Here is a 47,012-nt window from a genome sequence, read left to right as displayed (position 1 = left end):
TGCTCTCTCCTTTGTAGTTCTGTTCATTTCCAGTTAGTTCTAGTTCTTCTCTTTATGCCCGGCAATCCGCTGCCAATCCTTCCGTATAACAGCCTCCCGCTGCCGCCTCCCTTCCAATAGCCTGCCAAACAACCAACGGTCAATCCACAGTCAGCCGCTTACAAACCCGTCATTGCTGTATCGCCTTCCACTCAAACCTCCAGCAACCGGCTTTCAAATTACAAGCCACGCCGCTCCAGGACTCAGCACACAGCATGACCTGTCCTTACCAATAATCCGCTTCCCTTCTCAAAGACTACTCAGTCATCAGTCAGATTTTTAGTGTCGAATGGCCTATAGTAATGAGACTAATGCACGAAGCGGTTAGTTTACGAGTTTTAATAACAAATAAAATTTGTCAAATATTTATCAAGTCATTTCTTTTAAAGCAGCAGATAACCGGCTTTTTTGCCTGGCTGCCTTATTTTTATGGATAATCCCTTTGCCGGCAATTGTATCCACTGTGCTAACAGTCTGAATGAAAGCAGCATTGGCTTTTTCTTTCTCTCCTGTTTCGATTAATTTTTTGACCTGTTTAATTGCGGTACGCAATCTTGAACGCATACTGACATTATGTTCCCGTCTTTTAACCGACTGTCTTGCTCTTTTTCTTGCTTGTGCACTATTTGCCATAAAAACTATTTTCTCCTTACTTCCTTCTTGTCTAATTTCAAATTACCAGTCAATAAATAATTATATAATTTTTATTCAATTAAGTTACTACGCACCTTTGCTCTGGTGATTATAAAAATACTGCAATTCTAATTCTATTTAACTTATTCAACCACGGTGGAAACAAAATTATATTTGTAAGTATCTAATTTACTGATTTATTAAATTTGAATCTATTTTAAAACTTTAAATTGTACTTTTTTCCTCGCTGCATTGCAATTTTACTTGTAAACATTAAATTTTATCTTTCAATCATGGATTTAACTTTTCTTAAAGTAGCAAGATTGATCTTCAAAGCAAATAACACTCTAAAACCAATATATATTAAAAAATAATGGCTAAACTTATCCTATGCAATAGTGTTTTATTGTTCTATTCATTAACCACTTCGGCTGAAACTATTTATCAATGGAGTGACCCTTGGGGACAAATTCAATATAGTACAACTCCTGTACCGGGCGCCATGGTTTCGGATTTAACTGAACTGCCGCGAACCAGTCCCACCACAGAACAGCAAAAACAGGATGCAATGGTTAGGAAGTTACAGAAGATGCAACAACTGAAATCGATACGTAAACAAAAGAAAACGGAGCAATTATTAATAGATGAAAAAATGCTTCAAACCAAAACATATTGCAGACAATTACGGATGCAAATAACTGATCTTCAAGTGCGGAATTTATGGCATTATCCCTTAATTGGCTTCCACTATTTACCAATTTACCATGGACAATTACATTCAGATTTAACAATAGCATATCGAAAGAACTGCAGATAACCCAATTTGAACTCATTGAATTGTATAGAAGTATTGATCATTATATTTAGTATTCTCTTACTAACATTTAGTCGTTTTTGTGTCTAATCTCATCCTGAAATCAATCTCAGTACTCTATCAATATGATAATGGCTGGTACACCCTTGCCGTGGTGTTATGGAGCAAGACACAGTACGCGGGAAAAGGTTGTTCCCTTTTCAAGTACTGTAACGCGGCTGCAGGACACCACGGTAACGCCCTGTAGGTGAGCTTGTCAGCGTCCATGGGCTGCGTTGTGTCTTTTTGGTAATAGTACGACTATTTCCTGCAAGACACGCCTTGCCATGAACACTGACAAGCTCACTGAACCCGGCAATATCATATTGATAGCGTACTAGTCTTCCTTGAACCGGTGTTTACAAGTATAATTCAGAGTCAAATTTTCCCGTGCACAATCGATTTAATGAGCCTACAGGGATATCTCAAGGATTGAAAACATGAAATCGCCAATTCGAATTTCGGTAACTGGAGCAACTGGTCAAATTTGTTATAGTTTGCTGTTTCGTATCGCCGCAGGTGATATGCTAGGCAAGGACCAGCCGATTATATTACAACTGCTCGACATTCCGAATGCACGTCCGTTATTTGACGGATTAGTTATGGAATTACAGGATTGCGCTTTTCCGCTCCTGACTGGACTCATCACAACGGATGATCCATATACTGCGTTCAAAGATGCTGATATTGCGCTGCTAGTTGGGGCGCGACCGCGCGGTGAAAATATGGAACGTAAAGATCTTCTGGAAGCAAATGGGCCGATATTTATTGAACAGGGAAAAGCGCTGAATGCAGTCGCTAATAGGAACGTTAAGGTTTTGGTCGTAGGTAATCCGGCAAATACGAATGCCTACATTACGCTTAAAAATTCTCCAGATCTGAATCCTAAAAATTTTTCGGCCATGCTCAGACTCGATCACAATCGCGCGTTATCTCAAGTGGCCAGAAAACTCTCGAGACCTGTAACCAGTATCAGAAAAATGATTGTTTGGGGCAATCATTCCAACACTCAATACCCCGATCTAAGTCACTCTGAAATCAACAATATGCCTGTCACAACACTTATAGATGATGACAACTGGATAGCTAAGAGCTTTGTTCCAACTGTACAAAAACGCGGTATGGCAATTATTGAAGCCAGGCACGGTCGTTCCAGCGCTGCAAGCGCTGCGAATGCCATCATCAATCATATGCAAGACTGGATATTTGGGACCCGCGAAAATGACTGGACCTCCATGGGCATTTTATCCGATGGAAGTTATGGTATTCCTGAAGGAGTCGTATATAGCTTTCCGGTTACCTGTAATAATGGTCATTATCAAATAGTCCAGGGATTAGAATTAAGCGATTTTGACAAACGTAAAATGCAGAAAAGCTATGAAGAATTAATAACCGAGCAAAGTACTATTATGCATTTGTTAACATGATGATACGTAGCAAATACTACGATACCAAGGGTTGATGCACCGTGATCACTAGTACTCTATCAATATGATATTGCCAGAGTACTAGAGTGTTCTGACAAAATCCAGTACTTCTTCTACATGCCCCGGCACTTTAACACCACGCCATTCCTTTCTCAGGATGCCTTTTGAATCTATAACGAAAGTACTACGTTCGATACCGGGTACCTGCTTTCCATACATGTTCTTCATCTTTATAACATCAAACTGCTTGCAGACTGTTTCATCTGAGTCACTCAAAAGCTCGAATGGAAAATTCATTTTTTCCTTGAATTTTTCATGTGATTGGATACTGTCACGGGAGATACCTACGATTTCACAGTTTAATTGAATAAAATCAGTATAGTTATCCCTGAAGTTTTCTCCTTCAACAGTACATCCAGGCGTATCATCTTTTGGGTAAAAATAAACGACTACATGTTTCCCGGCAGCTGATTCAGATAATGAAAATGTTTTACTACCGGTGCTTGGCAGTTGAAAATTGTCAACAGGTTGGTTAATTGTCAGCATTTAAAAAATTGTATCGAATAGTAAAGGTTTTCTTAATTCCACGATAAAAATAGAAGTTCCACTCATTATAAAAAATATCAGAAAAAAATTATCAAGGAATAATTGAATCAATCTCAATCATAACATTGTTATTGCCAATTTTAACTGGTTTGCTTAATCCTTGAAAATCTCCGCTTGATGGAACCGCCTGACCAGATTTAGAGACTCGCGCTTCAACAACGACATTCTCAAAACTCGATAGTTTCATGGCAGGTGTCATTGCCATTGCATCGGTTAGCGTAAAAGTTGTTGGAAGATCACGTACACTCAGTCTTAATATTGCCAACGGCATTTTAGGGCCCGTTTCTGCGCGAGCATAAATGAATAACGTATCATTTGGATTTGCCTTAGAGGCTAAAGTATCACTGATAGTTACCTTACCTGAAATTGACAAATTCGTCTGGTCTTGTGCGCCATCACCTGATGAAGTTTGTTGGTGTTCGTTGTTATTGGTGGATTGCTCCACAATATTTTCTGATTCTGTATTCGAAGCTAATTGTTCCTTATTCTGCAAAGTATCTCCACCTGACATGGATCTGGCTTCCGCTATACTTTCGCTCACAGATTTTGCGAGTTGCGAATCAGCCGGTATGACTGCCAATAAGCGTTCCCAGTAGTCTGCTGCCTGATCAAAATGATTTTGTTCGAATTCAACCGTGCCAGCCAATGCCAGTGCTTTGGGATATTCAGGATCAATACTCAACGCTTTCTGAATCAATTCAGATGGTTCTCCAGCAAGATTGCCTTCCTTTGTCATTGCTAGAACATCAGCATAATCACTTAGAATCTGAGGGTTGTTCGGAATTAATTCATTGAGCCTGGCGTACGTAGCGGCAGCTTCTTCATACTGTTTCATTATCGCATACGTGCGTGCCAGCATAAACCAGCCTTCTATGTCCTCTGGATTGTTATTCAATCTTGCAGTCAAATTATCCAAAACGGAATTAAAATTATCATGTCCTTCAGGCATTGCACTTTCACTAGCGCCGCTGCCTTGAGACATTTGTACTGCGTTGGCAAGTTGCGCTTGTGGTAACAGACCTCGTGTATCACCGATTTCTAAATATATATATATCGCGGCTATCGGTAATGTCAGTGCTACTACAGTCGATACTGCAATATTCACAACTTTATTTGTATTATTTAGTACAACGGTTTCTGTCCCTTGCACATCTTGCAACATGCGTTGCTGTAGTTCCTGTTTGCTTTGATTATACTGTTCTTGGGTCAGAATATCGTTTTCAAGATCTCTGTCCAATTCTTTCAGTTGATCGCGATAAACAGTAACATTGACTGCGTCGCGTTCTACCTTTTGCTCCTGTACATTCCTAACCTTTAACAGCGTAGGAATAATAAAAAGAAGTGCTACGATAATAAAAATACCTGAAATAACCCAGAAAGCTGTCATACGTTGTTACCTTTATTTTCACTTGTTGAAACATCAGCCTTTTGGTGCTGTTCCAAGGTAGTGGAATGATCTTGGTTGTCTAATTTGTTGTTCTTATTGATGTGATTCTCAGTATGGCTATCGTCGTCAAGCAAGTGAGCTGCTCTTTTGCGATCCACATCACTTAGAGTAACCTCTTTTATTTCGCGGCGGCGGCCTTTGAGGTACTTAATCAGAAACCAGCTGCTAAACAGGAAAAAAATCAGCGGCCCAAACCACAGCAATGCTGTCGTTGTTTTCATTGGTGGGTTATATAAGACAAAATCACCATAACGATCAACCAGGAAATCAATAATTTCCTTATCGGTTTTATTGGCTTTGATTTGTTCACGAATTATCCTGCGGATATCATTGGAAAAGTCAGCCCGAGATTCAGCTATTGATTCATTTTGACACACCAGGCAACGAAGATCCTCTGTCAGGGTAAGCATCCTTTGCTCTATTTCTGGATTTTCTGCCACTGGAACAGCTTCTTTATATTCAGTTTCAGCCCAGCTTGCCTTTACCGGTAAAAGTAGAGCAACTCCTATACTCAGGCATAAAATCGAAATTGAATTGAATCTGAATATCGTAAATCTATCTGTATATACACGGTTTAGGCCATGCAGAAAGAAGACAAATAAGCTCTTCATGTTTGTTTCTGTAATTCAACAATTAACGGAATAATTTTATTTTGGAGTGAGTCCACGGTCACAGGGCCTATTTGTTTGTGTCTTATAATACCTTTTTTGTCGATAACATAAGTTTCTGGCACGCCGTAAACGCCGTAATCTATGCCGACTGCACCATCCGGATCAACAACGCTTGCAATATATGGGTCTCCATAATGTCTTAGCCATTGTTTGGCTGTCGAATTCTCATCTTTATAATTTAGACCATATATAGGCACTACACCTGAATTTGCAAGCTGTACCAGAAGCGGATGCTCATCCCGACATGCGACACACCAGGAAGCCCAAACATTCAATAGCCATACTTTACCTATATTTTCTTTTGATGAAAAAATTCTATCAGGTTCATGTAAGCTGTAAAGCTCAAATTCTGGCGCAGGTTTGTCAATCAATGGCGAAGGAACCTGGCGCGGGTTTAATGAAAGCCCAACAAATAAAAATACCGCTAATATCAAAAATGCAAATAAGGGCAGCAAATATCGCATTAAACTTTCCTTGTATCTGAAACAAAAGCCGTACTTCCCTCTGTTACCGCCGGCTTAATTTTATTATCGGTTTCTGCAGCTGCCTGGCCAAATTTCTTGTCTAAAATATTTTTACTTTTCTCTTTTATTTTCAGACGATAACGTTTGTCACTCACGGCCAGAATGCCACCAATTGACATCAATAAGCAACCAAGCCAGATCCAATCAACAAACGGCTTATGATAGGCACGAACCACCCAAGCTTCATTAGCTAAGGGCTCGCCCAAGGCGACATAAAGATCTCTAAATAATCCGGTATCGATCGCTGCTTCGGTCATTACCATTCCAGACGCATTGTATGTGCGTTTTTCAGGATAGAGTTTTCTCACAAACTCTCCATCCTTAAGCACATCAATATCTCCGCGGACTGACATATAATTAGGGCCTACTACGTCAGATACACCATTAAACTGGAATGCGTATTCTTTAATTGATACACGACTACCGATGTCCATACGAACATCCTTTTCCGTTTCATATCCGTTAACCAGTGTTACCCCAATAATAAATACTGCGACACCCAAGTGCGCGCAATGCATACCATAAAAGCTTCTGGATTGTTTGGCCAATCTGACAAATACATTTCCTTGGCCGCTATTGCTTAAGCGGTGTTTCAAACTGACCAGTATGCTCATAATAATCCAGAAAGCCAGTAACAGGCCAAAACTTACAAGTGGTTTCCATTCTCCCATGTAAAATGGGGCAATAACCGCACTTATAAAGCTTACGGCAATTGCCCAACGTATACGAACAGCCAGCGATGGCAAGCTCATTTGTTTCCAACGCGAGATCGGACCCAGTCCTATCAAAAATATTGCTGGCGTCATAATTGGAACAAAAACAGCTTCAAAATAAGGTGGCCCAACTGATATTTTACCCAGATTTAACGCATCAATAATAAGTGGATACAATGTTCCCAACATCACGCTAGCAGCTGCAACCAGTAACAATAAATTGTTTGCCAATAACATCGATTCACGTGACAGCAAGTCAAATTTACCGCCCAATCCAACCTTCGGCGCACGCCAAGCAAACAGCAACAGCGATAGTGTCACTGTAACGAATAAAAATCCAAGTATAAAAACGCCTCTCTCCGGATCAGTCGCAAAGGCATGTACAGATGTGAGAACGCCGGAGCGTACTAAAAATGTACCTAACAGGCATAATGCGAATGTACAAATTGCCAGTAACACCGTCCAACTCTTAAAGCTACCACGTTTTTCGGTAACAGCCAGTGAGTGCATCAATGCTGTACCTACCAGCCAGGGCATAAAAGAAGCATTTTCTACTGGATCCCAAAACCACCATCCTCCCCAGCCTAGCTCATAATAAGCCCACCAGCTTCCAAGCATGATTCCAAATGTCAGAAACACCCAGGCTACAGTAGTCCACGGACGAGACCAACGCGCCCATGTCGCATCCAACTTTCCGCTCAATAAAGCTGCAATTGCAAAAGCAAATGCAACAGAAAATCCTACATAACCCATGTATAACATAGGTGGATGAATAACCATACCAGGATCCTGCAATAGCGGGTTTAAATCGCTACCTTCCATCGCTGCAGGAAGCAGGCGGTCAAACGGATTGGATGTCAGTAACATAAATGATAAGAACCCAACACTGACCAGGCCCAAAACGCCCAGAACGCGAGCTGTCATATCCTCAGGCAACTGCTTACTGAAAACACTGACTGCAATTGACCAACCAGCCAACATTAATACCCAGAGTAACAGCGAACCTTCATGAGATCCCCAGGTCGCAGCAATCCGATATTGCAATGGAAGCTCTGTATTTGAATTTCTTGCCACATTTACAACAGAAAAATCACTTGTGACAAACGAATAGCCAAGGCATAAAAATGCAATCAAAACAAAAACAAACTGTCCTTGAACAACCGGTTTTGCTAAAGCCATCCAAGCAGTAATACCACGTGACGCACCAATTAATGGTAAGGTGCCTTGTGTGATTGCTAGTAACAACGCAAGAATGAGCGCAAAATTGCCAATTTCTGGAATCATGATGTCAAAATTTATTTGTAGGGTTTTTGTTTATATACAAAAACAGTTAGAAACAATCTAAAACACACATGTTTTAGAATCTTTATTTATTGTGTCAGGGAAGCTTTTTGAGCTTTTGCAGCTTCTTCCAAGGCTAATGCAGCTTCTGGCGGCATGTAATTTTCATCATGTTTTGCCAATACCTCATCAGCTACAAAAGTACCATTGTCATCTAATTTACCCTGTGCGACAACACCTTTACCTTCTCTAAATAAATCTGGGAGTATGCCGGTATAGACAACCTGTATCGTTTCGGATGTGTCTGTTATCGCAAATTTGACTGTTGTGCCTTCTTCACGATTGACGCTTCCTTCTTCGACCAATCCACCAATTCTGAAGTTTTTTCCTATGGGAGCTTCCTTGGCTATAACTTGTGTTGGGCTAAAGAAGAAAACCAAATTGCTTTGAAAAGCATTAAGCACCAAAACAGCTGCAAACCCCAGTGCAGCAACACCGGCAGTTATTACTGCAAGTTTTTTATGACGTGGTTTCATTGCTTATCTCTTCTTTGTTTGAATTTTTGTTTGTTCTTGTGTCGGAAATTTCTTGCTCGTTAGTTTTAGTATTATCTAACTTCGATCCATCTTCCGGAACAGAATACGTTTCTTTATTTGATTCGTAAATCTGACCATATTTATTAATCAAAGTTCTCCTGCGTTTCGATATCAAGAGTATTTCGCCAATGATGCACACAAACGTTACAAAATATGACCCCCATACATAAACGCCATATCCACCCATGGAAAAAAACTCGGACCAGCTTGACCAATTCATTACAGTGCCCCTTTTTCTCTAAGCTCGGCAACCCATGTTGTATGACTTTCTCTTTCAAGAATAATGACGCGTACGCGTTTTAAAATGACTGCAATTGAATACATCCAGCTTGCAAAGACCATAACCATCATACCGGTTAACATAGTTGCAGCCATTGTGGGTGCCTGTGTAACGCTTACAGAAGCACCCTGATGCAGTGTATTCCACCATTGTACAGAAAAATAGATAATTGGAATATTAATTACACCTACCAGTGCAATTATTGCGCCCGCTTTATCAGCTCTTCGGGGATCATCAATTGCTGCTTGTAGAGACATAAAGCCAATGTAAAGAAACAACAAAATCAATTCAGATGTCAATCGTGCATCCCATACCCACCAAGTTCCCCACATCGGTTTTCCCCATAGCGAGCCTGTCCATAAAGCCAGAAATGTAAACAAAGCACCCGTTGGTGCTATGGCAGTTGCCATCATTGAGGAAAGCCGGGTATTAAATGCCAATCCAATTCCAGCCCAGAATGCCATAACTACGTATAGAAACATTGACATCCAGGCAGCTGGAACGTGAATAAAAATGATTCGGTATGCTTCACCCTGTTGAAAATCTGAGGGTGCAACGAAAAATCCAATATACAATCCAGCTATCAGCAAGCCGATGGCAATTATTGCGAAGAAAGGGACCATTTTTCCTGCAAGCGTGTAAAAGCTCGCAGGTGATGCATATTTATACCAATTAATAGCCATATATAATATTCTTTAATAGATATTTGTTATTTTTTTCTAGAATCTGGCAACTTCAAAAAACTCAATATGTTTTCTGAGTAGCAGTTGAAGATTCTATCCTAAAAAGGTCAAATCAAAAAATTCCAATGATTCAAGCCAGCAACGTTAAATTCTTACCAAACATTGTTTTCTTGTTTGCCTGTTCTTATTCCATGGATACTCGTAAAGATGCTGCGGCGGCCCAAGGTGCAAAAACGATAGAGACTAATAAAAAAGCACCTAGAAGTGACAAGTGCGCATCAAATGCGATTCCAGCCATATTGGCCTCTACCGCACCGGCCCCGAAAATTAATACCGGAATATAGAGTGGCAATACCAACAAAGAAACCAGAACTCCACTACCACGTAAACCCAAGGTTAGACCTGCACCAATTGCTCCAATCAGGCTTAATACCGGCGTTCCCAGCAATAGTGAAAATGTAAGGACAAACAACGCATCTAATGGCAAGTCATATTGTATACCCAGAACAGGTGCCATCATGACTAACGGAACACCACTAACCATCCAGTGTGCCAAAGCTTTACCCAAAACAAGAATGGGCAATGATTGCGGCGAGAGCAGCATTTGTTCCAGCGTGCCGTCAAGATAATCACTGGCAAACAGCCTGCCTAATGACAGCATGGACGCCAGCAACGCCGCAACCCACACGACACCGGGTGCCATCGTACGCAACATATTCATTTCCGGACCCACACTCAAAGGAAATAAACTTACAACAATAATAAAGAAAAATAATGTGGTCAGGACGTCGGACCGACGTCGAACAGCTAACAATAAATCGCGTTGAACAATCCAAAAGAACATTTTATGCCAATTGCAGTTGTATGGTTGAAGCAGCAGTTACATCAATATCTTGATGCGTTGTCATTATGACCATGCCCCCTTGCTTCAGATGCTGTTCCAGCAATGCCTGCATAAGCTTTACGGCACCGACATCGAGTGCCGCTAAAGGTTCGTCGAGAATCCATAACTTTGTTTTGCAAACCAGTAGTCGCGCAAGCGCAACGCGCCTGCGCTGGCCTTGGGATAATACTTTTGCCGGCAGGGACTCGCGGCCACGCAAACCCATATATGCAAGCGCATCCTGCGCTTGTTTATCACTGATCTTTTGTCCTGCAAGTGCACTGGATATGCGTAAATTCTCTAATGCTGTTAAGTCATCTTTTGTCCCACTCAAATGACCTATATAGGTCAATTCGCGAAAATACTCATTACCAAGCGTTCCGATGGCAACATCATTCCAACTAATTATTCCCATACCAGGGCTGGATAATCCACACAAAATACGCAGCAAACTTGTTTTTCCACTTCCATTCGGTCCGTTTACCTGCATCAAACAACCTGCTTCCAGCTTAAAACTGATAGATTCAAATAGTTTGCGGTCACCGCGTACACAGGCGAGATTGGTACCCTGAAACATAATTATTTTTGAAATTAAACTTAGAATTATAACGCATTGGGTTGGATCTGTAATATTGTTGTAATTCGAACCGAACCCAAATTTCAGTTGTTTAACCCAATACCTTGGCTGTGCAAATAAGCACTGGATAACATGCGTTTAGGCTTTAAAATTTGCTGATCCAAAATAATTTCACCTAAACCTAAAAAAACCTGCTGATAATATAACCGCACAATGTTTTCCTGAAGCGTTTGATCAATCATATTCATATCATTACTTCCAGCTATCGTGCGCCCATATAAAATAGCTTGAGTCTGAAATCTATTTAATGATACTGCAGGAAACTGTTGCAATATGCTATCAATCGGCAGCAAGCATCGTTCCCGCTTCTCCATGTCCATTTTTTCCAGCGTCTCAAATGTCTGCACTTGATCTAGATGAAAATTTCCAACACACTTGCGTTTCAAATGAATTAGATACCCGCTCCCGCACCCTAATGCTTTACCAATATCCTCTGCCAAAACACGTATATAAGTACCCGTCCCACATCGCACCAAGACAACCAGTTCATCGCCAGACAACATTTTGATTTGCAGATCATAAATGATGACTTTGCGTGGTTTACGCTCAATTGCGGTACCTTTGCGCGCATAAGCATACAATGGTTTACCCAGGTGCTTCAGTGCGCTATACATTGGAGGTATTTGTTGAATTTCTCCTATGAATTGCTTTAATTCGGATTTGCAATATTGCGCGTTTAATTGTGCTTTAGCTACATCGTGAAGTTTTTTTATCACTCCTTCTGCATCGCCTGTGGTACTTTGATAACCCAGCTTAATTACAGCTTCATAAGATTTACTTGCGTTTAACAAAACCGAAGTAAATTTGGTTGCTTCCCCCATACAAATCGGCAACATTCCAGTTGCCAATGGATCTAGAGTACCTGTATGACCTGATTTGGCAGACGCATATAAATACTTTACCTTTCGAAGCGCATGATTAGACGACATTCCGTATGGTTTGTCTAACAACAATACACCGCTGATATTACGTCCAGCCATACTAAAGCCCAGAATTATTTCTTCAAATTTGAGTTGGTGCAACTAGAAGGATTCTGCCACGATGCATTGCTAGAACATGCGTAGGTAATTTTATAAATTCAGGATTTGTTCTTTTTTTCTTGCGCAACAGCTTCGTCAATTAGTCTCGATAGATAAGCGCCATGCTCAACTGATTGATCGTAGGTAAAAATCAGTTGCGGTACAATACGCAATTTGATTCGTTTCGATAAACTCGATCTTAAATGCCCACTTGCCTTTGCCAGTGCCTTCTCTATCAAAGAGCTGTTATCCTGATTATCCAGAGCTGTATAGAAAACTTTTGCATAAGCATAGTCGCGGCTGATTTCAACAGCTGTGATAGTAATATTACCAAGACGCGGGTCTTTAATTTCATGTGTCAATAAATCTGCTAACTCGCGTTGAATTTGATCAGCTACTCGCAGCTGTCGATGAAAATCCTTTGGCATTGGCAAATCAATTTACACAAAGATGCACGAATAACAAAAGACTAGAGCGTGCGACTTGTTTCAATTATCTCGTAGGCCTCTAACTGGTCACCCACTTGAATATCATTGAAATTTTTGAGTGAAACTCCACATTCAAACCCTTCTTTGACTTCTTTCACATCATCTTTAAAACGTTTCAAAGAATCAAGTTCGCAGCTGTGTATAACTTTGCCATCGCGTAATACCCTGATTAATGAGTTTCTTTTAACCATTCCTTCGAGAACATAACATCCAGCAACCATGCCTACTTTCGGAATACGATAGGTTTCTCGAACATCAATAAGACCCAGTATGTTTTCCTTACGTTCAGGTGCCATCATTCCAGAAAGAGCAGCTTTTATTTCGTCAACGGCCTCATAAATAATATTATAGTAGCGAACATCTACGCCGCTTGATGTAATTAATTTCCGCGCGCCCGCATCAGCACGCACATTAAATCCAATTACTACCGCTTTTGACGCCAATGACAAATTAATATCAGACTCGATAATTGCACCAACACCGCTGTGTATAATGTTGACCTTCACCTCGTCAGTTGATAGTTTGTGCAACGCATGCGACAACGCTTCACAGGAGCCCTGCACATCCGCTTTAATAATCAGAGACAATACTTTGACGTCTTCTTGCTGATCAAATACGTTTTCCAGTTTCGCAGCCTGTTGCTTGGCAAGTTTGACATCACGGTATTTACCCTGTCTGAATAAAGCGATCTCTCTTGCTTTACGCTCGTCATCAAGTGCTAATACCACATCACCCGCGTCCGGCACCTCAGACAAGCCCTGAATCTCCACAGGTATCGAGGTGCTAGCCTGTTTGATCAATTTACCATTTTCATCACTCATGGCACGTACCTTGCCGAACACTGCGCCAGCCAACAGGACATCCCCCCGCTTTAACGTACCGGATTGAACTAGAATAGTAGCCACCGGACCGCGTCCTTTGTCCAGACGCGATTCAATCACAACGCCTTTAGCCGTTGTTTTCTTCGGAGCCTTGAGTTCCAAAACTTCTGCCTGCAGCAATATTGCTTCCAACAGATCATCTATGCCCTGACCAGTTTTAGCTGATACTTCGATAAACATAGTATCTCCTCCCCAATCTTCTGGCACAACTTCGTGAGTTACCAACTCCTGTTTGATGCGTTCGATATTAGCCTCCGGCTTATCAACCTTATTAACAGCAACTATCAGCGGTATACCAGCTGCCTTGGCATGGTGAATCGCCTCGACAGTCTGAGGCATTACACCATCATCTGCAGCTACAACCAAAATAACAATGTCGGTAATTTTTGCGCCGCGTGCCCGCATAGCCGTAAAAGCTTCATGACCTGGGGTATCCAGAAACGTAATCATGCCATGATCCGTTTCTACGTGATACGCGCCAATATGCTGCGTAATACCACCTGCCTCACCACCTGCAACGCGCGAACGGCGAATGAAATCAAGCAAAGATGTTTTGCCGTGATCGACGTGTCCCATCACTGTGACTACAGGCGCGCGCGATTCCAATTGTGCCTCTGCGATCTGCGACTCCGTATCTGCCAGGAATGCTTCCGGACTGTCTAACGCTGCATATTTTGCAACATGTCCCATTTCCTCAACGACAATCATTGCGGTTTCCTGATCCAGCATTTGGTTGATCGTGACCATAGAGCCCATATTCATCAGCACTTTGATGATATCGGCTGCTTTGACTGACATTTTTTGGGCCAATGCCCCAACGGAAATTGTCTCAGGAACAGTAATTTCTCGAACAATTGGTTCAGTTGGTGCGGAAAAACCATGTTCTTTTTTCGATTCAACAGAAGCTTGTTTTTGATGTTTTTCTTTACGCGTACGCCACCCCTGGCTTCCTGAGATATCACCGTGCGTTTTTACACCGCGCTTACGAGTAGTTTCTTCTTTCCAGCCCGATTGTTTTACTTGCTTTTTTTTCTTGTCAGTCTTATCAGTTTTTTCGGTTTTGTCTTCTTGCTTTTGTGTCGATTCCTCAGACAATGCTCTTTTCTCCGCCGATTCAATACCGATATTAACTGTTGTATCGATCTGCCGCGGCTGTTCTACTTTTTGGGCTGTTTCGCGGGACAATTCTTTCTGCTCCGCTTTGTCCTCATCCATCTGAGCCGATTCCTTCTTGACATCAGGTGTTTGTTCAGGCGGCTGAGTGGTTTCTTCGGAAACAGGCGTTATAGATTCTGGATGACGTTTTTCTTGTTGCTCGACTTCAGTTTTTTTGCGCGCGTGTTTGCGTTGTATTTCTGCTGCCTGCCGTGCTATCAATTCGGCCTGTTTTTTTGCTTCTTTTTCACGTAACGCCAATTGTTCCGCATCCAGTACAGATTCTGAATGCGGCTTGGGTTTCATCTCTGTTTTAGCGGTTTTTGTTCCGGCACTCGCTTCAAAAGTCGGTTTGGTAAAAACACGTCTTTTTCTCACCTCAACCTGAATTGTGCGAGCTCGACCCATGCTATCCGATTTTCGGATCTCCGAGGTCTGTCGACGCGTTAATGTCACTTTGTTTTTTATTTCCTTAGCGCCATGTGTTTTTCTCAAATAATCAAGTAACTGAGCCTTATCCTGCTCTGTCAGATTGTCTTCTGCCACTGATTTCTTTACACCAGCAGCCTGCAGCTGCTCAAGCAACACCGCCGGTAACAAGCCAAGTTCATTAGCAAATTGCTCTACACTTATTTGCGCCATGTATAACCTTTAAACCCTTCATCAAGCAAAACCAAAAACAAAACCGCTGTTGTTGTATCGATTATTTCATTGTATTAATCACAAATTTGATTCTATTTAAACAAACCATGGTTCCCGTGCTTTAATAATCAATTTATTGGCACGTTCAATATCCATTCCAGTCATCTCAACCAAATCATCGGCCGCAAGATCGGCCAGATCGCTTTGACTGCTTATCCCCTTCGCTGCCAGTATGCGTATTGTCTCAATGTCCATACCTTCCAGAGACAACAGATCATTTACTACATTTTCGACTTTTTCTTCATTGGCGATCGCATCTGTTAACAATGCATTACGAGCACGCTCTCTAATTTCGTTAACTGTCTCCTCATCCAGAGATTCAATCTCTAGCATTTCATTTAATGGAACATAAGCGACTTCTTCAAGCGTGGCAAAGCCTTCTTCAATTAAAATTTCTGCTACTTCCTGATCCACATACAACTTGTCAATAAATAGTTGTCTGATTAGTTCAGCTTCCTGTTCATGTTTGGTCTGAGATTCCTGGACAGTCATAATATTAAGATCCCAGCCCGTTAATTCAGAAGCCAAACGTACATTCTGCCCACCACGACCAATAGCCTGAGCAAGATTTTCTTCGTCGACAACTATGTCCATACTGTGTTGTTCTTCATCGACCATGATACTACTGATCTCTGCGGGTGCCAGCGCATTAATGATATAGGTAGCCGGATCATCGGACCATAGTATAATATCTACACGTTCACCAGCCAGCTCACTTATAACCGATTGCACCCTTGAGCCACGCATCCCTACACACGTTCCAATGGGGTCTACACGTTGATCATTTGATTTTACAGCGATTTTGGCCCGTGATCCTGGATCCCTTGCAGCCGCTTTAATTTCCAAAATGCCTTCTTCTATTTCAGGCACTTCAAGTTCAAACAGTTTCACAAGAAATTCCGGTGTAACTCTTGAAAGCTTCAGTTGAGGTCCTCTGGCAGCACGATCAACTTTGTGCAAATAAGCACGAACCCGATCACCAACTCGGAGGTTTTCTTTTGGAATCATTTGATCACGCGGTAGTTCCGCTTCTATTCTACCTGATTCAACGATAGCATTGCCCCGCTCCAATCGTTTTATTGTTCCAGTCACCAGATAGTCGCCACGTTCAAGAAAATCGTTAAGCGTTTGCTCACGTTCTGCATCGCGGATTTTCTGAAAAATTACCTGCTTGGCTGCTTGTGCACCAATACGCCCAAATTCGATAGGTTCCAATTGCTGCTCGGCATAGTCCCCCACCTGTAGAGCCGCATTTAATTTTTGTGCATCGGCCAAGGCTATCTGACGTGATGGCTCTTCAACGGCATCATCCTCTACGACCAACCAGCGACGATAGGATTCATAGTCACCTGACTTTCTGTCTATTGAAACCCGAGCGTCGACATCTTCGTGAAATCGTTTTTTTGTCGCAGAAGATAATGCCATTTCCAGAGCGGTGAAAACAATTTCTTTTTCCACAGCTTTTTCACGCGCCAACGCATCAACCAACAGTAAAATCTCGCGGCTCATAGTCCTCCAGTCAAATTTTTAATTGCTTACAATTTTGGAACCAAACGAGCCTTTCCAATATTGCGCATATCCAGGTCAAACAATTTTCCTTCGACTTCAAGTTTTAAAATGCCATCATTTACTTCCCGCAAAACACCCACAAAATTTCTTTGCCCCTGCAAAGGGATACGCAGTTTTAATCGAATTGTTTCGCCTATGAAGCGAAAAAAATCACTTTCTTTTTTTAGTGGCCTGTCTAAACCAGGAGATGAAACTTCCAGTCGACCGTAATCAATATTTTCGGCGGTTAATAAACGACTCAAATGATTGCTGATTGCAACACAATCATCAATCGTTATGCCGTCTTTTTTGTCGACAAAAACTCTAAGCAGTTTACCGCGCGAAAATTGCTCGACATCAACTAACTCATACCCCATGCCTTCAAGCGTTAATTCTAGCAATTTTTCCAGCATCATAGCGGTTAATACAAATAAAAAATGGGCTGTCAAAGCCCATAACGATATTGTCGTAATTTTATCAAATAATTAAAAATTATGAAACAAGTATCGAAGATTTCGTTAAAATGCAATCTAACCTATCACCTGGTATTTACGAAAATTGTCTGAAAATGGATATCAAAGTTTGACCGTCCAGAAACAATCCAGATTTTTTCGAAATGTTATTAGCTAGTACAAGGAAAAAAGGGGAAAAAGGAAGAAAAATGTCGCAGAGAACAGTCTTTACACAGAAAACCGCATTGTCCTGGAAAATACGCAGCATTGCTCTGATGAGTATGCTATCTTTTGGACTGCCTTTGAATGCGGAGAAAATTGGCAGTGTTTCAACCAAATTCAAATTAATCGGCCCAAATGACAAAATTGTCATTGAAGCATTTGACGATCCTGATATTAAAGGCGCTACCTGCTATTTGAGCAGAGCAAAAACTGGCGGTGTCAGCGGTGCAGTTGGCGTTGCAGAAGACACATCCGATGCATCTATTGCGTGCAGACAGGTAGGCCCCATTAACCTTCCTGAGGAAATTAAAAATGGCGATTCAGACGGGGAAGAAGTATTTAAAAAAAATACATCGCTGCTTTTTAAATCATTACAGGTTGTTCGTTTTTATGATCCTAAAAGGAATGTCCTTATCTATTTGACTTATAGTGACCGTATTATTGAAGGTTCGCCAAAAAACAGCATTTCGACTATACCGATTATGCCTTGGCACTAACATCAAAACGACCTGCTTGATAATATACCAGTCTCAATGTTGCTATCTGATACAGCTTATTACTCCTATCAATACCTCATTGATCGGCATTTATAGCAATACATTGCAAACAATCCAAAGAAAACTGGCGTCGACGACGCACATTGGTGTATAATCTTCTTTTCTGACAAGCGCGGGGTGGAGCAGTCTGGCAGCTCGTCGGGCTCATAACCCGAAGGTCGTAGGTTCAAATCCTACCCCCGCAACCATAATAATCAGGCACTTAGATAATAACAGGCTAGGTGCTTTATTTTTTCCACATAATCATGTCACCATTATGTCACCACTGTTTTTCTATAAAACAGCATGGCAACTAAAAAAACTACTCGTCAATAAAGAGGGGTTTTATAGCTTCAGAATATCGCAATAGTGCAACCTTGCACCATTACGTGAATAATGAGGGAACATCTGTCATCTAATGACAGATAGAAACCAAACCGATAACGTTACCGAATTAACCAATGGTGCGATACGTTATCACGAGCGCAGGACTACAACCATGCAGCCGCTCATATCGCGCTCTAGCGTCCTCAATACTTTCCTTGCTTGATCTATGTATCAATACAAGCTTAAATCGCTTCACGCGCTCTTCTAGTTCATTCAAACGTGTTTCAAGATTTTTAGACATGTGATTCACCATTTAAAATCAGTTTGGTAGATAACTCGATAATTGCTTGAGTGCATCACCAACGCTACGCTGCTTTTGCGGTGCTGGCATGTTTTGGCTTGCCGCGAATCTGACAGTCAGGTCGTAAAAAAAGTCTGTCAGCGGATCATGCGCAAGTGTTTCAAGTCGTTCAATTCGTGTTTCAAGATTTCTTGACATGTTGTTGCTCCAATTTTTTGATACGCTCTTCAAGGTCACTATCCCGAATCATACCGGCCAGGGCTTGCAGCATATACGTTAACCGGCCTGCGTCTTGTGTAGGTAAGACACCGGTCTTTGCCATTTCATAAACCTTTACTAGCTCGCGCCTAACTTCACGAATCGTACCAAGTCGCAATTTTGGCGAACGGACAGGGGAAGCCGGAAGAAGTTTGCCTTCAATCACTTGCCCTGTCTTGCTGTTGCTAGAATCAACCATCTATGCTTGAATTTGCCAAGATGGGCTTGCTCGAGGTAGGCTTTGCAGGTATCAATTCACCATCAATTACTTTGGTGTTGTTCTGATTGCCATATTCCATGAAATTCCGCTTTTGCATAAGCAACTATTATGATCTATGGGTACTGTATAAATTAAATATGATACTAAAATCGATTTTAAGGCGTGCTACGGACATTTTATTTTCTTCCCAATGGTTTTTTATTATGCACCGGTAGTTTTTTTTCCGTATTGTAAGCTGTTTTGCTGCGGCTTATCTGTTTGCCGTCTCCCAATATCTGCGTATGCCCACGATATTGACATTTTGTTTTTCCACGCCACCGCTTCCGGGGAAGGCTCGCCACGTGGTTCACCTATTTGACATTCCCAAGTGCAGTATCCATTCATTCGGTGATCCAAAAAACTAACCACTATGTAGCGGACACCGCACCGTTGACAAGACTGATCCGTTCCGAGTGTCCGTTGATTCATCGCCTGCCGTCTGAGCATTGCAACCTTTGCCCTCCCAGTATTTTGTATCTGTACTTGGTATAACTACATTGTCCCCGGTAGTCGGGGTAGTGAAATGGTTAAAAACGCGTCTCTCCGCCCCGGTAGTCGGGGTAGTGATTCGGCTCGCTGCCCCGTTGGACGGGGTAGTGCTGCCCCGATAGCCGGGGTAGGTTTTTTGTTTTTTCTGCCCCGGTGTTCGAAGGTAGCGGGTTATCCCGTAATGGCGGCTTTCTGCGCTCAGTGGGGGGTGAATTGCAATCTGCCCAGATACCTTGATGATAAGAGTTGTTTGAAATATCGAGGCCAACAAAATTTTTAATCGGTAGCCATGTGACGGCATACCAACTACATCCCATATTTAGGCCGCCTTGTCTTGTCCGCACTATCAAGCCCCGTTTGATAAGTTCTTCGGTTGTTTTTTTATTTGCTGATTTTGATCGCCAGCCATGTTCAGCAAGCCATTTATCCACCAATTGGAGCCTCCCATTGTTTCTACCATTAACCTGTCGTATCAAAGCAAATAATAATGATTTGGCTTTATCGGTTGCACCAATGAAAGCATCACTGTCAATTACGCGGTGCGGAATTGCTGAATAACTTCCAGAAAATGTTTCCATCTCTTCTTTTTTGCACTTTCTTCTGGCCATTACATTCCCATCATACGTTTCGACAACATCTTCAACCCGTCACGCTCTGATTGTTGGCATTTCTGCTCGATTTAGCTTGCAACACGTAGTAACCAACCCTGTGCGGATTGCCTGCCTCGGTATCCTCTACAACCCAAACCATTTGGATGCTATGACCTTCTTTGTGTCGCAGTTCAAAAATGCGAGCGCCTGGCATCATGATATCGAGATCGCGCCGCGCTTGTATCGTTGACACGCCACCTTGTTTTAAAGCTGCCAATAATCGTTGACGCTGCGCCGCTGTAGTATTATTATGCTTAAGAAGTTTTTGGTTTCTATTCGCCTCGGTTGCAGCCGGGGCGTATTTATTTATACTCATGGTTACACCTCCACGCCAAGTACTTTCTTGATTTCCTTGACCGGCCAAGATAACCTTCCGTTGATGCGAATCGGTTTAATTGGCCCGTTTTCAAAACAAGCCCAGGTTCTTAGGGTCTGATCTTTTCTGTTTAGGTGATGCGCCGCGTCTTTGGTTGGAATGTGTGAGCGGATTTCTTGCTCAATTGGCTGGAATTTTTGATCTATTACTTTTTGCATGAAGAACCATCCTTTTATGTTGAGATGATTCATTTTTGCAAATATGGGACTGGACATGCTTGGTATTTGTCCAGCTATTTTTTCTTTCTATTTCTTCCTATGAGTTTTCTTATGGTGCCAACGGCATTGCAATTTTCAGGATCATTTTCGTGAAGATATGCTTCTATCTTTTTAGCTAACTCCGAATTACTTATTTCGCGACGATATTTGAGGCTGAATTTATCAGCTATTTCAAGCCATGAATCGTGCTTATGATCACTCATTTCACAACGATATTCGCTTCTGAATTTATCAGCCATCTCCAGCCATAAATCGTGCTTCGGCTTGGTGACTTCTTCATGATGCTTGCGCAATTTATCAGCATTATGACCAAACTGTTTTTCTGTGCCTAGCACCCATTTATCATGATTAGCGTTTTCAAACAGCTTCATTACTCTTAAAACTGACAGACGTACTGTTCCCATATCACCGCGACGGTAATAATTTAAGGCTACTCCCAGATGTTTTTTTATCAGTGATTTTTGTTTAAGCTCGTCTGGCAGTGTTTCCGCGTCTTTCATCCAAGACATTAGTATGTCCTGAATATTATCGGGCAAATCTAACCGGCCAGCTTCTTCTTGTAACGCCTGCACCTCGAAGCTAAGCTGTCTAATTACGCTCTTTTGTTGTTCTACCTTTCCTTTATCGTATTTCATCACGCACCCCTTCAAGCACACCTTCAAGAGATACCACCCCAGGCGGTGAAGGTTTCCGCTTTTCGCTTGGCCGGGCTAGAGGTGGTTAAACAGTTATGTTATGTGCGTCTTATGTATTCCGCTAACATGTCCAATCGCTGATTAAATTTCTCTTGATCCATGCTCTCCGGTCTTCTGCTCATAATATCAATGTATTTAGTAATTGCCGCTAGCTGATCTGCTGTGGATGTGCGACTAAGCTCAAGGAGTTCATTTATCCATTTACCCTCAGCCTCGATACGTCTATGGTCTAAATTGATAACTTTTGCTTTTCTTGCTTTGGTCTCGACGCGGTTTTGTTTTTCAGCTTTAGGTGCTGTCAGTATTCTGAGTTGTTTTGTATACTTTGTTTTAGCCATGATTTAAACTCCTTTCTAGTTTATGTTGTGGTTAGGGGTGTTAGGTGTTGCTTCACCTAATAACCCCGATCTTGCCCGATTCCGTCAGGTGGCGGCTACTGCGTGTAACCCTTGTTTAGTCGTTATGTATTCAATTCCGGCTTGTTCTAATATCCATTTTTCATATTTTCCATGCCATACTGCCAATAACTCAAGCGGTCGATCTATATAATGACGCTCGGCCGTAGCACTTGGCGCATGTCCCATTATCTGCGCTATTACACCGCGCGGCATCTCCACCCATTCAGCCAGACTTGCAAAAGTTCTTCTCAATCCGTGCAGTGTTAAAGATGGCAAACCGGCAATTGATAAAGCTCTATTATGGGGAATACGTGGTTCTACTATGCGGCCACTGGATGATGTGGGACTGCTAAAAACCCATTCATTACGGCGTGGCAATGCAGCTATTAAACTGCAAAAATAAGGTGTCAATGGAATTTTACGACCTTCTTCATAAACCTTGTCCTTTATCCATAAACTATTCCATTGAAAATCTACATCTTCCCAACGCAACCAGGCCAGCTCTTCACGTCGACAACCAAGCAATAACAAACCTTGTAGATACGCTGAAATTGCAGGATTGTTTATGTCTCGAACCGCTTTAAACCATATTGGCAAATGCGCTCTTTGCAATACATCAAATTTCTTACTTTTGCGGCTGGGTATCTCGTCCCGTAATTCCTTACTTTCTACCGCTTGAATATCAATGATACTTGCATATTCTGGATATGTTGCACACCATCGCCAAAAGGCACGAAACATCTCAAAACCCTGTCGGGCGTTGTTTGATCTAATTGGCGCTTCTTGCTTCAACCAGTCTTTCAAAACTACTGCGTTAATCTCGACCATATTCATTTGCAACAATGGAAACAATACGCCCTGCTTCGTGATTCCTCCACCACGCTTTTTTATTTCTCCACCAATCTGGGATAGGTTTTCATGATCTCTTAAATGGCGCTCACCCCATTTTTTGCCGCGCTCAATATGGTGGCGTTGCATTTTGTCTTTTTGGTAAGAAAGATACGCGTTCCAAGCTTCACTGACCAGCATGGATTTACGTTTAGATTCTGATCTCGAAAATTCAGCTATTTTTCTTTTCTCCGCTGCTTCTTGTCTCGGATCAATACCCTTATCAATTAAAACTTGAAGTCGACGAGCTTCAGATCTGGCATCGGGAATGCTCCACACTTTAACGTGGCCAATTGTTATACGGACTGATTTGCCGTGTATCTTGGATTGGAAGATGAAGGATTTTGATCCGCCAGCGGTAGCGATGATACCGAAGCCTTTTGTTTCTTTATCCCAAAGATAAACCCTAGTTTTACCTTCAGGGCATTTAAGGTTATCGACTCTGACACTGGTCAATGTCACCTTATCGGCAGATTCGATAAGTTTTTTTTCTGTCATGCCAATTGCCTATACTTAATTTCATGTCACCAATATGTCACCACGAATTAAGTATATATCGGAATATCAATCAACACAACGAAAAGCGGAATTAAGTATATGTTGTTGTGTTAATTGCATTTTATTGTGTTTATTAGATGCTGCTCAACACAAATAAATACTGCATTATTCGGGCTCATAACCCGAAGGTCGTAGGTTCAAATCCTACCCCCGCAACCAACTCTGTTAACAATGTTCTTCAAACAGAGCATTTGTAAACACGCAATTTGATCAAAGCCAGATTTATCGGCCAACAACTTACTTCGCTATACCACTTCAAAATCATTATCCGGTTCAGAGGTGTTATAACTCAGAGGTGTTATAACTTTTTGTCTGCAAATACTGCCCCCCCCACGACGCTTCTTCAAATGCTTATACTCTGATAATAGGCTTACGGGAACCCTTTACTTTAAGGTTTCGCACCGTCCTTGATACTGATACATACAGTAGAATTTCTATTGGTATATACACATGATCTCTATTGGCTGATCCCGCATATGTCAACAACGCCATACGATATTGACATTTATCGAGACCTGAACCTGATAATGTTTTTAATTTTGGTTTTGAGTCCCAGTTTATCAAGAAGCTTCCCAAAATTCTTAGAAAAAGCTTCTGTCAGAATGTGACACTGAACCCAGAAGCGCATTGAAAATGTGTTCTTGAGAAGAAAAATATTGCCACACAGTATACTGCCGGTAGAAAACATTTGTTTATGTTCGGAAGTACCCTCTGTAAAATCAAAAAATCGGAATTTTGATTCCCGAAATAAATCTTCAAACACAAACCAATGCAAAATTGTACCAACCGACAATTGTTTATACTCAGGATCAAATCCAAGATACTGATAAAGCATCACTTCATCATGAACCGGACAAAACATATAGGCTACCGGAATATTGCCATTCCATAATAGATACCCACGAGCTTGATCCAGTTGCGCTTTATCTTTTATTTCCTGACGAAACATATCACTGTCTGGTAGGCCGGCATCAAGCAGCTTTTCCTGATAGGTTTTCTGAGAAAGAGGCCTGGCCAATTGATAGAATGTACACAATTCATCTACACTTTTATATACTTCGAAGCGCATGGATTGATTGCAGTAGTCATTAAATTTTCTGGTTTTCCTTCTTATTGTAGAACGAGTTTTTGAAGAAAATTTTTTTTTATATTCATCGAAAGACAAGGACAAATCAATATAACATCGATCAAATTGAGCCGGAACATAACAAATAAAACCGTCCTTAAAAGATTGCATTGGCTGTTTCTCTGCAAGCGGCTGCGATCGTAGCAAGAACCCATGTTCATCATTCTCAAGCTCTAAAGGCGGCATCCATTTTTCAGCAACAGGAGCATCTGGATCAATTACTTCAAATTGTTTCACTCTGAGCCGCAAGGTTTTTACAAAGAGTGTTATATCGCTCAACATATACTTCAAAGAAACATTTTGCGACAGCCACTGATTATTCATGCATATTTACTCCACACCTGTTCTAACATGCGCTGGCCTGTTCTCCACAGCGGTGAAATGAGTGGTGTCGGCTGTTTTTCAAATACTATACCTTGGAAATCGCTATAATCACTAGTTCTGAAACAATCCTTATTTTTTTCAAGAAACTCGCACAACTGTATAAATCGTTGAATTACTATCTTATCCGGCCGTTCGAATGATCGGTGTAGCAGCTCGAAATTATGAGACAGGATTGTAAAATTTTGCCAGCCCTGCTCCAGAGCCTTCCATAATAATCCTTCCAGTTCTTTGAAAGAACAAGCGCATAATTGAGTGTGACGCAAGTGCCCTGGTCTATCGAAATAAACTGTCATAGGCACTTCGTAAATGTTTTTATAGCGAACCGCTTCAGTGACTACAGTACCAGGCATAAAATTGCTTTCTGGTCCCATAAAACTTGCATTGTAGCTACTGTCCACTGCAATGTCATTGGCAATCAAAGCGCTTAAAGTGTCGACATTAAAACCAAAACTGCCAGCACGGAATGCTCGAATTTGATCTACACCTGATTCATTAAGCCACTGCTTTCCCAATGCAATAAGCCGGGTTTGCTCTTCAAGTGTGAAATAACGCAAAAATTGCCGCTTTTGCGTAACGGATGGAAAAATTGGTTGTCTAGCTTCGTCGATCCATTCGGTATGCAAATGCAGCTCGATTGTCTGATTGGCTTCTTTGATTAGGTTGACGATTTCTTCAAGTGGATCGCGGCCGAATCGGCAGCTGAACATAGGTTCTACAAAAAAAACACCTTTTAATCCATAGTCGTTTAATATTTTGAGCTTATATGGCAAGCCAAAATCGCCATCAGGAGTATGCCCATAAATATATTGTTTGAAAGCGCTGGGAAATTTACTATCGAGATCCTGCCAGCCGCCGCACCAGATTTCAACGTCAACTGTAAAATAAACGTTTAACATACAAGACAGTATTTAAAACAGCGTTGGTTTAAAAACCACTAACAACACAACGGCAAACAATACTAGAACAGGAAATTCGTTAAACCACCGAAAAAAAACATGTCCATGTACATTGCTATCAAGCTTGAATGCTTTGACATATCGACCACAATAATAATGATAGACTATTAATATCAGAACCAGCGCGAGCTTTAGATAAAGCCAGTCTCCAGAAAAGCCGTAACCAAGCCATAACCATACTCCAAAGACAATCGTCAATACCGCACCTGGCGTCATAATTCCGTAATAAAGCTTGCGTTCCATGATTTTAAAACGCTCTCTTCCGATAGTATCTTCACACATGGCATGATAAACAAAGAGTCGCGGCAAATAAAACAACCCGGCAAACCAGGTGACCATGAAAATAATGTGAAAAGACTTTATCCAGAGCATAACGTGGAATAATTTTATTAACTCTATCGTATATTTCGGTTTGTTTAATCAACGCGAATAGCGTCTTATCTTTGGGGCAATCTCTACAATATATGAGGAGAATTGAATAAACTAATCTTCTTTTATGTCAATTGAGCTAAAAAAACTGCCCGGCCCACTGAACTGGATACCGTTGGCTTCTTGCAGAACCAAATTGATCATTATTCATTTAAAGTAAAACCAACTTTTATCGTAACCTGCCAGTGTTTAATAACCCCCTGTTCGATATGACCACGGGTTTCAACAACTTCAAACCATCGCATATCTCTGACAGTTTTGGCCGCCCGGGTAATCGCATTTTCAATTGCACCTTGCATACTGGTTGAAGATGAACCGGTTAATTCCATGATTTTATATATATGGTCTGACATTTCATGTTCCTCACGAGTTTGGTTTACAAACTGGCTTCAGCTGTGCGACAGCAGTATATTTGCTTAAAGATATTAATAACCACAAGCTCTACAAAAGTATACAGAATTTATCTCATCAATAAAGCAGTTTAAACAAAAATCTGGAATTTGCTTAAGGTGATAGCAAATTCATCAGAAGCATGAAAGCGAAGCAAAAGGTTTTTACTATCGAACACTTTACAAAATTGATGAAGTCTCAGAATCACATGTTTCGTTGCATCCAATCACATCTTCATGTATTTTAAAAATGGCTAAAACGGCTTTACTTAACTTATCTTGTGCTTTTTTTTACCATACAAAAAAACTTCACAAAATGAATATGAAAGCAAACTGCTCCCAAAATTTAAGCAGGATAACAGTCTATGTTCGTATTCATGCTCAGAGCTTTAAAACGCCCAATGCTTAAAAATAATCAAAGATTTTTATCAGGAATAAGTATCTATTCAAAAATTAGCGAAAAAGACTCCGCTTCACTTTAGCTTATTATGAAATTACAAATAAACAAGATCTGTTATTTTAATGTTATTTTGTGCATTACCACGTTATCACTGATTTCAACGACAGCTATGGCTAGCAAATCAGTCTATGGATATCTTGAACCGGTTACGTTGATATCTGACGATGTCACCCTGACGGCCAAGTTGGACACTGGCGCAGAAACTGCTTCCATATCGGCACAAGATATTCAAATATACGAAAAGGATGGAAAAGAGTTTGTAAAATTTAAACTTTCCCACCCGGAATTGAAACAAACACTGCGTTATGATCTGCCGATTATCCGGCATGCAAAGATAAAGAAACGTGCTTCCGAGGGACAAAAGGCCAAAACGCATCACTCTCGCCCCGTTGTCAACATGCAGATTGGCTTCGATGGTCAACGACATAATATTATGGTTAATCTCATCGACCGCTCTCATTTTTCTACCCCCATGCTACTTGGCAGGCGTGCGCTTGAAAAAGTCGGCGCTATTGTTGACAGCACTGTGAAAAATACGCTTCTATCAAAAAACGACGCTTTTTAAGCGTCCGGTGGCGGGGCATTATTACTGCCCCGCGGCCTAATATCTCGATATAATTCAGTTAATTCCTTTCCAGGCAACGATCTATCCAGCGACTGGTCAATTTTTCCTGAACACTGTTTTGACGTAAGCGTGACGCCAGACTTGAGAAATCAACCTGATCAAGAGGCTGGTCCTGATTAAAACAGGAAAAGACATAGGTTATTTCACCAGTTTCAGGATCTTTGTGTGGCTGCAGGCACTGTGCGCATATTTCTTTCATCATGCATTGCATGGGCGAGTTTATCGAGCCGATTGCAAAATGATCAGCCTTTAAATATGGTTTTAGCTGTTTATACCGTGCTGCACCAACAGCAGCCATCATCCTGTCAGAGCCAATTGCAATAATACGATCAACATCCATCAGTGGTACGGATTGCTCTCCAAGCTGACCGCTGCCATATGCAACCATCGCTTCAACAATATTACCAACAAAATGCTTATCGCCTGGTCGGGTTGCTTCAAGCCCCGGCTCTTCATCGCAACACCAGACGACAGTGTCAGCGGCCGCTTCGATTTCAGCCACTTTATATCGGTCAATAATTTTTTTATATCCGGCAAAATACAACACTCTTGAACCTGCCGCACGTGCCGCGGCACCAATGGAAAACAGCACAGCATTGCCCAATCCGCCACCAACAAGCACTACCGTCTCGCCCGGTTCGGTTTCAGTCGGCGTGCCAGTCGGCCCCATCAATATTACGGGATCTCCTGGTCTCAGTGAAGCACATAAATTAGCTGAGCCACCCATTTCCAGTGCAATCAAAGATACCAATCCTCTTTTGATATCAACTGAAGCACCCGTTAATGCAATTCCCTCCATTGCCAGTCGCGTGTCCCCGGAAATGGGAGCCAGCGTTGCATAATTCTGAAAGCGATAAAACTGCCCTGGACGAAAGCGGCTGGCGGCTAAAGGAGCGTACACAACAACTTCGATGATATTCGGAGTCAACCTTTCAACTTTGTGTACCATTGGGCGCAACTGGTTATTAAATTCCGCGAAAAACTTTTCGGATGTTTTGTTCGAAGAAACAGCTATCTGATCCAATACTCTGCTAACAATTGGGTAACCCTGTTTGGCGCTCGACATAGCCTTGACTACATTGCCTGAGTACGAAGGATGCAAGTCGCCAAAAAAACTAATAAAACGTCCGTCATCGGGACCTTTGTAATGACCCAACAAAACCGATGCGCCTGATTTTGGATTACCATATTCAGGTGCCACGATATTGCCCATCTCGTCGCATGAGGCAAAATAACGGCCATCCAGTTTATAGATGTCAGCATCTTCCCGGGCCAGTACCGTATTTGGCTGCGTACCGGCGGCAACCAGTAATGCATGCGCTGGTAATTCGACTTCACCAACAGTTTTCCATTGTCCATCTTCGCTGCGCTTTTGTATGGCAAACTGTACTGACTGCACATGTTCCCATTGGTTGACATTGATACGAATTGGAGTCAGCCCTTCGGCAAACGTGATACCTTCTTCAAGCGCTTTTTCAACTTCTTCATGGTTTAGCGTATAAGAAGGACTGTCAACCAGCCGTTTACGGTAAGCAATTGTTGCGCCACCCCATGATTGCAATAAAGACAGAATGTCAGGTTTGCGTCCTTCGCGATCTGCCGCTTCGCGTTCGGCGCGAATGGCACGACCATGTAGCAAGAATTCCTCTGCAATTTCTGTTTCTTCGGTGTCCCATGCTGCTCGCAATGCTTCATCACCGTGAACTGCACTTAAAATTTCATATCGTTGCAGAAATTTTTCAACTTGTATCGGATAATAAGCCAACGCTTCTGTTGCCGTATCAATTGCGGTAAGTCCCCCCCCGATTACAATAACCGGTAGCCTCAATTGCATATTGGCAATTGAGTCACTCTGGGATGCGCCGCTCAGTTGCAGCGCCATTAAAAAATCTGATGCCGCTCGTACACCACGAGCCAATCCATTTGGCAGATTCAAGATAGTTGGTTTTCCAGCGCCCGCAGCCAAAGCTATATGATCAAAACCCATTGCAAAAGCATCATCCGTTGTCAAGGTTCCGCCAAAACGAACTCCCCCGAATAAAGCAAACTGGCTTCGTCTTTCAAGAAGCAGGCGTATCAGTTTGAGAAAATTCTTGTTCCAGCGAACAGTAATACCATATTCTGCCACCCCGCCAAATCCGATAGGAATGCGTTCATCGAGATTCTCTTCCAGTATGCTTGCATCCTGGATGGCGTGAAACGGAACACGCTCTCCACGCATATTGACACCGGAAATTTGCTCCGGCAGCGGTTCTATTTTCAGGCCATCAATACCTACAACTGTATGTCCATCATTCATCAGGTGATGCGCCAGGGTATATCCTGCTGGACCCATGCCTACGACCAGTACTTTTTTTCCTGTCGCAGCTTTGGGTACAGGACGCTTCAGATTTAATGGATTCCAGCGTGTCAACAGGCTATATATCTCATAACCCCACGGTAATGCCAGCACGTCTTTCAAAGTGCGTGTTTCAGCTTGTGGTATATCGACCGGGTCCTGTTTCTGATAAATACAGGATTTCATACAATCGTTACATATCCTGTGGCCGGTTCCAGCGCACATCGGATTATCCAGCACAATCATAGCCAGACTGCCGATAGCGACACCTTGTGATTTAAGCTTGTGAAATTCCGAAATACGCTCTTCAAGCGGGCAACCGGCCAGCAGCGCGCCCAGTTCACTTTTTTTGAAAGCCGGTTTTTCATCAGGTGATTTGGCTTTCTCCTTCAGCCCTTTCGAGCATGAATCCTTACCCTGTTCATGGCACCAGATGCAATAATTGGTTTCATCCAGCGCCCCTGCCAGATCAGTACCCTCATCAGTCAATGCAAAACCGTTTCTCTGCCTTAAATGATTGAGCTTATGTTGTGGAAATCCCTGTGATTCATCAGTTTCTAGCGATATCAAATTCTGGAAATCCAGCTTGGCCGGTGACTTGAACAAAATACCAGCATGTGTGTGCGCTTGACCTTCAGTGGTTCTTAATGCCCACGCCGCATAGTGCAGCGCTAATTTAAGCCGCTCGGCATGCTCCGCTTCATTTTCCATCCATCGCGCCACGTTTTTCGCAAAAACCAATTCTGAGAACAATTCACCGAATTCAACTTCCAACGCTTTCTCTAACGCCAATCCATCAATACCAGCTAATTCTTCAGCGCTGACTTTTCCTTTGGCGCGACGCTGTACAAACTGCCGTTTGCAAAAATAGAGCGGCGCCAGTTCATGGTGTTTTGCAGCGAGCAATTTTACTTCATTCTCTATATCAAATAACTGTGCAATATAATCTTCCAGCCAGGGTGCAATTTCAATCAATAAAGCCGATTCATCCTTGGGTTGTAGTGAATCAGGGACATTACGGGCATCTAGCAGCTTCTCACACAGTGCCGCGTTACCATCACGCAAATAATTTATAAATGCATTATCAATCTTGAGCAAACCTTCCCGCGAATATAGATCAGAAATGATAATGTCCAATTGAAAGTTAGGCGTTGTATCCATTGTCTTTGTGTGGGGTGCTAAATCAGAAGTTCTCATAAAATAGTAAATTCAAACTTAATGTCTAAATAAATAATCAGTCAATACAGGCAGGCAAATTACAGATTGAATTAATTGAAAATGATAATTCGCACCTGCAAGTGCAGTTACAAAACGAAAGATCAAGAGGGTGTGCCATTTGCGCGAATGTTACTATTATGCACAAAAATCTTTATTTCAACATGGTCAAGCCGAAGCGCATATCATGCCTGCACCAACCGTATTATTGCTGCTTTCATCAATTACGATAAAACAACCAGTTGCACGATTTCTCTGATAGTCATCACATACCAGTGGCTGTTGGACTTTAATATTCACATGAGCAATGTCATTCATGGTTAACTTATCAGATGTTTCCTGATTCATTGTATTCACATCGACTTGATAGTCAATGCGATTCACAACTGCCTTGACAACGCGCGTTGTATGTTTGATCAAATACTTCCTGGCAGGGTCAAGCGGTTGCTCTGAGAGCCAGCACAACATCGCATCGAAAGCTTTGGTAACCTGGGGCAAGTCACCTGTTTTGACCATAACATCGCCACGTGAAATATCCAGATGATCCTCTATTGTTAGTGTAACTGATTGTGGCGCTTCAGCCTCAGCAACAGTTCCTTCATACAGCACGATCTCTTTAACCCGTGAATTCAATCCGGACGGTAACACCGTAATGGGGTCGCCGACCTGTATAGCACCTGATTCAATTCGGCCCATATAACCCCTGAAATCATGCAACTTTTCAGTATGAGGCCGGCAGACCCACTGTACGGGAAAACGAAAATCTTCTTTGTTTACATCGTGACTGATAGAAATGTTTTCCAGCAAATCCATCAGTGTCGTACCTTTGTACCAATCCAGCCGGTCACCGCGCTCGACTACCATATCCCCTTTTAGCGCAGATATCGGAATAAAATCGACATGGTGCAGATTCAATCTTTCAGCAAATGCAGAAAAGTCTTTGCAAATTCCATCAAATACTGATTGTGAGTAATCGACAAGATCCATCTTGTTCACCGCTACAACCAGATGAGGAATGCCGACCAGGCTGGCAAGATAAGCGTGGCGCCGTGACTGTGTCAACACACCCTTGCGTGCATCTATTAAAATAACGGCCAGATTGGCTGTTGAAGCGCCAGTCACCATGTTTCGGGTATATTGTTCATGACCGGGTGTGTCGGCAATAATGAATTTCCGCTTGGGAGTGGCAAAATAGCGATAGGCAACGTCGATAGTGATGCCCTGTTCACGTTCTGCCTGCAGTCCGTCAGTGAGCAACGATAAATCGACACCTTCCATCATGCCACGCTTGCGCGTCGTATTTGTAATAGAACTGAGCTGGTCTTCAAATATGGACTTGGAATCGTGGAGCAGCCGTCCGATTAAAGTACTTTTTCCATCGTCCACACTGCCAGCAGTAATAAAACGTAATAATTCGGTCTGTTCTAGCGGAATTTTTTCAATTGCAGACATTGATATCCTTTCTGAAATTTTTTTCCACCGCGCTGAAGCAAAATTTTTGTGCTGTATTATCGGAAAGGCTTATACCGACCAGTTGCGGTGTATATTCAGTCAATAGAAACCGTTCCACGAACACGTTGGATTTGTTAAAAGTATCCCTCTTTTTTACGCAACTCCATGGACGCATCGGAAGTCTGATCATCCATTCTCGTCGCTCCCCTTTCTGTAATACGCGTCATAGCGGTTTCAGCAATTATTGCTTCAACCGTTGCAGCATTTGACGCTACCGGGCAAGTGCAACTCATATCGCCGACCGTACGAAACCGCACAGTCATTTTTTCGCTGTGCTCGTCAGCATCAGGCTGTACTAGATGAGAAACCGGCAGCAGCCCTGATTCGCGCCGTATAACTTCGCGTTCATGCGCAAAATAAATAGACGGCACTTCCAGATTCTCACGTAAAATATATTCCCATACATCCAATTCGGTCCAGTTGCTAATCGGGAAGACGCGAATATTTTCACCTGAATGAGTTCGCGTATTATATAAATCCCATAACTCAGGGCGCTGGTTCTTGGGATCCCACTGCCCGAATTCGTCACGAAAAGAAAAAATACGTTCCTTGGCCCGGGCTTTTTCTTCGTCACGGCGCGCACCACCGATACACGCATCAAACTTGAATTCAGCGATTGCATCCAGCAGCGTGACCGATTGAAATGCGTTGCGGCTCTGTGTTTCCGAACGCAAAACCACCCTGCCTTTTTTGATAGAGTCTTCCATGCTGCGGACAATCAGTCGCTCTCCCAGCTCTTTAGCGCGATGATCGCGAAACTCAATGACTTCAGGGAAATTGTGCTCCGTGTCTATATGCATCAAAGGAAACGGAAAGCGGCAGGGTCTAAATGCCTTCTCAGCCAACCTAAGCAATACGATCGAATCCTTTCCGCCCGAAAACAACAACACGGGGTTAGCACATTCGGCGGCCACTTCTCGCATGATATGGATTGATTCACTCTCCAATGCATCAAGATGGGCAAATGGGCGATTACTCATATATTTTTTCTCTCTACTATCTAAAATCTACTACACAGATATTATCTGCGGACAAGCCATAACGTTACAATGAATTTGAATTATTAAACTACTTGAACGTTACTTGAGTGGAATTACATTATTGGTATGCAAACCGCATTCCTTGTTTTCCGGCGCTTCCCACCACCATCTTCCCGAACGTATATCTTCACCTGGTGTAATCGCGCGTGTACAGGGCGCACAGCCGATACTCGGGTAAAACTGATCATGTAACTTGTTATAGGGCACATCATATTTTCGGAGATAGGTCCACACATCATCAGTCGTCCATTCGAGCAAAGGATTCACTTTTTGCAAACGGGTACTGATATCGTAAGCCGAAACCTTCAGATCAACTCGTGTTGTGGCCTGCTCACTTCGAATACCGGTGACCCAGGCACGTTTGCCTACCAGAGCACGTCGCAATGGTTCAACCTTTCGAATATTGCAGCATGCCTTGCGTAATTCAACATTTTGGTAAAATCCGTTCACACCGTTTTTTGCTACATATGCTTCAACCTGCTTAACATTTGGAAAATAAATCCGCAAAGGTGTTTGAAATCGATCGCGAACAGTTTGCATCAAGTCGTACGTTTCCTGAGGTAACCGTCCGGTATCCAGACTGAACATTTCAATTTCCAGCTTGTACCGGTCGATCAAATCAGTAAGCACCATATCTTCAGCGCCCAGGCTATTGGCAAAGGCAACCGGTGCATAATCTTGCACCACACTCCCCAGCACTGTTACAACCTGCTCAATTTTTTGAGTCAAATCAACCATTTTCAGCGATTTCTGTCGTCAAGTGTCTCGACAGACAATTTTCCTTTACGATGAGCGCGTTTGAACAAAGGCAATTTCTGATTAACGGATGATTGATAGACCTCTGAAAATACCTCAAATCCTTTCAATGCTTCGTGAATATCCCGATCCGGTCGTGCTGCAAATGCATCGAAGCCGACACGTCGCATATAAAATAACTGATCGCGCAAGACATCGCCAATTGCGCGTAACTCACCAGAATAGCCCAGTCGTGCTCTTAAATTGTAGGCTATAGAATAACCGCGCCCATCCGAAAATACTGGAAAATCAACCGCAATTACTGGAAAACCGTCCACATCCTTTTTCAGATCTTCTGGTCGCTCATCGCTGGAAAACCAGACACCAATTTCACCATGTTGCTGTCTCGGCAACAGCCGTTCTCGTTGTGCAAGCCATACTTTGAGCGGCACAATTACTTTACCCTCCGGTACAACAATCGTTTCAGCCGTATTCTGCTCATTTAAACGCAGAACCTGCCACGCGTCTTCAACGAGCATGTTATTTTTAATAATCATAACTTTCAAAACCTTGGAGAATAAAAAGGAATATCGTACTGTGCCGGGATTAAAGACTTGTCATCCGATACGTCGGTCACTGGTTCTTCCTCGAATTCGGCTGCATAAACATGTTCTTTAAACGGCTGGTGACCGATTCGTCGCACAGTTTCAATGAAGCGCTCATTCTCGTCAGCACGCTCACGTAAATAAACGTGGAGAATCCTGTCAATTGCTTCAGGTACTTGATGAAATTTAAAAGATGGGCCCAGAATTTTCCCCATTGAGCAGTCGTTACCTTCTGCACCACCAATGGATATCTGATACCATTCATCGTGATTTTTCTTTTCCACACCTGTTATACCAATGTTTCCGATATGATTCTGACCGCAAGCATTCATACAACCAGATATATTCAGTGTAATCTCTCCGATATCATGCTGAAAGTCTATGTTCTCAAAGCGCTCTGCTATTGATTTAGCCAACGGGATCGAACGGGCATTGGCCAATGTGCAAAATTCCGCTCCCGGACAACTGATGATATCCGTTAATAATCCGATATTGGGCGAAGCCAGCTCAAGTCTCGCCAGCTGCTGCCACAATTCAACCAGATCCGATTGTTTCACATCGGCAAACACGATATTCTGCTGGTGTGTAACGCGCATTTCACCAAAGCTATAGCGATCCGCCAAATCAGCAATGGCATCAATCTGTGTGTCAGTTGCATCACCAGGGGTTTCCCCCGGCTTTTTCAGAGACAATACTACAATGGCATAGCCCTGTTTCTGGTGCGGTTTTACATTGCTGAGTAACCAGTTTGAGAATTGCCGATTATCTGCCTTAAATTCACTCAGTTTGGAATCGTGTTCCGGCAATACCGCATAATTCGGGCCAGTGAAAAAACTGGATACACGTTCAACCTCCTCAATTGTCAACGTACCAGGTCCATCTTTGATTTCCGACCAGTCTTCTTCGACCAGTCGTCTGAATTCATCAATACCAAGCGCTTTCACGAGAATTTTGATGCGCGCTTTAAATTTGTTATCACGACGGCCAAACTGGTTGTATATGCGCAGGATTGACTCAACATAGGTCAGAATGTGCTGCCAGGGCACAAATTCACAAATCTCGCTTCCAACTATTGGCGTGCGTCCGAGTCCACCACCAACAAAAACACGAAAACCTGTCTCACCCTGCGAGTCTTTTGTAATGGACAAACCGATATCGTGAGCCTGTATAGCGGCCCGGTCCTGTTTTGCGCCGCTAACGGCAATTTTAAATTTCCGCGGCAAATAAGCGAATTCAGGATGAAAGGTGCTCCACTGCCGTAAAATTTCGGCATAGGGGCGAGGATCGACGATTTCATCCTGCGCAACACCGGCAAATTCGTCTGAAGTGATATTCCTTATGCAATTGCCAGATGTCTGAATAGCGTGCATCTGAACAGACGCCAAATCAGCCAGCACATCAGGGACATCTTCCAGCTTGAGCCAATTGAACTGAATATTCTGGCGCGTTGTAAAGTGACCGTACCCTCGGTCGTACTTGCGCGCAATATGGGCAAGCATGCGCATTTGCCTTGAAGAGATCAGGCCATATGGTATGGCGATACGCAGCATATAACCATGAACCTGCATATATAAACCATTTTGCAGCCTTAACGGCAAAAATTCCGCCTCGGTTAATTCGTTTGCCAAGCGTCTTCGCACCTGATCGCGAAACTGCGCGACTCGCTCGTCTATCATTGTCTGATCGTATTCATCGTAACAATACATCTTCAATCCCTCCGTTCGTCCGTTTCGCTCAATCTCGATGTTTTTTTAGAATCACTGCCGAAAGTTTAAAAATTTATTTATAGAATGATCTGCAGGCTCAGAGAATTCAGTTTAATTTCAGGATTCGGCTTTGGTGTAATCTTTGGAAACAGGCAATAACATTGCAGCTTCCAACGGAAACTTGGCACCATATTTCATAATATGATCCACATCGTCGTCTTCATCATGTCTCAATGCCATTCCAATATAGGCATAGTCGCCCTGTTCTCCAACGACAATACCAATGCGTCCTCCACAACCATTGAACCAGGTAACCTGTTTTGGCTTATTTTCAACATTTGTACTCATAGAAATCTATTCCTTGTTACTACATTCATGTTTTTATTTAATTATAAAACAATTAATTGCCGAATCGTGTTTTGACCAAAATTAAGCAACCAGCTTGATTCCAATAATAATCAGAATAGATGCCAGTACCGGCCTCAAGAAACGGTCTGGTATACGTTTGCTGACATGGCTGCCAAGATAGATTCCTGGCAAAGAGCCTACCAGCAGGCTCACCAGCAAACTGTAATCAACAGAACCCATATAGGCATGTCCCAAACCTGCGACCAGCGTCAATGGCACCGCGTGTGCTATATCGCTTCCTACCAGTGTTACCGCCGGCAGGCGCGGATATAACATGAATAGCACTACCATGCCCAACGCCCCTGCTCCAACTGATGAAATTGTCACAAGTATGCCCAGGATTACGCCTGTCATCACCGTGGCGGACACAATATGTCTATCTCGCCATTTTACCAAGAACCCAAAACGAGATCTTCCCAGTCTGGTTAATTGCTGACGAAACAGTAATGCCATCGCAGTCAAAATCAAAGCAAAACCGAGCGTGCTGGTTATCAGCTTCGAAAAAAAATCATGATCGACGCTGATTGCATTCAAAACGAACACTGTTCCAATAGCCGCTGGAACACTTCCCATAGCCAGTTGCCCAACCAGTTTCCAATGAACGGTTTTTTGCCGGCCATGTACCCAGGCACCCCCCGTTTTTGTCAAAGCGGCATAAAGTAAATCAGTACCCACTGCGATTGCCGGTTGAATTCCGAATACCATAATCAACAGCGGCGTCATCAGAGAACCACCACCAACGCCGGTTACGCCAACAATGAAACCGACTACGAGCCCCGATAACGTATAGCCCAATTCCATTTATATTTATTTCCTGTTCTTAATTTCTGGTTTTTGGGAAAGGCGGCATAATACCAAGTTCTTTATATAATTCAAAATAATATTATGTTACATTATTATAACTATAATTTACTAAGCATCAATTTTGTATGAAATTGCAGCAATTACGCTATCTGTGCGAGGTGGCAAACCATCAACTGAATCTGTCCAAGGCTGCGCATAAACTGCACACCTCGCAACCGGCTATCAGCAAGCAAATTCAGCTGCTCGAAGCTGAACTGGGCCTGCAGCTCTTTATACGTAATGGCAAACGTATCGTGCAAATTACACCGCCCGGAAATACTATTATTCAAATTGCTCGAAAGGTACTGCAGGAGGCTGATAACCTGAAAAAGGCCGCTCAGGAATACACCCACGAGGATTCTGGCACGTTAACTATAGCAACAACGCATACGCAAGCACGATACGTTTTACCGCCCGTCATCAAACAGTTTACCGCTCTTCATCCAAAAGTTCGCTTGATATTGCGTCAAGGCAGCCCAACTCAGATTTCAGCGCTGGTCACTTCGGGAGAGGCGGACATTGCGATAGCAACCGAAGCCATCGAACATTTTCACGAATTAATCATGCTGCCTTGCTATCAATGGAATCGGTGTATCGTTGTACCGCCCGAACATCCGTTATTGCAGGAAAAGAAATTGACACTCGAGGCCATTAGCCAATACCCCATCATCACATACGATTTCGCATTCACAGGGCGATCCAAAATTAACCAGGCGTTTGAAAAAAAAGGACTGACGCCCAATGTCGTACTGACTGCAATTGACTCAGACGTGATCAAAACATATGTAGAATTAGGTTTGGGCATCGGGATTCTGGCCAAAATGGCTTTTGATCCATTGCGCGACAAACATCTTGAATCAGTTGACGCAAGCCACCTGTTTGAAAGCAGCACAACGCGTATTGGCATTAGTCGAAACAATTATCTGCAAAGGTTCGTTTTCGATTTTATTGAAATGTTTGCACCACATCTAAATAAAACCGTCATTCTGGAAAAATTAAAACATAACTCTGTCTGACCAAGACTGCCTCAGTCACTACAAATTAGTAATTCAACGAAGAAAAGTGTAGAATCTTGCCTTTTTTATTGGGGATTCATTACGAAAGAATGAATCGATAATCAGTGGCATTTTATGTTCAAAAATATGGTGGAACTTCTGTAGGGAGCACAGAGCGCATCAGGAATGTCGCCCGCAGGGTAGCCAGGTTTCATTCTCAGGGGCATCAGGTCGTAGTGGTTGTTTCGGCCATGAGTGGCGAAACAAACAGACTGATTGCTCTAGCCCGGGAAGTTCAGAGTAACCCGGATCCGCGTGAGATGGACGTCATGGTTTCCACTGGAGAACAGGTTTCAATTGCTTTATTATCCATGGCTTTAATGGCATTGAATGTCAAAGCAAAAAGCTATACTGGTTCGCAGGTAAAAATACTGACCGACAGCGCTTTTACCAAGGCACGTATTTTGAATATCGATCAGGATAAAATCCGCGCAGATCTCAATAATGGCAATGTAGTCATAGTCGCCGGATTCCAGGGCGTAGATCAGTATGGCAACATCACGACACTGGGACGTGGCGGATCAGATACCACGGGGGTCGCACTTGCCGCCGCATTGAAGGCAGATGAATGCCAGATTTATACCGATGTAGACGGTATCTACACAACTGATCCACGCGTCGTTCCAGAGGCCAGGCGGCTTGATCGCATTACTTTTGAGGAGATGCTGGAAATGGCCAGCCTCGGCTCAAAAGTTTTGCAGCTACGCTCGGTTGAGTTTGCCGGGAAATATAAAGTCAAACTAAGAGTTTTATCCAGTTTCGAAGAAGAAGGACCAGGCACACTGATTACTTTTGAGGAAAACGAACAAATGGAGCAGCCAGTAATTTCCGGTATCGCATTTAACCGGGATGAAGCAAAAATAACCGTTTTAGGCGTTCCCGATCATCCTGGTATAGCCTATCAAATTTTGGGGCCGGTAGCAGATGCCAACATTGATGTAGATATGATCATCCAGAATGTGAGTCATGACGATCTGACAGATTTCTCATTTACCGTCCACCGTAACGACTTTAACAACACAATGAATATCATTCGTGAGAAAATCCAGCCGCATATTGGTGCCCGTGATGTTATCGGAGGCGACAGGATTGCAAAAGTTTCTGTCGTTGGCGTGGGAATGCGATCACATGCAGGCATTGCCAGCAAGATGTTTCGCGTTCTGGCGGAAGAAGGAATCAATATCCAGATGATTGCCACTTCTGAGATAAAAGTTTCAGTTGTCGTTGATGAAAAATATATGGAACTTGCCGTGCGGGTATTACATAAGGCATTTGGCCTGGAACAAGTGCTGTAATTTCTATACAATAGCACACCAGCAAGATTAACGTACTTGCTGCAGTGCAGCATCAACACACCCATTAATACAATAATTGTCTTAATCGGAGAGATGGCCGAGTGGTCGAAGGCGCTCCCCTGCTAAGGGAGTATAGGCGCAAAACGCTTATCGAGGGTTCGAATCCCTCTCTCTCCGCCAGTATATCAATACAACTCATTGTAAATAAATAATAAATTAAATTTATAATTTATCTTACACAGCATTCTACCCATCTTATGTCGCCGGATAGCAGCGGACACTACTGGATAAACAAAATGCAAGCACCTTCAATAGATTATAAAAAATCGCTGATTCGTAATCAGTAGGTCCGCGGTTCGATTCCGCGCAACAGCACCAATAATCAATAACTTAGAAGCACATCTGCACAAGCATTATTTCGATTGTGTCAAATTTGTGCCAGAAAACATGAAATCTACGACACGCGCATGTATAGCAAACTGAGCTGGTGCCAGATGTGCATAACGCCTCACCATCTCTGCAGATTCCCATGCACCCATCTCCTGGATGACATTTAATGGCACACCATTTTGGGTTAACCAACTTGCCCACGTATGACGCAAATCATGCCAACGGAAATCCTCTATACCGGCACGTTTTAATGCCTTACGCCAAGCTCTGGTATTTACTTGATTAATGGGCAAACCTTTATAAGTAAATACTGTTTTAGAATGTTTTCCAATTTGCCTTGCTAACACATCCATAGCTGTAGAATTGAGTGAAACATGAATCGGTTTCCCGGCTTTTGCCTGATCGCCATGTATCCATGCAACATTGCGCTGCATGTCGACTTGCGACCATTCCAGTTTTGTAACATTTGCTCGCCGCAAACCCGTAGCCAGTGAAAACTGCACAATATCCGCCAAATGTACCGGTAACTCTTGTAGAAGCTTATTGGCTTCTTCAATACTCAAATAACGTATCCGTCGCTTTGGCTCTCGGTACAGTTTGATAGTCGGCACTTTATCAATCCATTCCCATTCGAGAGCAGCCCGCCGGAAAATAGAACGAATCAGTGCCAGCAATCGATTTGCCGTAGCCGGAGTAGTTGTTTTTAACTTTAACTCTCCTATTCTTGCAATTTCTTCCCGGGTGATCTCATGAAGATATTTGCCTCGAAAAAATTGCTGGAGCCAGCTAATTTTGGAAGCATCATCATGCTGTGTTTTTTTGTGCTGCGTTTCCATCAGCCACTTGTAAGCAGCCTCATCCCAAGTATATTTTGGTTTCTCACCAACCTTAGCAACTCTCCACGCCTCCGCTTTCAACTTGTCGTGGAATTCCTGCGCCTGGTTTTTGTCTTCTGTTGCAGCAGAGCATCTAATGCGCTCTCCGCTTGGTGCGGTGAATCGAATCCACCACGTTTTACCGCGTTTAAAGAGTGACATAATTTTTTCTCCTCATGTCCTACTTGCAACGCTTGCCGGGTACAAGCATATAACGAGCGGATATGATCGGCAAGGTCATCTTCAATAAATGCCCAGCGCTTTCCTAATTTAGCACCTGGAATGATTCCAGCTTTGGCGCGACGGCGCACTTCCTCCGGATGCAGTTTTAGAAACTGGGCCGCTTCTGTCAGATTTAAGGTTTTCATAAGCTATTCAACCTTTTAATAAAAGCTATAACAACATGAATACAACAATAACCACTGAAACCAGAACCAGAATGGCAGCCAGTAAATTCATAATAGCAGCCTGTCTGGAAATTTTGATCAGATCACGGATTTCATGATTGATTGCGATTCTGATTTTTTCGCCGATTAACTGCATGCTCTGATCTATCAACGGGTCGTTGCTTTTGCTTAAACTGTTCTGTTGTGCATTAATCAACGCATTGGCTTTTTTGCTGGCATATGAATGCCATTGGTTAAAACTTTCCTGCAGAATCGCTTCATATTTGTTTAGCAATTCAGCATGCGCTTTTTCATTCTGTTCCAGCAAGACTTCATTGAGCGTATGCATCATCAATACCGGGTCATCCTTGGTTAGAACAACATCGTGTTCCGATGCGATCCTTTTAATCAACGCATCCAGCTTGTCGTTATTCATGACAATACCGCAGCCACGTTCTCGAGATTGGTAAACAGTTGTCTTCTAATGATGGTTAACCGCTGGCGAACCATCACCGGCAGCGTGCTATTTTTAAGCGCTTCGTCAAATGTAAATTTCGATTGCAGGATTTCACTCAAATCCTTGCCGAAGGTTTCCGGTTTGTAGTGCGGGATTCTGATAATGGCTGACACTCTGCTTTTGTTGTCGATATACGCTTTCATTTCCTCAAACTGTTTGCCGTTCATGGTAATCTCGCCCCAGTAGGGATTAAGCCAAACCACGAACAATGCTTCTTTTGGAAATTGTTTGACGAGGTGCACAAAACCATTAAGTGTGTCGAGCAATGCCTGGCTGCCGGTAATTACCGTATGAACAACCAGCTCGTGTACCATATCAAGCAGTAATGCCGGAATCTGGTTACTGATCAGGTAATGCGACATCGGCACAAAAGTACTCGCGCCGTTATCGATAATGACATCGGTCTCCGTATTGGCAATGAGTTCGATCAAATCGTCAAACTTCCGGGGATCAATCTCATCGTTGTTCATCACATTAATCTGCTTAACATTAAGTTTCTTGAAACCATAAAAAGTGGCATTGACCGGATCGGTATCAATGCACAAAGGATTTTTACCTTTGGCGATCCTATGTTGTGCCAGTGTTGATGAAATAAACGATTTGCCGACACCACCCTTTCCTTGCAGAATCATATGTATCTTGGCCATTAGATTAACTCCTCTTTTTCGGTTGCAGAATTAAAACGAAATCCTTCCTGATCATTTGTCGCCGTTTTTTTAATCCTGGTATTTATGCGTTGTTTTGTGTCATCAGCGATATGCCGGTTAACCAGTGTCCTGAACCATTGATACGAACATTTAATCTTTCCTTCGTCATGTAACGTGATCCATACCTGGTGCACTGTCCAACCATCCTGTAATGCCTGTTCGATATCTGGCTTCAATGCGATAAACACCGGCAAAAACTGTTTGCCGGTGTTTTTGTGCTTGTCTGTAAATAGCGCGATACGTTCCGATAAGGTTTTGGTCATCACAATGTTCTCCGTATCAAATTATTCTTTGGTGAAATAAATTTTTGTTTCGCTTTTTGCTTGTTTTTTTATTTTTTTAAAAAATTTTTCTACTCATCTCCAAATTTCTTTTACTTGCAATAGCGTTGCTTTCAGTTTCATTTTGTTTCAATCCGTTTCTTTTGCTTTTGTTTGCTTTCTTTTTGTTTCAAAAACACTTTGTTTACTTGAAAGAAGCTTTTTGCAAGAATTTTTAAAGTAGTTGAAATTATAATATAACGAAAATAAACTGTTTGCAAACTTATAATATAGTGGTAGTATATTTTAAAAAACTAACATAACAGGGCAAGATATGTGGAGATGGCCATCTCCACGCGCACTTTATTCGCAAATACTTTGCTCAACGTTGATCTTGCTCTACGAGGTAAGCGGAAATGACAGTTTTGGGGCGCCAAAAAATTAGTGATAAGCGCAAGACCGTAAACGGCAGCAAAGGAACGCGGCGCACAAAGCGCGACAAGCGGCTCAGAGTTCCTGTATTGCCGGAGGAAGAAATAATGATCAAAGCAAAAGCCAGCGAAGCCGGATTAACGATTGCTGAATATCTGCGCAATCTGGGTTTGGGTTATACCATACCCAGCATTATCGATAACCGGCAGGTGGATGTCCTGCTTAAAATCAACGCCGACCTGGGGCGGCTTGGTGGGTTGATTAAATTATGGCTTACCAATGACAAACGCACGAAATACATCGGCAAATCCCAGCTGCATATGACGCTGGACACAATCCGGGAAACGCAAAGTGTGATGCTCAATGAAATCCTAAAACTCAGGAAATAATATTCGGAATAACCAAACTACTTAAGCCGCTTAAACACCATGATCGCCAAAATCATACCCATTAAGTCGATACGCAAAAGCAACTTCTCTGCCCTGGTGAAGTATCTGACCGATCCACAAGGCAAGAGTGAGCGTATCGGGCTGGTTACGGTTACCAACTGCTACACCGATGAATTGACGCCAGCATTGCTTGAAATCCAAAACACCCAGGAAATGAACAAACGTGCCAAATCCGATAAAATCTGTCATCTGGTGTTGAGTTTCCCGGAAGGCGAGTGGCTATCCAATGTTCAACTGAATGAAATAGAAGAACGGTTTTGTGATGCATTGGGATTCAGTGAACACCAGCGTATCAGTGTTGTGCATGACGATACCGACAACCAACACATCCATATTGCAATCAACAAGATTCATCCAAGGAAACTGACGATCCACAATCCGTATTACGACTACAAGAAAGTTGCGACACTGTGCGAGCAGATCGAACAGGAATACGGACTGACTCAGGTCAATCATGAAACCAGGATTGATAAGACAGAGCGAATCATCCAGGACATCGAATCTAATGCGGGAATTGAGAGCTTGCTTGGCTGGATTCAGCGTGAATGCCTCTATGACATCAAACAAGCTGACACTTGGCAGGATTTGCACCAAGTGCTGCAAACCCATGGTCTGGAAATCAAAGAACGTGGCAACGGCCTTGTGTTTATCTCAAGCAACGGTATTGCGGTTAAAGCCAGTTCGGTTGACCGGTCTTTATCAAAGCCGAACCTAATCAAACGGCTGGGTGCGTTTGAACCGGACACACATTCAGAGCAAGCCAAAACTCAGAACGCCAACAATTCAACAGAATCAAAAACCAAGCACTATCAACCCAGACCGTTGCAAAACCATATTGATACCACCAGGCTTTATGAATGTTACCAGCAGCAACAAGCAAATGCAGTTTCATGGCGCAAAGAACAATGGCTGAAATTGCGGGAGCAACGCGACTTATTGATTGAACGTGCCAAACAGGAAGCCAGAAGTAAACGTCGCATTATAAAACATGTGCAAACCAAGCCACTTGGCAAGAAAGCACTGTATGCGACGGTCAGTCTGCAATTCGAAACAACGCTGAATGACATCAAGCATAAATACCGTGAAGCTTATATGCAATTAAAAGCCGGCTCACGGAAAATGTCATGGCTCGACTGGCTGGCTATGGAAGCCAAAAACGGCAATGCTGAAGCCCTGTCAGTATTGCGTGCCAAAAGTAAAAGAAATGGAAGAATTCTGGATAATCACATATCCGGCAATCAATATGATAACAATCAGCCCGTAAACGATAGTGTTGAGTTTGTTACCAAAGACGGAACTGTGTTCTACAAAGTTGGTAATACAGCTGTTCGCGATGACGGCAAGCATTTGTTTGTTTCTCCAAATACTTTAAACGAATCCCTTGCAGACGTATTGCAGATTGCCATCAATAAGTACGGCAATCACCTATCGGTGAACGGTTCAGATGATTTCAGAATGTCTGTTGTGCAGGCTGTTGTGCAAAACAGCATTCGCGTCACTTTCGATGATCCGGAACTCGAACGACAGCGCAATCAATTATCGAGACAAGTTGTATTTCAGAAACGATCCAAAACTTCAACGCTCAGCAGGAGTCTGTGATGAACAAATACAATCCGGGTTTCCAGGAAAACAAAAACGCAAAGAAAGATGCATTGATCATCCGCTTACTTGCCATTGTTTTTCTGATCGGTGGGTTTCAGGTAGCAACGCAATATTTTGCACATCAGTTCAATTATCAGGAGCAACTCGGCGCGCATTTCCATCAATTCTATGCGCCCTGGTCGATTCTGGTCTGGTGTACTCAGTGGTATGACCAACATCCGAGTATCTTCGATCTGGCAGCAGGTTACGGCATCCTGTTTTCCGGTGTCGGCTTGATACTGGTGTTGATCGTCAAGATGATGTTCGCCAATTCTTCGCGAGCAAATCGTAATCTTTACGGTTCTGCCCGATGGGCGGATAAAAAGGATATCAAAGCGTCCGGGTTGTTGTCTTCCAAAAAGAACAAAGGTGGTGAAGCGGTTTATGTTGGCGCCTGGTGTGACAAATCCGGCAAAACGCATTATCTCAAACACAGCGGCCCGGAACATGTATTGTGTTTTGCACCGACACGTTCGGGCAAAGGCGTGAGTTTGGTGATTCCGACCTTGTTGTCATGGATACAAAGTACTGTCATAACCGA

At 42.7% G+C, this 47,012-nt stretch carries 51 protein-coding genes and 2 tRNA genes; 11 read left to right on the top strand and 42 right to left on the bottom strand.

The window, feature by feature from the left end; translation table 11 throughout:
• Positions 1–408 precede the first annotated feature (408 nt).
• Positions 409–672: a 30S ribosomal protein S20 gene (rpsT, locus tag BMY62_RS12540; RefSeq protein WP_090660515.1), complete on the bottom strand. Its 264-nt coding sequence runs from the start codon at positions 670–672 to the stop codon at positions 409–411.
• Positions 673–1,045: 373 nt separating this feature from the next.
• Here rpsT and BMY62_RS12535 point away from each other — a divergent pair, with 373 nt between their 5' ends.
• Both BMY62_RS12535 and BMY62_RS12530 read left to right on the top strand, forming a co-directional pair.
• Positions 1,046–1,489 (top strand): DUF4124 domain-containing protein, encoded by a 444-nt coding sequence (locus BMY62_RS12535; RefSeq protein WP_090660512.1) that lies wholly within the window; start codon positions 1,046–1,048, stop codon positions 1,487–1,489.
• Between the two features lie 476 nt (positions 1,490–1,965).
• On the top strand, positions 1,966–2,952 hold the full coding sequence (locus tag BMY62_RS12530) for a malate dehydrogenase (RefSeq protein WP_090660510.1): 987 nt from the start codon (positions 1,966–1,968) through the stop codon (positions 2,950–2,952).
• An 81-nt stretch (positions 2,953–3,033) separates the two neighbouring features.
• Here the strand turns inward: BMY62_RS12530 and BMY62_RS12525 are convergent, their stop codons facing one another.
• From BMY62_RS12525 to rimP, 15 genes are all read right to left on the bottom strand, one after another.
• Positions 3,034–3,498: a peroxiredoxin gene (locus BMY62_RS12525; protein WP_090660507.1), complete on the bottom strand. Its 465-nt coding sequence runs from the start codon at positions 3,496–3,498 to the stop codon at positions 3,034–3,036.
• Positions 3,499–3,589: 91 nt separating this feature from the next.
• Positions 3,590–4,945, bottom strand: a complete 1,356-nt coding sequence (gene ccmI, locus BMY62_RS12520; RefSeq protein ID WP_090660504.1) for a c-type cytochrome biogenesis protein CcmI — start codon at positions 4,943–4,945, stop codon at positions 3,590–3,592.
• Positions 4,942–5,616, bottom strand: coding sequence for a cytochrome c-type biogenesis protein (locus BMY62_RS12515; RefSeq protein WP_090660501.1), 675 nt, complete (start codon positions 5,614–5,616; stop codon positions 4,942–4,944). The genes ccmI and BMY62_RS12515 overlap by 4 nt, the downstream gene beginning before the upstream one ends.
• Positions 5,613–6,140 (bottom strand): DsbE family thiol:disulfide interchange protein, encoded by a 528-nt coding sequence (locus BMY62_RS12510; RefSeq protein WP_090660498.1) that lies wholly within the window; start codon positions 6,138–6,140, stop codon positions 5,613–5,615. The genes BMY62_RS12515 and BMY62_RS12510 overlap by 4 nt, the downstream gene beginning before the upstream one ends.
• A complete protein-coding gene (locus tag BMY62_RS12505) occupies positions 6,140–8,197 on the bottom strand; it encodes a heme lyase CcmF/NrfE family subunit (protein WP_090660495.1) in 2,058 nt (685 codons plus the stop codon). The genes BMY62_RS12510 and BMY62_RS12505 overlap by 1 nt, the downstream gene beginning before the upstream one ends.
• Before the next feature lie 86 nt (positions 8,198–8,283).
• Positions 8,284–8,730: a cytochrome c maturation protein CcmE gene (gene ccmE / locus BMY62_RS12500; RefSeq protein ID WP_090660493.1), complete on the bottom strand. Its 447-nt coding sequence runs from the start codon at positions 8,728–8,730 to the stop codon at positions 8,284–8,286.
• Positions 8,714–9,010 carry a heme exporter protein CcmD gene (gene ccmD, locus BMY62_RS12495; RefSeq protein WP_090660491.1) on the bottom strand — a complete coding sequence of 99 codons (297 nt, stop codon included), beginning with the start codon at positions 9,008–9,010 and terminating at the stop codon, positions 8,714–8,716. The genes ccmE and ccmD overlap by 17 nt, the downstream gene beginning before the upstream one ends.
• Positions 9,010–9,753 (bottom strand): heme ABC transporter permease CcmC, encoded by a 744-nt coding sequence (gene ccmC / locus BMY62_RS12490; protein WP_090660489.1) that lies wholly within the window; start codon positions 9,751–9,753, stop codon positions 9,010–9,012. Before ccmC ends, ccmD begins: the two co-directional genes overlap by 1 nt.
• Before the next feature lie 184 nt (positions 9,754–9,937).
• A complete protein-coding gene (ccmB, locus tag BMY62_RS12485; RefSeq protein ID WP_090660486.1) occupies positions 9,938–10,597 on the bottom strand; it encodes a heme exporter protein CcmB in 660 nt (219 codons plus the stop codon).
• Position 10,598: 1 nt separating this feature from the next.
• Positions 10,599–11,213 carry a cytochrome c biogenesis heme-transporting ATPase CcmA gene (ccmA, locus tag BMY62_RS12480; RefSeq protein WP_090660483.1) on the bottom strand — a complete coding sequence of 205 codons (615 nt, stop codon included), beginning with the start codon at positions 11,211–11,213 and terminating at the stop codon, positions 10,599–10,601.
• Positions 11,214–11,296: 83 nt separating this feature from the next.
• The gene (gene truB / locus BMY62_RS12475) at positions 11,297–12,253 is read right to left on the bottom strand and encodes a tRNA pseudouridine(55) synthase TruB (protein ID WP_090660530.1); all 957 of its coding nucleotides are present in this window, start codon (positions 12,251–12,253) and stop codon (positions 11,297–11,299) included.
• A gap of 98 nt (positions 12,254–12,351) precedes the next feature.
• The gene (rbfA, locus tag BMY62_RS12470) at positions 12,352–12,720 is read right to left on the bottom strand and encodes a 30S ribosome-binding factor RbfA (protein ID WP_090660480.1); all 369 of its coding nucleotides are present in this window, start codon (positions 12,718–12,720) and stop codon (positions 12,352–12,354) included.
• Positions 12,721–12,761: 41 nt separating this feature from the next.
• The gene (gene infB, locus BMY62_RS12465; protein ID WP_090660478.1) at positions 12,762–15,458 is read right to left on the bottom strand and encodes a translation initiation factor IF-2; all 2,697 of its coding nucleotides are present in this window, start codon (positions 15,456–15,458) and stop codon (positions 12,762–12,764) included.
• Between the two features lie 96 nt (positions 15,459–15,554).
• Positions 15,555–17,027 (bottom strand): transcription termination factor NusA, encoded by a 1,473-nt coding sequence (gene nusA, locus BMY62_RS12460; RefSeq protein ID WP_090660475.1) that lies wholly within the window; start codon positions 17,025–17,027, stop codon positions 15,555–15,557.
• A 26-nt stretch (positions 17,028–17,053) separates the two neighbouring features.
• Entirely contained in the window at positions 17,054–17,482 is a 429-nt protein-coding gene (gene rimP / locus BMY62_RS12455; RefSeq protein ID WP_090660472.1) for a ribosome maturation factor RimP, read from the bottom strand.
• A gap of 245 nt (positions 17,483–17,727) precedes the next feature.
• Here rimP and creA point away from each other — a divergent pair, with 245 nt between their 5' ends.
• Positions 17,728–18,237 (top strand): protein CreA, encoded by a 510-nt coding sequence (creA, locus tag BMY62_RS12450; RefSeq protein ID WP_218142980.1) that lies wholly within the window; start codon positions 17,728–17,730, stop codon positions 18,235–18,237.
• Positions 18,238–18,408: 171 nt separating this feature from the next.
• A tRNA-Met gene (locus BMY62_RS12445) sits at positions 18,409–18,485 on the top strand.
• A 245-nt stretch (positions 18,486–18,730) separates the two neighbouring features.
• Here BMY62_RS12445 and BMY62_RS16230 read toward each other — a convergent pair.
• The 13 genes from BMY62_RS16230 to BMY62_RS12385 form a co-directional block, all read right to left on the bottom strand.
• Complete coding sequence (locus BMY62_RS16230) at positions 18,731–18,904, bottom strand: hypothetical protein (RefSeq protein ID WP_177170386.1); 174 nt, start codon at positions 18,902–18,904, stop codon at positions 18,731–18,733.
• Positions 18,905–18,922: 18 nt separating this feature from the next.
• Positions 18,923–19,102 (bottom strand): hypothetical protein, encoded by a 180-nt coding sequence (locus BMY62_RS12440; RefSeq protein WP_090660470.1) that lies wholly within the window; start codon positions 19,100–19,102, stop codon positions 18,923–18,925.
• Positions 19,086–19,226 carry a hypothetical protein gene (locus BMY62_RS16225; protein ID WP_177170385.1) on the bottom strand — a complete coding sequence of 47 codons (141 nt, stop codon included), beginning with the start codon at positions 19,224–19,226 and terminating at the stop codon, positions 19,086–19,088. Before BMY62_RS16225 ends, BMY62_RS12440 begins: the two co-directional genes overlap by 17 nt.
• Before the next feature lie 722 nt (positions 19,227–19,948).
• Positions 19,949–20,518 carry a hypothetical protein gene (locus BMY62_RS12430; protein ID WP_090660464.1) on the bottom strand — a complete coding sequence of 190 codons (570 nt, stop codon included), beginning with the start codon at positions 20,516–20,518 and terminating at the stop codon, positions 19,949–19,951.
• Positions 20,519–20,549: 31 nt separating this feature from the next.
• Positions 20,550–20,876: a helix-turn-helix domain-containing protein gene (locus BMY62_RS12425; protein WP_090660462.1), complete on the bottom strand. Its 327-nt coding sequence runs from the start codon at positions 20,874–20,876 to the stop codon at positions 20,550–20,552.
• A gap of 2 nt (positions 20,877–20,878) precedes the next feature.
• Entirely contained in the window at positions 20,879–21,094 is a 216-nt protein-coding gene (locus BMY62_RS12420; RefSeq protein ID WP_090660524.1) for a hypothetical protein, read from the bottom strand.
• A 74-nt stretch (positions 21,095–21,168) separates the two neighbouring features.
• Entirely contained in the window at positions 21,169–21,789 is a 621-nt protein-coding gene (locus tag BMY62_RS12415; protein ID WP_090660458.1) for a hypothetical protein, read from the bottom strand.
• A gap of 98 nt (positions 21,790–21,887) precedes the next feature.
• A complete protein-coding gene (locus BMY62_RS12410; protein ID WP_090660455.1) occupies positions 21,888–22,187 on the bottom strand; it encodes a hypothetical protein in 300 nt (99 codons plus the stop codon).
• An 84-nt stretch (positions 22,188–22,271) separates the two neighbouring features.
• Positions 22,272–23,633 carry a tyrosine-type recombinase/integrase gene (locus BMY62_RS12405; RefSeq protein WP_090660453.1) on the bottom strand — a complete coding sequence of 454 codons (1,362 nt, stop codon included), beginning with the start codon at positions 23,631–23,633 and terminating at the stop codon, positions 22,272–22,274.
• A 565-nt stretch (positions 23,634–24,198) separates the two neighbouring features.
• Positions 24,199–25,143: a GNAT family N-acetyltransferase gene (locus BMY62_RS12400; protein WP_090660450.1), complete on the bottom strand. Its 945-nt coding sequence runs from the start codon at positions 25,141–25,143 to the stop codon at positions 24,199–24,201.
• Entirely contained in the window at positions 25,140–26,099 is a 960-nt protein-coding gene (locus BMY62_RS12395; RefSeq protein ID WP_090660448.1) for a polysaccharide deacetylase family protein, read from the bottom strand. The genes BMY62_RS12400 and BMY62_RS12395 overlap by 4 nt, the downstream gene beginning before the upstream one ends.
• Positions 26,100–26,111: 12 nt before the next feature.
• Positions 26,112–26,531, bottom strand: coding sequence for a CopD family protein (locus BMY62_RS12390; protein WP_090660445.1), 420 nt, complete (start codon positions 26,529–26,531; stop codon positions 26,112–26,114).
• Between the two features lie 200 nt (positions 26,532–26,731).
• Entirely contained in the window at positions 26,732–26,941 is a 210-nt protein-coding gene (locus tag BMY62_RS12385; RefSeq protein WP_090660442.1) for a dodecin, read from the bottom strand.
• 605 nt (positions 26,942–27,546) lie between these two features.
• Here BMY62_RS12385 and BMY62_RS12380 point away from each other — a divergent pair.
• On the top strand, positions 27,547–28,002 hold the full coding sequence (locus BMY62_RS12380; RefSeq protein ID WP_177170384.1) for an ATP-dependent zinc protease family protein: 456 nt from the start codon (positions 27,547–27,549) through the stop codon (positions 28,000–28,002).
• Positions 28,003–28,060: 58 nt separating this feature from the next.
• Here the strand turns inward: BMY62_RS12380 and BMY62_RS12375 are convergent, their stop codons facing one another.
• The 8 genes from BMY62_RS12375 to BMY62_RS12340 all read right to left on the bottom strand — a co-directional run bounded on the left by BMY62_RS12375 (position 28,061) and on the right by BMY62_RS12340 (position 38,422).
• Positions 28,061–31,561, bottom strand: a complete 3,501-nt coding sequence (locus BMY62_RS12375; protein ID WP_256207598.1) for an FAD-dependent oxidoreductase — start codon at positions 31,559–31,561, stop codon at positions 28,061–28,063.
• 222 nt (positions 31,562–31,783) lie between these two features.
• A complete protein-coding gene (gene cysN, locus BMY62_RS12370; RefSeq protein WP_090660434.1) occupies positions 31,784–33,067 on the bottom strand; it encodes a sulfate adenylyltransferase subunit CysN in 1,284 nt (427 codons plus the stop codon).
• A 134-nt stretch (positions 33,068–33,201) separates the two neighbouring features.
• Positions 33,202–34,107 (bottom strand): sulfate adenylyltransferase subunit CysD, encoded by a 906-nt coding sequence (gene cysD, locus BMY62_RS12365; RefSeq protein WP_090660432.1) that lies wholly within the window; start codon positions 34,105–34,107, stop codon positions 33,202–33,204.
• A 99-nt stretch (positions 34,108–34,206) separates the two neighbouring features.
• Positions 34,207–34,905, bottom strand: a complete 699-nt coding sequence (locus BMY62_RS12360; RefSeq protein WP_090660429.1) for a phosphoadenylyl-sulfate reductase — start codon at positions 34,903–34,905, stop codon at positions 34,207–34,209.
• 2 nt (positions 34,906–34,907) lie between these two features.
• Positions 34,908–35,459 (bottom strand): DUF934 domain-containing protein, encoded by a 552-nt coding sequence (locus tag BMY62_RS12355; protein ID WP_090660521.1) that lies wholly within the window; start codon positions 35,457–35,459, stop codon positions 34,908–34,910.
• A 5-nt stretch (positions 35,460–35,464) separates the two neighbouring features.
• Positions 35,465–37,213, bottom strand: a complete 1,749-nt coding sequence (locus BMY62_RS12350; RefSeq protein WP_090660426.1) for a nitrite/sulfite reductase — start codon at positions 37,211–37,213, stop codon at positions 35,465–35,467.
• Between the two features lie 117 nt (positions 37,214–37,330).
• Positions 37,331–37,561: a hypothetical protein gene (locus BMY62_RS12345; protein ID WP_090634221.1), complete on the bottom strand. Its 231-nt coding sequence runs from the start codon at positions 37,559–37,561 to the stop codon at positions 37,331–37,333.
• Between the two features lie 81 nt (positions 37,562–37,642).
• Positions 37,643–38,422 carry a sulfite exporter TauE/SafE family protein gene (locus tag BMY62_RS12340; protein WP_090660423.1) on the bottom strand — a complete coding sequence of 260 codons (780 nt, stop codon included), beginning with the start codon at positions 38,420–38,422 and terminating at the stop codon, positions 37,643–37,645.
• Positions 38,423–38,550: 128 nt separating this feature from the next.
• Between BMY62_RS12340 and cysB the strand changes: the two genes are divergently transcribed.
• From cysB to BMY62_RS12325, 3 genes are all read left to right on the top strand, one after another.
• Positions 38,551–39,480, top strand: coding sequence for an HTH-type transcriptional regulator CysB (cysB, locus tag BMY62_RS12335; RefSeq protein WP_090660420.1), 930 nt, complete (start codon positions 38,551–38,553; stop codon positions 39,478–39,480).
• A gap of 104 nt (positions 39,481–39,584) precedes the next feature.
• Entirely contained in the window at positions 39,585–40,814 is a 1,230-nt protein-coding gene (locus tag BMY62_RS12330) for an aspartate kinase (protein ID WP_090660417.1), read from the top strand.
• An 87-nt stretch (positions 40,815–40,901) separates the two neighbouring features.
• Positions 40,902–40,994: transfer RNA gene (locus tag BMY62_RS12325), tRNA-Ser, on the top strand.
• A 233-nt stretch (positions 40,995–41,227) separates the two neighbouring features.
• Here the strand turns inward: BMY62_RS12325 and BMY62_RS12320 are convergent.
• The 5 genes from BMY62_RS12320 to BMY62_RS12300 are packed head-to-tail and all read right to left on the bottom strand — an operon-like array spanning position 41,228 to position 43,952.
• Entirely contained in the window at positions 41,228–42,208 is a 981-nt protein-coding gene (locus BMY62_RS12320; protein WP_256207602.1) for a tyrosine-type recombinase/integrase, read from the bottom strand.
• Positions 42,118–42,447 carry a helix-turn-helix domain-containing protein gene (locus tag BMY62_RS16555; protein WP_090660411.1) on the bottom strand — a complete coding sequence of 110 codons (330 nt, stop codon included), beginning with the start codon at positions 42,445–42,447 and terminating at the stop codon, positions 42,118–42,120. Before BMY62_RS16555 ends, BMY62_RS12320 begins: the two co-directional genes overlap by 91 nt.
• A gap of 25 nt (positions 42,448–42,472) precedes the next feature.
• Positions 42,473–42,901 (bottom strand): conjugal transfer protein TraM, encoded by a 429-nt coding sequence (locus BMY62_RS12310; protein ID WP_090660408.1) that lies wholly within the window; start codon positions 42,899–42,901, stop codon positions 42,473–42,475.
• Positions 42,898–43,629: a nucleotide-binding protein gene (locus BMY62_RS12305; protein WP_090660405.1), complete on the bottom strand. Its 732-nt coding sequence runs from the start codon at positions 43,627–43,629 to the stop codon at positions 42,898–42,900. Before BMY62_RS12305 ends, BMY62_RS12310 begins: the two co-directional genes overlap by 4 nt.
• Complete coding sequence (locus BMY62_RS12300) at positions 43,629–43,952, bottom strand: TraK family protein (RefSeq protein ID WP_090660402.1); 324 nt, start codon at positions 43,950–43,952, stop codon at positions 43,629–43,631. Before BMY62_RS12300 ends, BMY62_RS12305 begins: the two co-directional genes overlap by 1 nt.
• 413 nt (positions 43,953–44,365) lie before the next feature.
• On the opposite strand from BMY62_RS12300, the gene traJ reads away from it, so the two are divergent.
• The 3 genes from traJ to BMY62_RS12285 all read left to right on the top strand — a co-directional run.
• Positions 44,366–44,770 carry a conjugal transfer transcriptional regulator TraJ gene (gene traJ / locus BMY62_RS12295; RefSeq protein ID WP_143058811.1) on the top strand — a complete coding sequence of 135 codons (405 nt, stop codon included), beginning with the start codon at positions 44,366–44,368 and terminating at the stop codon, positions 44,768–44,770.
• 39 nt (positions 44,771–44,809) lie between these two features.
• Complete coding sequence (traI, locus tag BMY62_RS12290) at positions 44,810–46,429, top strand: TraI/MobA(P) family conjugative relaxase (RefSeq protein WP_090660399.1); 1,620 nt, start codon at positions 44,810–44,812, stop codon at positions 46,427–46,429.
• Positions 46,429–47,012 (top strand): type IV secretory system conjugative DNA transfer family protein (locus BMY62_RS12285; RefSeq protein ID WP_177170383.1); only part of this gene is annotated, 584 nt, incomplete at its 3' end. The genes traI and BMY62_RS12285, both read left to right, overlap by 1 nt.

This window comes from Nitrosomonas marina (assembly GCF_900111605.1).
Lineage (GTDB): Bacteria > Pseudomonadota > Gammaproteobacteria > Burkholderiales > Nitrosomonadaceae > Nitrosomonas > Nitrosomonas marina_A.
This window is presented reverse-complemented; position numbering and strand designations above follow the sequence as displayed.

What these genes read in the sequence shown, in the direction of transcription:
- rpsT (WP_090660515.1), bottom strand. Translation starts at nt 672, where the DNA reads ATGGCAAATAGTGCACAAGCAAGAAAAAGAGCAAGACAGTCGGTTAAA.
- BMY62_RS12535 (WP_090660512.1), top strand. Translation starts at nt 1,046, where the DNA reads ATGGCTAAACTTATCCTATGCAATAGTGTTTTATTGTTCTATTCATTA.
- BMY62_RS12530 (WP_090660510.1), top strand. Translation starts at nt 1,966, where the DNA reads ATGAAATCGCCAATTCGAATTTCGGTAACTGGAGCAACTGGTCAAATT.
- BMY62_RS12525 (WP_090660507.1), bottom strand. Translation starts at nt 3,498, where the DNA reads ATGCTGACAATTAACCAACCTGTTGACAATTTTCAACTGCCAAGCACC.
- ccmI (WP_090660504.1), bottom strand. Translation starts at nt 4,945, where the DNA reads ATGACAGCTTTCTGGGTTATTTCAGGTATTTTTATTATCGTAGCACTT.
- BMY62_RS12515 (WP_090660501.1), bottom strand. Translation starts at nt 5,616, where the DNA reads ATGAAGAGCTTATTTGTCTTCTTTCTGCATGGCCTAAACCGTGTATAT.
- BMY62_RS12510 (WP_090660498.1), bottom strand. Translation starts at nt 6,140, where the DNA reads ATGCGATATTTGCTGCCCTTATTTGCATTTTTGATATTAGCGGTATTT.
- BMY62_RS12505 (WP_090660495.1), bottom strand. Translation starts at nt 8,197, where the DNA reads ATGATTCCAGAAATTGGCAATTTTGCGCTCATTCTTGCGTTGTTACTA.
- ccmE (WP_090660493.1), bottom strand. Translation starts at nt 8,730, where the DNA reads ATGAAACCACGTCATAAAAAACTTGCAGTAATAACTGCCGGTGTTGCT.
- ccmD (WP_090660491.1), bottom strand. Translation starts at nt 9,010, where the DNA reads ATGAATTGGTCAAGCTGGTCCGAGTTTTTTTCCATGGGTGGATATGGC.
- ccmC (WP_090660489.1), bottom strand. Translation starts at nt 9,753, where the DNA reads ATGGCTATTAATTGGTATAAATATGCATCACCTGCGAGCTTTTACACG.
- ccmB (WP_090660486.1), bottom strand. Translation starts at nt 10,597, where the DNA reads ATGTTCTTTTGGATTGTTCAACGCGATTTATTGTTAGCTGTTCGACGT.
- ccmA (WP_090660483.1), bottom strand. Translation starts at nt 11,213, where the DNA reads ATGTTTCAGGGTACCAATCTCGCCTGTGTACGCGGTGACCGCAAACTA.
- truB (WP_090660530.1), bottom strand. Translation starts at nt 12,253, where the DNA reads ATGGCTGGACGTAATATCAGCGGTGTATTGTTGTTAGACAAACCATAC.
- rbfA (WP_090660480.1), bottom strand. Translation starts at nt 12,720, where the DNA reads ATGCCAAAGGATTTTCATCGACAGCTGCGAGTAGCTGATCAAATTCAA.
- infB (WP_090660478.1), bottom strand. Translation starts at nt 15,458, where the DNA reads ATGGCGCAAATAAGTGTAGAGCAATTTGCTAATGAACTTGGCTTGTTA.
- nusA (WP_090660475.1), bottom strand. Translation starts at nt 17,027, where the DNA reads ATGAGCCGCGAGATTTTACTGTTGGTTGATGCGTTGGCGCGTGAAAAA.
- rimP (WP_090660472.1), bottom strand. Translation starts at nt 17,482, where the DNA reads ATGATGCTGGAAAAATTGCTAGAATTAACGCTTGAAGGCATGGGGTAT.
- creA (WP_218142980.1), top strand. Translation starts at nt 17,728, where the DNA reads ATGTCGCAGAGAACAGTCTTTACACAGAAAACCGCATTGTCCTGGAAA.
- BMY62_RS16230 (WP_177170386.1), bottom strand. Translation starts at nt 18,904, where the DNA reads ATGTCTAAAAATCTTGAAACACGTTTGAATGAACTAGAAGAGCGCGTG.
- BMY62_RS12440 (WP_090660470.1), bottom strand. Translation starts at nt 19,102, where the DNA reads ATGTCAAGAAATCTTGAAACACGAATTGAACGACTTGAAACACTTGCG.
- BMY62_RS16225 (WP_177170385.1), bottom strand. Translation starts at nt 19,226, where the DNA reads ATGGCAAAGACCGGTGTCTTACCTACACAAGACGCAGGCCGGTTAACG.
- BMY62_RS12430 (WP_090660464.1), bottom strand. Translation starts at nt 20,518, where the DNA reads ATGGCCAGAAGAAAGTGCAAAAAAGAAGAGATGGAAACATTTTCTGGA.
- BMY62_RS12425 (WP_090660462.1), bottom strand. Translation starts at nt 20,876, where the DNA reads ATGAGTATAAATAAATACGCCCCGGCTGCAACCGAGGCGAATAGAAAC.
- BMY62_RS12420 (WP_090660524.1), bottom strand. Translation starts at nt 21,094, where the DNA reads ATGCAAAAAGTAATAGATCAAAAATTCCAGCCAATTGAGCAAGAAATC.
- BMY62_RS12415 (WP_090660458.1), bottom strand. Translation starts at nt 21,789, where the DNA reads ATGAAATACGATAAAGGAAAGGTAGAACAACAAAAGAGCGTAATTAGA.
- BMY62_RS12410 (WP_090660455.1), bottom strand. Translation starts at nt 22,187, where the DNA reads ATGGCTAAAACAAAGTATACAAAACAACTCAGAATACTGACAGCACCT.
- BMY62_RS12405 (WP_090660453.1), bottom strand. Translation starts at nt 23,633, where the DNA reads ATGACAGAAAAAAAACTTATCGAATCTGCCGATAAGGTGACATTGACC.
- BMY62_RS12400 (WP_090660450.1), bottom strand. Translation starts at nt 25,143, where the DNA reads ATGAATAATCAGTGGCTGTCGCAAAATGTTTCTTTGAAGTATATGTTG.
- BMY62_RS12395 (WP_090660448.1), bottom strand. Translation starts at nt 26,099, where the DNA reads ATGTTAAACGTTTATTTTACAGTTGACGTTGAAATCTGGTGCGGCGGC.
- BMY62_RS12390 (WP_090660445.1), bottom strand. Translation starts at nt 26,531, where the DNA reads ATGCTCTGGATAAAGTCTTTTCACATTATTTTCATGGTCACCTGGTTT.
- BMY62_RS12385 (WP_090660442.1), bottom strand. Translation starts at nt 26,941, where the DNA reads ATGTCAGACCATATATATAAAATCATGGAATTAACCGGTTCATCTTCA.
- BMY62_RS12380 (WP_177170384.1), top strand. Translation starts at nt 27,547, where the DNA reads ATGGCTAGCAAATCAGTCTATGGATATCTTGAACCGGTTACGTTGATA.
- BMY62_RS12375 (WP_256207598.1), bottom strand. Translation starts at nt 31,561, where the DNA reads ATGGATACAACGCCTAACTTTCAATTGGACATTATCATTTCTGATCTA.
- cysN (WP_090660434.1), bottom strand. Translation starts at nt 33,067, where the DNA reads ATGTCTGCAATTGAAAAAATTCCGCTAGAACAGACCGAATTATTACGT.
- cysD (WP_090660432.1), bottom strand. Translation starts at nt 34,107, where the DNA reads ATGAGTAATCGCCCATTTGCCCATCTTGATGCATTGGAGAGTGAATCA.
- BMY62_RS12360 (WP_090660429.1), bottom strand. Translation starts at nt 34,905, where the DNA reads ATGGTTGATTTGACTCAAAAAATTGAGCAGGTTGTAACAGTGCTGGGG.
- BMY62_RS12355 (WP_090660521.1), bottom strand. Translation starts at nt 35,459, where the DNA reads ATGATTATTAAAAATAACATGCTCGTTGAAGACGCGTGGCAGGTTCTG.
- BMY62_RS12350 (WP_090660426.1), bottom strand. Translation starts at nt 37,213, where the DNA reads ATGTATTGTTACGATGAATACGATCAGACAATGATAGACGAGCGAGTC.
- BMY62_RS12345 (WP_090634221.1), bottom strand. Translation starts at nt 37,561, where the DNA reads ATGAGTACAAATGTTGAAAATAAGCCAAAACAGGTTACCTGGTTCAAT.
- BMY62_RS12340 (WP_090660423.1), bottom strand. Translation starts at nt 38,422, where the DNA reads ATGGAATTGGGCTATACGTTATCGGGGCTCGTAGTCGGTTTCATTGTT.
- cysB (WP_090660420.1), top strand. Translation starts at nt 38,551, where the DNA reads ATGAAATTGCAGCAATTACGCTATCTGTGCGAGGTGGCAAACCATCAA.
- BMY62_RS16555 (WP_090660411.1), bottom strand. Translation starts at nt 42,447, where the DNA reads ATGAAAACCTTAAATCTGACAGAAGCGGCCCAGTTTCTAAAACTGCAT.
- BMY62_RS12310 (WP_090660408.1), bottom strand. Translation starts at nt 42,901, where the DNA reads ATGAATAACGACAAGCTGGATGCGTTGATTAAAAGGATCGCATCGGAA.
- BMY62_RS12305 (WP_090660405.1), bottom strand. Translation starts at nt 43,629, where the DNA reads ATGGCCAAGATACATATGATTCTGCAAGGAAAGGGTGGTGTCGGCAAA.
- BMY62_RS12300 (WP_090660402.1), bottom strand. Translation starts at nt 43,952, where the DNA reads ATGACCAAAACCTTATCGGAACGTATCGCGCTATTTACAGACAAGCAC.
- traJ (WP_143058811.1), top strand. Translation starts at nt 44,366, where the DNA reads ATGACAGTTTTGGGGCGCCAAAAAATTAGTGATAAGCGCAAGACCGTA.
- traI (WP_090660399.1), top strand. Translation starts at nt 44,810, where the DNA reads ATGATCGCCAAAATCATACCCATTAAGTCGATACGCAAAAGCAACTTC.